The sequence below is a fragment of the Streptosporangium sp. NPDC053982 genome (genome assembly GCF_055585205.1).
This window is the reverse complement of sequence record NZ_JBVJKQ010000009.1, coordinates 284,456-341,866: the sequence shown is the minus strand read 5'-3', so window position 1 is coordinate 341,866 and position 57,411 is coordinate 284,456. Positions and strand designations below refer to the sequence as shown.

General features: G+C 73.3%; 46 protein-coding genes (2 of these 46 only partly in view). 19 read left to right on the top strand and 27 right to left on the bottom strand.

The genetic code is table 11. From position 1 onward, the window contains the following. Window positions 1-1,448, top strand: the 3' portion of a protein-coding gene (locus ACZ6W9_RS18795) for a glycoside hydrolase family 13 protein (protein ID WP_470118790.1). It extends 82 nt beyond the left edge of the window; 1,448 of the gene's 1,530 nt are visible here — the last part of the coding sequence; its start codon lies beyond the left edge, outside the window; its stop codon occupies window positions 1,446-1,448. Between the two features lie 150 nt (window positions 1,449-1,598). Here ACZ6W9_RS18795 and ACZ6W9_RS18790 read toward each other — a convergent pair whose 3' ends face one another. The 5 genes from ACZ6W9_RS18790 to ACZ6W9_RS18770 all read right to left on the bottom strand — a co-directional run bounded on the left by ACZ6W9_RS18790 (window position 1,599) and on the right by ACZ6W9_RS18770 (window position 5,840). Further along, on the bottom strand, window positions 1,599-2,753 hold the full coding sequence (locus ACZ6W9_RS18790) for a sensor histidine kinase (protein ID WP_470118788.1): 1,155 nt from the start codon (window positions 2,751-2,753) through the stop codon (window positions 1,599-1,601). A 158-nt stretch (window positions 2,754-2,911) separates the two neighbouring features. Next, window positions 2,912-3,832, bottom strand: a complete 921-nt coding sequence (locus tag ACZ6W9_RS18785; protein WP_470118786.1) for a cytochrome c biogenesis CcdA family protein — start codon at window positions 3,830-3,832, stop codon at window positions 2,912-2,914. Between the two features lie 82 nt (window positions 3,833-3,914). Further along, window positions 3,915-4,532, bottom strand: coding sequence for a redoxin family protein (locus tag ACZ6W9_RS18780; RefSeq protein WP_470118784.1), 618 nt, complete (start codon window positions 4,530-4,532; stop codon window positions 3,915-3,917). A 46-nt stretch (window positions 4,533-4,578) separates the two neighbouring features. Continuing rightward, complete coding sequence (locus ACZ6W9_RS18775; protein ID WP_470118783.1) at window positions 4,579-5,019, bottom strand: NUDIX hydrolase; 441 nt, start codon at window positions 5,017-5,019, stop codon at window positions 4,579-4,581. 128 nt (window positions 5,020-5,147) lie between these two features. Continuing rightward, the gene (locus ACZ6W9_RS18770) at window positions 5,148-5,840 is read right to left on the bottom strand and encodes an HAD family hydrolase (protein WP_362946228.1); all 693 of its coding nucleotides are present in this window, start codon (window positions 5,838-5,840) and stop codon (window positions 5,148-5,150) included. A gap of 550 nt (window positions 5,841-6,390) precedes the next feature. Here ACZ6W9_RS18770 and ACZ6W9_RS18765 point away from each other — a divergent pair. Then, entirely contained in the window at window positions 6,391-7,068 is a 678-nt protein-coding gene (locus tag ACZ6W9_RS18765) for a pyridoxamine 5'-phosphate oxidase family protein (protein WP_470118781.1), read from the top strand. 4 nt (window positions 7,069-7,072) lie between these two features. After that, window positions 7,073-8,200 (top strand): globin domain-containing protein, encoded by a 1,128-nt coding sequence (locus ACZ6W9_RS18760; RefSeq protein WP_362946223.1) that lies wholly within the window; start codon window positions 7,073-7,075, stop codon window positions 8,198-8,200. A gap of 145 nt (window positions 8,201-8,345) precedes the next feature. Here the strand turns inward: ACZ6W9_RS18760 and ACZ6W9_RS18755 are convergent, their stop codons facing one another. Beyond that, on the bottom strand, window positions 8,346-9,161 hold the full coding sequence (locus ACZ6W9_RS18755) for an MBL fold metallo-hydrolase (RefSeq protein WP_362946221.1): 816 nt from the start codon (window positions 9,159-9,161) through the stop codon (window positions 8,346-8,348). Between the two features lie 112 nt (window positions 9,162-9,273). Beyond that, window positions 9,274-10,362: a hypothetical protein gene (locus ACZ6W9_RS18750; RefSeq protein WP_470118778.1), complete on the bottom strand. Its 1,089-nt coding sequence runs from the start codon at window positions 10,360-10,362 to the stop codon at window positions 9,274-9,276. Between the two features lie 127 nt (window positions 10,363-10,489). On the opposite strand from ACZ6W9_RS18750, the gene ACZ6W9_RS18745 reads away from it, so the two are divergent. Next, window positions 10,490-11,986: a sensor histidine kinase gene (locus tag ACZ6W9_RS18745; protein WP_470118776.1), complete on the top strand. Its 1,497-nt coding sequence runs from the start codon at window positions 10,490-10,492 to the stop codon at window positions 11,984-11,986. 4 nt (window positions 11,987-11,990) lie between these two features. Further along, complete coding sequence (locus ACZ6W9_RS18740) at window positions 11,991-12,650, top strand: response regulator (protein ID WP_389970598.1); 660 nt, start codon at window positions 11,991-11,993, stop codon at window positions 12,648-12,650. Window positions 12,651-12,718: 68 nt separating this feature from the next. Here the strand turns inward: ACZ6W9_RS18740 and ACZ6W9_RS18735 are convergent, their stop codons facing one another. Both ACZ6W9_RS18735 and ACZ6W9_RS18730 read right to left on the bottom strand, forming a co-directional pair. Continuing rightward, on the bottom strand, window positions 12,719-13,612 hold the full coding sequence (locus ACZ6W9_RS18735) for a serine/threonine-protein kinase (RefSeq protein ID WP_362946466.1): 894 nt from the start codon (window positions 13,610-13,612) through the stop codon (window positions 12,719-12,721). Window positions 13,613-13,640: 28 nt separating this feature from the next. After that, window positions 13,641-15,539 (bottom strand): N-6 DNA methylase, encoded by a 1,899-nt coding sequence (locus ACZ6W9_RS18730; RefSeq protein WP_470118774.1) that lies wholly within the window; start codon window positions 15,537-15,539, stop codon window positions 13,641-13,643. An 84-nt stretch (window positions 15,540-15,623) separates the two neighbouring features. On the opposite strand from ACZ6W9_RS18730, the gene ACZ6W9_RS18725 reads away from it, so the two are divergent. Further along, complete coding sequence (locus ACZ6W9_RS18725) at window positions 15,624-16,421, top strand: PP2C family protein-serine/threonine phosphatase (protein WP_389970605.1); 798 nt, start codon at window positions 15,624-15,626, stop codon at window positions 16,419-16,421. Between the two features lie 107 nt (window positions 16,422-16,528). Here ACZ6W9_RS18725 and ACZ6W9_RS18720 read toward each other — a convergent pair whose 3' ends face one another. The 5 genes from ACZ6W9_RS18720 to ACZ6W9_RS18700 form a co-directional block, all read right to left on the bottom strand. Further along, window positions 16,529-17,359, bottom strand: a complete 831-nt coding sequence (locus ACZ6W9_RS18720; RefSeq protein ID WP_362946475.1) for a phosphoribosylaminoimidazolesuccinocarboxamide synthase — start codon at window positions 17,357-17,359, stop codon at window positions 16,529-16,531. Between the two features lie 60 nt (window positions 17,360-17,419). After that, on the bottom strand, window positions 17,420-22,657 hold the full coding sequence (locus tag ACZ6W9_RS18715) for a DNA repair ATPase (protein ID WP_470118849.1): 5,238 nt from the start codon (window positions 22,655-22,657) through the stop codon (window positions 17,420-17,422). Window positions 22,658-22,665: 8 nt separating this feature from the next. After that, a complete protein-coding gene (locus ACZ6W9_RS18710; RefSeq protein ID WP_389970609.1) occupies window positions 22,666-24,825 on the bottom strand; it encodes a flotillin family protein in 2,160 nt (719 codons plus the stop codon). Between the two features lie 12 nt (window positions 24,826-24,837). After that, window positions 24,838-25,449 carry a hypothetical protein gene (locus ACZ6W9_RS18705; protein ID WP_389970612.1) on the bottom strand — a complete coding sequence of 204 codons (612 nt, stop codon included), beginning with the start codon at window positions 25,447-25,449 and terminating at the stop codon, window positions 24,838-24,840. Window positions 25,450-26,118: 669 nt separating this feature from the next. Continuing rightward, window positions 26,119-26,880: a PP2C family protein-serine/threonine phosphatase gene (locus ACZ6W9_RS18700; protein ID WP_389970615.1), complete on the bottom strand. Its 762-nt coding sequence runs from the start codon at window positions 26,878-26,880 to the stop codon at window positions 26,119-26,121. Window positions 26,881-27,089: 209 nt separating this feature from the next. Here ACZ6W9_RS18700 and ACZ6W9_RS18695 point away from each other — a divergent pair, with 209 nt between their 5' ends. Both ACZ6W9_RS18695 and ACZ6W9_RS18690 read left to right on the top strand, forming a co-directional pair. Then, complete coding sequence (locus tag ACZ6W9_RS18695) at window positions 27,090-28,706, top strand: peptide chain release factor 3 (RefSeq protein ID WP_389970624.1); 1,617 nt, start codon at window positions 27,090-27,092, stop codon at window positions 28,704-28,706. Between the two features lie 184 nt (window positions 28,707-28,890). Continuing rightward, a complete protein-coding gene (locus ACZ6W9_RS18690) occupies window positions 28,891-29,871 on the top strand; it encodes a Gfo/Idh/MocA family protein (protein WP_389970618.1) in 981 nt (326 codons plus the stop codon). 585 nt (window positions 29,872-30,456) lie between these two features. Here ACZ6W9_RS18690 and ACZ6W9_RS18685 read toward each other — a convergent pair. Together ACZ6W9_RS18685 and ACZ6W9_RS18680 are read right to left on the bottom strand one after the other, a co-directional pair. Next, entirely contained in the window at window positions 30,457-30,975 is a 519-nt protein-coding gene (locus ACZ6W9_RS18685; protein WP_389970982.1) for a GNAT family N-acetyltransferase, read from the bottom strand. A gap of 11 nt (window positions 30,976-30,986) precedes the next feature. Continuing rightward, entirely contained in the window at window positions 30,987-31,529 is a 543-nt protein-coding gene (locus ACZ6W9_RS18680) for a MarR family winged helix-turn-helix transcriptional regulator (protein WP_470118771.1), read from the bottom strand. Between the two features lie 65 nt (window positions 31,530-31,594). Between ACZ6W9_RS18680 and ACZ6W9_RS18675 the strand changes: the two genes are divergently transcribed. After that, window positions 31,595-32,314 carry an SDR family NAD(P)-dependent oxidoreductase gene (locus ACZ6W9_RS18675; protein WP_389970988.1) on the top strand — a complete coding sequence of 240 codons (720 nt, stop codon included), beginning with the start codon at window positions 31,595-31,597 and terminating at the stop codon, window positions 32,312-32,314. A gap of 281 nt (window positions 32,315-32,595) precedes the next feature. Here ACZ6W9_RS18675 and ACZ6W9_RS18670 read toward each other — a convergent pair whose 3' ends face one another. Then, on the bottom strand, window positions 32,596-33,438 hold the full coding sequence (locus ACZ6W9_RS18670) for an NAD(P)H-binding protein (RefSeq protein ID WP_389970991.1): 843 nt from the start codon (window positions 33,436-33,438) through the stop codon (window positions 32,596-32,598). On the opposite strand from ACZ6W9_RS18670, the gene ACZ6W9_RS18665 reads away from it, so the two are divergent. Next, entirely contained in the window at window positions 33,437-34,375 is a 939-nt protein-coding gene (locus tag ACZ6W9_RS18665) for a helix-turn-helix domain-containing protein (RefSeq protein ID WP_470118769.1), read from the top strand. The two genes, ACZ6W9_RS18670 and ACZ6W9_RS18665, sit on opposite strands and share 2 nt — an antisense overlap. Here ACZ6W9_RS18665 and ACZ6W9_RS18660 read toward each other — a convergent pair. Next, window positions 34,325-35,056: an alpha/beta fold hydrolase gene (locus ACZ6W9_RS18660; protein ID WP_470118767.1), complete on the bottom strand. Its 732-nt coding sequence runs from the start codon at window positions 35,054-35,056 to the stop codon at window positions 34,325-34,327. The two genes, ACZ6W9_RS18665 and ACZ6W9_RS18660, sit on opposite strands and share 51 nt — an antisense overlap. A 246-nt stretch (window positions 35,057-35,302) precedes the next feature. Here ACZ6W9_RS18660 and ACZ6W9_RS18655 point away from each other — a divergent pair, with 246 nt between their 5' ends. Further along, entirely contained in the window at window positions 35,303-36,130 is an 828-nt protein-coding gene (locus tag ACZ6W9_RS18655; protein WP_470118765.1) for a helix-turn-helix domain-containing protein, read from the top strand. Here the strand turns inward: ACZ6W9_RS18655 and ACZ6W9_RS18650 are convergent. The 3 genes from ACZ6W9_RS18650 to mscL form a co-directional block, all read right to left on the bottom strand. Beyond that, complete coding sequence (locus ACZ6W9_RS18650) at window positions 36,117-37,337, bottom strand: beta-ketoacyl-[acyl-carrier-protein] synthase family protein (protein ID WP_389971003.1); 1,221 nt, start codon at window positions 37,335-37,337, stop codon at window positions 36,117-36,119. The two genes, ACZ6W9_RS18655 and ACZ6W9_RS18650, sit on opposite strands and share 14 nt — an antisense overlap. 742 nt (window positions 37,338-38,079) lie before the next feature. Next, a complete protein-coding gene (locus tag ACZ6W9_RS18645) occupies window positions 38,080-38,688 on the bottom strand; it encodes a hypothetical protein (protein ID WP_389964500.1) in 609 nt (202 codons plus the stop codon). 34 nt (window positions 38,689-38,722) lie between these two features. Further along, window positions 38,723-39,151, bottom strand: coding sequence for a large conductance mechanosensitive channel protein MscL (mscL, locus tag ACZ6W9_RS18640; RefSeq protein ID WP_389964504.1), 429 nt, complete (start codon window positions 39,149-39,151; stop codon window positions 38,723-38,725). Window positions 39,152-39,323: 172 nt separating this feature from the next. Between mscL and ACZ6W9_RS18635 the strand changes: the two genes are divergently transcribed. The 5 genes from ACZ6W9_RS18635 (at window position 39,324) to treZ (ending at window position 49,572) form a co-directional block, all read left to right on the top strand. Then, entirely contained in the window at window positions 39,324-42,728 is a 3,405-nt protein-coding gene (locus ACZ6W9_RS18635; protein WP_470118762.1) for a BTAD domain-containing putative transcriptional regulator, read from the top strand. A gap of 188 nt (window positions 42,729-42,916) precedes the next feature. After that, window positions 42,917-43,300, top strand: coding sequence for a VOC family protein (locus ACZ6W9_RS18630; RefSeq protein WP_389964510.1), 384 nt, complete (start codon window positions 42,917-42,919; stop codon window positions 43,298-43,300). A 108-nt stretch (window positions 43,301-43,408) separates the two neighbouring features. Then, window positions 43,409-45,514 (top strand): glycogen debranching protein GlgX, encoded by a 2,106-nt coding sequence (gene glgX, locus ACZ6W9_RS18625; RefSeq protein WP_389964513.1) that lies wholly within the window; start codon window positions 43,409-43,411, stop codon window positions 45,512-45,514. Then, window positions 45,507-47,756 carry a malto-oligosyltrehalose synthase gene (treY, locus tag ACZ6W9_RS18620; protein ID WP_389964516.1) on the top strand — a complete coding sequence of 750 codons (2,250 nt, stop codon included), beginning with the start codon at window positions 45,507-45,509 and terminating at the stop codon, window positions 47,754-47,756. The genes glgX and treY overlap by 8 nt, the downstream gene beginning before the upstream one ends. 112 nt (window positions 47,757-47,868) lie before the next feature. After that, the gene (treZ, locus tag ACZ6W9_RS18615) at window positions 47,869-49,572 is read left to right on the top strand and encodes a malto-oligosyltrehalose trehalohydrolase (protein WP_389964519.1); all 1,704 of its coding nucleotides are present in this window, start codon (window positions 47,869-47,871) and stop codon (window positions 49,570-49,572) included. Between the two features lie 136 nt (window positions 49,573-49,708). On the opposite strand, the gene ACZ6W9_RS18610 is transcribed toward treZ, so the two are convergent. From ACZ6W9_RS18610 to ACZ6W9_RS18600, 3 genes are all read right to left on the bottom strand, one after another. Next, the gene (locus tag ACZ6W9_RS18610) at window positions 49,709-50,680 is read right to left on the bottom strand and encodes a YbgA family protein (RefSeq protein ID WP_389964522.1); all 972 of its coding nucleotides are present in this window, start codon (window positions 50,678-50,680) and stop codon (window positions 49,709-49,711) included. A gap of 44 nt (window positions 50,681-50,724) precedes the next feature. Next, window positions 50,725-51,246 (bottom strand): RNA polymerase sigma factor, encoded by a 522-nt coding sequence (locus ACZ6W9_RS18605; RefSeq protein ID WP_389964525.1) that lies wholly within the window; start codon window positions 51,244-51,246, stop codon window positions 50,725-50,727. A 355-nt stretch (window positions 51,247-51,601) separates the two neighbouring features. Next, a complete protein-coding gene (locus ACZ6W9_RS18600) occupies window positions 51,602-52,633 on the bottom strand; it encodes a MerR family transcriptional regulator (RefSeq protein WP_470118760.1) in 1,032 nt (343 codons plus the stop codon). 261 nt (window positions 52,634-52,894) lie between these two features. Between ACZ6W9_RS18600 and ACZ6W9_RS18595 the strand changes: the two genes are divergently transcribed. From ACZ6W9_RS18595 to ACZ6W9_RS18585, 3 genes are all read left to right on the top strand, one after another. Further along, a complete protein-coding gene (locus ACZ6W9_RS18595) occupies window positions 52,895-54,211 on the top strand; it encodes a cryptochrome/photolyase family protein (protein ID WP_389964531.1) in 1,317 nt (438 codons plus the stop codon). 123 nt (window positions 54,212-54,334) lie between these two features. Beyond that, the gene (locus ACZ6W9_RS18590; protein ID WP_389964534.1) at window positions 54,335-55,276 is read left to right on the top strand and encodes a hypothetical protein; all 942 of its coding nucleotides are present in this window, start codon (window positions 54,335-54,337) and stop codon (window positions 55,274-55,276) included. 217 nt (window positions 55,277-55,493) lie between these two features. After that, window positions 55,494-55,898, top strand: a complete 405-nt coding sequence (locus tag ACZ6W9_RS18585) for a VOC family protein (protein WP_389964537.1) — start codon at window positions 55,494-55,496, stop codon at window positions 55,896-55,898. A 117-nt stretch (window positions 55,899-56,015) separates the two neighbouring features. Here the strand turns inward: ACZ6W9_RS18585 and ACZ6W9_RS18580 are convergent, their stop codons facing one another. From ACZ6W9_RS18580 to ACZ6W9_RS18570, 3 genes are all read right to left on the bottom strand, one after another. Continuing rightward, window positions 56,016-56,360, bottom strand: coding sequence for a hypothetical protein (locus tag ACZ6W9_RS18580; protein WP_389964540.1), 345 nt, complete (start codon window positions 56,358-56,360; stop codon window positions 56,016-56,018). A gap of 102 nt (window positions 56,361-56,462) precedes the next feature. Continuing rightward, window positions 56,463-57,140, bottom strand: coding sequence for a uracil-DNA glycosylase (locus tag ACZ6W9_RS18575; protein ID WP_362930367.1), 678 nt, complete (start codon window positions 57,138-57,140; stop codon window positions 56,463-56,465). A gap of 77 nt (window positions 57,141-57,217) precedes the next feature. Further along, on the bottom strand, window positions 57,218-57,411 hold the final stretch of the coding sequence (locus tag ACZ6W9_RS18570) for a carbohydrate ABC transporter permease (RefSeq protein WP_362930369.1). The gene runs 685 nt beyond the window's last position; 194 of the gene's 879 nt are visible here — the last part of the coding sequence; its start codon lies beyond the right edge, outside the window — the gene reads right to left on this strand; its stop codon occupies window positions 57,218-57,220.

Here is a 57,411-nt window from a genome sequence, read left to right as displayed (position 1 = left end):
GAGACCTGGCGGGTCTGCGGGCACGCCTGCCGTACCTCGCCGACCTCGGGGTGGACGCCGTCTGGCTCAACCCGTGGTACCCGTCGCCGATGGCCGACGGCGGATACGACGTGGCCGACTACCGGGACATCGAACCGGTCTTCGGCACGCTGGCCGAGGCCGAGAGGTTCATCGTCGAAGCCCACGAGCTGGGCATCAGGGTCATCATCGACGTGGTGCCCAACCACGGCTCCGACCGGAGCGCGTGGTTCCAGGAGGCGCTGGCCGCCGGGCCCGGCTCACCCGAGCGGGAACGCTTCTGGTTCGCCGACGAGCCCGGCGACTGGCGGTCCATCTTCGGCGGGCCCGCCTGGACACAGGTGCCGGACGGGCAGTGGTACCTCCACCTGTTCGCCCCCGAGCAGCCCGACTTCAACTGGACCAACCCCGAGGTGCGCGAGGAGTTCCGCGACGTGCTGCGCTTCTGGTTCGACCGGGGCGTGGACGGCATCCGCATCGACTCGGCCGCGGTGCTGGTGAAGGACTTCGACGGCGGCGATCCCGACGGCTACACCGACCTCGACGAGGTGCACGAGATCTACCGCGACTGGCGCCGCCTGGCCGACGGGTACGGCGACCGCATGCTGGTCGGCGAGGTGTGGTTCCCCGACCAGGAACGCTTCGCCCGCTACCTGCGGCCCGACGAGCTGCACACCGCCTTCAACTTCGACTTCCTGGCCTGCCCCTGGGAGCCCGCCGCGCTGCGCCTCTCGATCGAGCGGACCCTCGCCACGCACGCCCCGCTCGGCGCGCCGCCCACCTGGGTGCTGTCCAACCACGACGTGGCGCGCGTGGTGACCCGGTACGGCAGGGCCGACACGTCCTGGGACCACGGCGACCGCCGGGACGGCGCGCCGTCGGACCTCGGTCTCGGCGGACGCAGGGCCAGGGCCGCCGCGCTGCTGGCCATGGCGCTGCCGGGCGGCGTCTACGTCTACCAGGGCGAGGAGCTCGGCCTGCCCGAGGTCGACATCCCCGGCGAGCTGCGCCAGGACCCGATGTGGACCCGTTCCGGCCACACCGTGCCGGGCCGGGACGGCTGCCGGGTGCCGCTGCCCTGGTCGGGGGAGAAGCCGCCGTACGGCTTCGGCGCGGGCGAGCCGTGGCTGCCTCAGCCCGAGGACTGGCGCACGCTCACCGTGGAGGCCCAGTCGGCCGACCCCGGCTCGATGCTCACCCTCTACCGGACCGCGCTGCGCATCCGCCGCGACCGGCTCGGCGACGGCGAGCTCACCTGGCTCGACCTGGGGCCCGGCGTGCTGGCCTTCACCCGCGAGTCGGGGCTCACCTGCGTGACCAACCTCGGCCCCGGCCCCGTACGGCTCCCGCCGCACGGGCCGGTCCTGCTGGCCAGCGGCCCGCTCGACGGCGACGACCTCCCCGCGGACACCACCGCCTGGCTCGCCTGAACCGCCCCTCCGGACCGCCCCGGGAGGCCGGTGCCCGGGGCGGGACGGGAAACCGATGAACCGGGAGGGACGACCCGTTCCGTTCAGGACGGCCGGCCCACCCGGGCATCCCTGAGCACCCCGTAGGCGCGGACGGTGACGGCACCCGGATCAACCCGTCACCTCCACCCGCAGCCGGAAGCCGCCCCCGTCGCGTCTGCCCGCGGTCAGGGACCCGCCCAGGGCGCCGGCCCGCTCGCTCAGCCCGGCCAGGCCGTTGCCCGGCCGGTCGTCGTCCTCGCGGGCCCGCACGGCGGCGCCGTCGTCGGCGACCTCGACGGCGATCCCGGCGGACCCGGTCATCCCGGTCGTGTCCCCGGTGTCCCCGGCGCCCTCGGTCACCGTGATCCAGCAGTTGGCGGCTCCGCTGTGCCGCAGCACGTTGGTGATACCCTCCCGGACCGTCCAGGCCAGCAGGCCCTCGACGGCCACCGGCAGGTCCCAGGAGACCGGGCTGGACACCTCGCAGCGGATGCCGGCCGCCCTGGCCGCCTGGACCGCCGACGACAGCTCGCCCGCCAGCGTCGGCTGCCGGTAGCCGGTGACCGCCTGCCGTACCTCCGACAGGGCGCGGCGCACGATGACGTCGACGTCCTTCAACTCGCCGTCGGCGCGGCCGGTGTCGATCGGCAGCAGGCGGCGGGCCAGCTCGTTCTTCACGGCCACCACCGACAGGCTGTGCCCGACCAGGTCGTGCAGGTCGCGGGCGATGCGGTTGCGCTCCTCGACGACCGCCAGCCGGGCCAGCTCCTGCTTGGTCTCCCGCAGCTCGGTCATCAGCTCCGCGGCGTGCCGGCCCTGGACGGTGAAGAAGCCGACGAGCGTCACGAATCCGCCCAGCACCAGGGCCAGCCCGGCGTCCCCGCCTCCGGCGAGGGCCAGCAGGCCCGCCGCCGCCCCGAGTCCCACGATGTACGGCCGGGCCTGACGAAGCGGACCCCACCCGGCGGCGGTGCCGGCCCAGGCGGCGGTCGCCGCCCACCAAGGGCCGGCCGCGAAGGCGAGCAGGAGCGGGATCGCGGCCATCGCCGCGAACCGCGGCCACCACGCCCTCGGCTCGGCGGCGGAGCGGATCGTCAGCCCCAGCAGGGAGAGCAGCGCCCCGCCGGCGATCGCGGAGGCCGTCAGCCACACCGCGGCCCCGGCGGCCACCTGGGCGATCGAGGCCCAGGCCGTGACGGCGACCAGCAGCAGGAGCCGGGAGCGGTTCCGGGCCGACCACAGGCGGGTGATCCGGCCCTCCTCCTCGGCGTCCGGCGTCGTCACCCGTCAGAGCCCCGGCGACGTCGCGCCGGCACCGCCGCGCCGGCCGGCGCCGTCCAGGACACCGGATACTTGACATTGCGCAGGGCGTGAACGAGTTCGAACCGCACGAGGGGCAACATTACGCGGCCTCTCGGGAAGACAGAAGAATCAGGGCTTCATCAAGACCGATGCCCCGGGCCGGTGTCGTGGACAGGCGGCTCAGCCGTCGTGTGCGGCCCGCGGCGCCACTCCCGCCGCGCCTCCCGTGCCCGCCGTGCCTTCCGCCGCGCCCCCCGTACGGCGAGCCCGGCGAGGACGAGTACGGCGAGGGCGGCGGCGATCCGGCCCGGGCCGGCGTCCTCCACCCACCCGGCGACGGCCCCCTGCACCGCCGTCACCGCGCCCACGACAGGGTCGTCCGTGGACGCGCCGGCGAAGACGCGCAGCTCGTACCAGCCGTAGTAGGCGACGTACAGCCCGGCGATCACCAGCAGGCCGCCGCTGACCCGCGACACGTACGGCAGGATCCGCCGCATCCCGGCGACCGCGGCGGCGCGGGCCAGCGCCACGGCCACCGACAGGGCCGCGACGACCAGGCCCATGCCCAGCGCGTAGGCGACGAAGACCACCATCCCGCCCAGCAGGCCGCTTTCGGTCAGCGACGCGGAGGTGACGGCCAGGAACGGCCCGGCCGTGCAGGACAGCGAGGCGACCGCGTAGGAGAGGCCGTAGCCGTACAGTGAGGCCGCCGAGGCGGTGGGCCGGCCGGCGCCGAGCCCGGGGAGCCGGATCAGCAGTTCCCGGCCGGTCAGCAGCGCGCCGCCCAGCACGACGAGGGCCGCGCCGATCACCATCGTCACCCACGGCAGGTACTCCCCGACGGAGTGCGCCAGCGGGACCACGACCAGGCCGAAGAGGCCGAAGACGGTGACGAACCCGCCGGTCATCGCGGCGGCGAGCAGCAGCGCCCGGACCAGCGGGGCCCTGCCGCCGGCGACCAGCATGGTGAGGTAGGCGGGGAGCATCGCGAAGCCGCACGGGTTGAACGCGGCCACCGTGCCGGCGGTGACGGCCAGCGCCACCGGAAGACCGGTGCTCACGGTGCCTTTCCCGCCCGCTGTCCCGTGACGCCGCCCGGCGTCCGGCGTCCGTGCGGTGTCCGGTCCGTGCGTCCGTGCGGCGTCATCCCGCGCGCAGCTTTCCGACCTGCCGGTTCAGCCCGTCGGCGCCGAGTGGGCCGGAGACCTTCTCGGTGGAGCCGTCGGGCCGCATGAACACGAACGTCGACTGCTGGGTGACGCCCAGTTTCGTCCACACCGCGCCCCCGGCGTCGGACAGCTGCACGATCGTCCCGGTCCCGGTGCGCCGGACGAACTCCTTCATGGCGGGTTCGGCGTCGAGGCCCGCGACCCCGACGAACGCCACGTCACGGTGTTTCTCCGCGGCGGCCCTGACCGCCGGGGCGTCCGAAAGGCACTTCGGGCACCACGGAGCCCAGAACCAGAAGACCACCGGCCGGCCGGCCAGGCTCGCCCCCTCGAACCGCTCACCGCCCAGGGTGACGGCACGGAACGCCAGCGCCGCGGGGACGGCGGCCGGCGAGCCGGTGGGGCTCGGGGAGCCGGAAGCGGGACTCTCGGACGCCGGGGACGTCACGGACGCCGCCGGAGAGGTCGCGGGAGCCGAGAGCGGCGCGTCGGAACGGACCGGGCCGCCCGCCTCGTCCCCTCCTCCGGCGCCGCACGCCCCCGTCAGCAGAGCGGCCGAGACCGCCGCGGCCACAGCGCGATATCTGATCACCCGCTCAGCGTAGGTTCGCCTCCCCGGCGCGGACCTTACGAGGCGCTTACGCCCCTGAGCCCCCGTTCCGGGCCGTCCGGGAGGCGAAGAGAGCGAGGCTTCCGGAGAGCTGGGAGTGCGGCCGGTCCGGGAGCCGGTCGGGTGCGAACCAGCCCAGCTCGTCGAACTTGTGGGGTTCCCCGATGGCGACCTCGGCCGGGTCCACCCGGACCGCGAAGACCACCGCCACCCAGTGCGAGGAGACCGGCTCCCCGCGCAGGACGTTCCGGACACCGATCGTCTCGATCTCCAGCGCCGCCGCCGAGTACTCCTCGCGGACCTCGCGCGCGACGGCCGCCTCGAACGTCTCGCCGTACTCCAGGGCCCCGGCGCCGCAGTCCCACGTGCCGGGCTCGTCTCGCGCCCCGGCGCCGCGCCGGGCCAGCAGTACCCGGCCGGCGCCGTCGTGGCAGACGAACACGCACGACACGGAGGGCTTCGCTGTCATGTCTCCCCGTTCCCCGGCTCCCCGGTTCCCCGTCTCCGGGGCTCCCGGTCCTCCGGTCTTCCGGTCCTCGTACGGAGGCGGCGGTCCGGCCGGCGCTCCGCGGTGCCGGCGGGCGTCGCCGGCGGACGTCAGAAATGGTCGAGCAGCTCCGGGAACCTCCGCAGCCGCAGCACCCGGTCGTCGTCCGGGGCGAGGTCGGCCCGCTCCAGCACCCAGGTGTTGTCGTTGGGGATGAAGACGGCGTTCATGCCCGCCTGCCGGGCCGGCAGGATGTCCGACTTGGGGGAGTTGCCGATCATCCAGGTCGTCGTGGGCGTCAGGTCGTGCTCCCGCACCAGCCGGAGGTAGACCTCCACATCCTTCTCCGGGACGATGTGGACGTCGCGGAAGTGGTGCGCGAGCGCGGAGACCTCCAGCTTGCGCCGCTGCTCCTCCAGGTCGCCCTTGGTGAGCAGGAGCAGGTCGTGCCGGTCGCCCAGTGCGGCCAAGGTCTCCGAGACGCCCGGGATCAGCTCCACCCGGTGCTCGACGAGCGCCACCGCCAGCTCCTCGATCCGGCGGCGCTCCGCGGCGGTCGCCGGTCGCCGGTGCAGCCGTTCCAGGCACTCGCCGAGGCTGCGCAGGAAGACCTTGCTGCCGTAGCCGTGGGCGACCGCGTTCGCCGCCTCGATGTCGTCGAGGATGGCGCGGATCTCGGTCCGGTCGAGGGTCGGGTGCGCGAGCCAGCCCAGGAAGTCGTCGATGACCCGCTCGAACAGGACGTTGTTCTCCCAGAGCGTGTCGTCGGCGTCGAAGATGAGCACCTGCCGGTCGAGCCTCATGATCTTCTTCTCCTCCCGAGAACGCCGACCGCCGGAGGTTACCAGCCGGTGGGAGCGCCGTTCATGTCCTTTTCGTCCGCCTCGTCGTATGCCACCGCCACCGGATCACCTCCGCCTGTCCGGTCGTCCCCGCCCGCCCGCCGTGCCGTGTGCCGCCGTCGCCGGATAGCCGTACGCCGCCCCGGCCGCCCCGCCCGCCCCGGCCGGTCCTGGATCGTTCCCGACGGGATCGCCGGGTTCCGCCGTCACCGCCGGTGGACCGTTCCCACCCGCCACGCCGTGCGTCTTCGTCGTCTGAAAACGTCCTCACCGCGCCTCCGGGAGGGGATCGCGCGGCGCTGGAGTGCAGGTCCGGGCATGAAAAGTGAGCATTAATCATGATCCGAAAAATCCGTGGAAATGTTGCGGAACTGTTTCGGGAGGGACTGATGTGGTCTAGGCTCCATCGGATATGTGGGGGGAAACATCCGGTTTTGGTGCCTCATCGCCGGGCCCGGATGCCCGCCCGCCCTCTCACAGGCTTGCGGTCCGGGGACTGAATTGGAGTGACGTGACGACCCAGCATGTGCCGTACGACGGTCTGGACGATGGCGAGGGCCTGCCCGGCTCCCGCGGGGAGCACATCCTCCAGAAACTCTTCGACACCAGGGAGCGGGCGGAGCGGTTCTACGGCCGTCAGGTGGTCGACCGCCTGACGCCCCAGATGCGTGAGTTCGTGGCCCGGCAGCAGATGGCGTTCGTGGGCACCGCGGACGCCGCCGGGAACTGCGACACGACGTTCCGCTCGGGGCCGCCCGGATTCGTGCGCGTACTGGACGACACCCGGATGGTCTACCCGGAGTTCCGTGGCAACGGCGTGCTCGCCAGCCTGGGGAACATCCTGGAGAACCCGCACATCAGCCTGCTGTTCGTCGACTTCTTCGAAGACCTGGTGGGCCTGCACGTCAACGGCATGGCGAGCATCATGACCGCCTACGACGCCGCCCGACGCTACGGGCTCAACGACGAGGACCAGACCGCGCCGGGCAAGAAGGCCGAGCGCTGGATCATGGTCGAGGTCGAGGAGGCCTACATCCACTGCTCCAAGCACATCCCGCTGCTGGTCAGGCAGGACCGCCGGGAGCGCGCCGCCGAGGGACGCAGGCCCGCCGGAGACGATTACTTCGGCGTCGGGCAGGCGCGGAGCGCGGGGCTGAGCGGGCATGAGGCGGGGAAACCGGTCGGGTGACGCCATGACACTGGACATCCGTCTCATCCGGGAAAGCTGGTCGCTCGTCGAGCCGATGGCAGACCAGGTGATCCTCAACTTCTACAGCAGGCTCTTCGCCGAGAACCCCCGCATCCGGGAGCTCTTCCCCCCCGCGATGGACCTCCAGCGCGACCGTCTCTTCAGCGCGCTGACGCAGGTGGTGCTCAACCTGGAGGACACCGAGGGGGTGCGGGAGTATCTCACCCAGCTCGCCTGCGACCACCGCAAGTACGGCGTCCGCGCCGAGCACTACCCGGCGCTCGGGAACTGCCTGATCGCGGCGATGCGGACGATCTCCCGCGGCGCCTGGCTGCCCGCCTACGACCAGGCGTGGGCGGCCGCCTACGACTTCATCGCCCAGGTGATGATCCAGGCGGCCGACCAGGACGCGGTCACCGCCCCGCCCGCCTGGATCGGCACCGTGGTCGGGCACGAGATGCGAACCTCCGACATCGCGGTCCTCACCATCGAGCCCAATCACCCGTACCCGTACCGGGCGGGCCAGTACACCACCGTGCAGACCGCGCTGTGGCCCCGGGTGTGGCGCCAGTACTCCATCGCGAACGCCCCGCGCCACGACAACAGGATCGTGCTGCACGTGCGGGCCGTACCCGGCGGATGGGTCAGCACGGCGCTGGTGAAGCACACCCGCCCGGGGGACACCGTCCTGCTGGGCCCGCCCAGGGGCACCCTGTCGCTGGAGCAGGCCACCACCCCCCACCTGGTCTTCATCGCCGGTGGCACGGGCCTCGCGCCGCTCAAGGCGCTCATCGAGGAGTCGGTGTGGATGCCCGAGCGCCCCGCCATCGACCTCTTCTACGGCGTGCGGCGCGCCGCCGACGCCTACGACACCGAGGCGCTGAACAATCTGCGCATGCAGCACCGGCGGCTCCGGATCGTGCAGGCGATCTCCGACGAGCCGGGGCCGGGGTACGGCCAGACCGCCGTCGACGCCCTGGAGTACCACCGGATCATCCCGTCCGGAGACGTCTTCGTGTGCGGGTCGCGGGAGATGGTGTACGCGACCTCGGACCGGCTGGTCCGTCTCGGCGTCCCGGCCGGGCGCATCCACACCGAGTACACCCCGGACACGCCGGTCCCCGTGGGCTGACGGCGGCGGTCGTCACCCGCGGGCCGCGGTCCTCCACGGGCCGCCGTTTCACGGGCCGCCGTTTCCGCGGACCGCCGCTTTCTTCGGGCCGCCGCTTTCTTCGGGCCGCCGCGCCGCCCCCCGCGGGCGGACGGCGCCCGGCCGGCTATCCGCCCGGCGGGCCGTCCAGCCGATCCAGAGCGGTCAGCGTGGTGTCCTCGGGATAGGGCGATCGCCGTACGGCCTCCTCGCGGCTCATCCGGCCCGCGGCCACCTCCCGGCAGAGCCCGGCGACCGCCTCGATCTCGGCGCGCTGGGCGGTGACGAACGCGCGGTCCACCGGGTCTCCGTGCCCCGGCACCACGACCGCGTCCCCGGCGAGGCCGAGCAGCCCGCCGAGGGTGTCCGGCCACTCCAGCGGGAACGCGTCGCCGTAGGCCGGAGGCGCGCCGTTCTCCACCAGGTCGCCGGCGAACACCACGCCGGCGTCCGGCACCGCGATCACCAGGTCGGACGGGGAGTGCCCACGTCCCAGGTGCGCCAGGACGGCGCGGCGGCCGCCGGCCGCCACCTCGGCCCGGTCGGTCACCAGGCGGTCCGGCGGCACGATCTCCGTCTTCTCGATGTCGGCGGCGATATCGGGCCGGCCCTGCTCGCGGTAGCGCCGCGCCCACGCGTCCTTCGTCCGGGCGCCGTCGGCGACCAGGTCGGCGTGACAGGCCTCGTGGGCCCAGACGGGGCACGCGAGGAACGGCCGGGTGCCGAAGGAGTGGTCGAAGTGGGCGTGGGTGAGCACCACGGTCCACGGGTCGCGGGTGATCCGGCGCACCTCCGAGGCCAGCTCGGCGCCCTGCCGCTCGTCGCCCCGGGTGTCGATCACCAGGCAGCCGCCGTCGCCCAGGACCAGCCCCACCGACAGGTCCAGCTCGGCGTACCGCCGCACCAGCACCCGGTCCGCCACTTCGATCCAGCGTCCTTCCATGGAGTGATTGTGCCCCACGGAAAAGGGGCCGCGTGACCCGCCGGGAAGGCGGGCCGTGCGGGCCGTACGGGCTGTGCGGGCCGTACGGGCCGCGGGCTCGCCGCCGTGGCCGTCACAGCCGGCCGCACCGCCGGCACCGGCCGCGTCTGCGCAGGTGGTAGGCGAGGGCGGCGGCCGCCAGGGCCGCGCCCCACACCGGCCAGGACGTCTCCGGCAGCCACGTTCCGACGTCGGACGAGCCGAAGCGGCCCTGAAGCGCCAGCCGGATGTAGGTCAGGCCCGCCACGAAGACGATGACCGACACGGCGGCGGCGGGGACGACCGCGAGCATGGGCGGGACCCGCCTGCCGCGCAGGCCGGGCATCCAGCGCGGGAAGACCTCACCCCACCGCCGGGTCAGCCCCAGGGTGAGGAGACCGCCGAACGCTCCGAAGGTGGCCAGGTAGGCGCCGGCCAGCCAGATGCCGGGCGTCTCGCGGGCCTGCTCGACGAGGAACTCCTCGTCGACCCCCAGCGGGACGCCCAGCGCCCAGGCCCAGCGGGTCGCGCAGTACACCAGCGGTACGGCGGCGGCCACATAGGCGGCCCGGCGCCCCCACCGGGCCGCCTCCCCCGGAGCGGTCCAGCCTCCGCCGCCGGCCGTACGGCCGCAGTCGCCGCAGGCGTCCCGGCCGCGTCGCAGGTAGGCCACGGTGGCCGTGGCCAGGAGGACCCCGCCGAGCACGCACAGCAACTGGTTGACCACCTCCCAGGGCCAGACGTCGAGCAGGCGGGTACCGCCGAGGCGCCAGCCGAACAGGGGGGCGACCAGCAGGAGCGGCGTGTAGGCGACGCCCATCATGAGACGGGAGTCGGGGATCACCAGCGTCAGGGCCGCGGCGGCGGGCCAGGCCAGGGCCGCCGGCAGCAGGCGCAGCGGGCCGCGCCCCCGCGACCGGCCCAGCACCAGCGCCAGCAGCGTGCCCGCCGCCCCGAGACCGGCGATCCACCACCCGCCCGGTACGGGGGAGGCCCCCGAGAGGATCGACAGCTCCCGGTCGGAGTCGGGGTCGCTTCGCCCCCAGGGGAATCCCGGTGCGCCGAGCGCCCAGGCGAGTCCGAGCAGCCCGTAGGCCGCCGACCAGAGCGCCGCGGCGTGACCGGCCCGGGACGGCCGGCGCGGTCCCGATGAGGTCGTCGATGCGAGAAGAGAGGTCGTCACGTTCCAACGGTCCCGCCGTCTCCCGGTGGCGGCCATGTGCCGTTCGGCACCCCGTACCCCCTTCGGAGGGGTCGGACCGTGCCGTCCGGCAGGGGTCGCGACGGCGCCGGGCCCGTAGGGTCGAGCCGTGAACCCTCGTGAACGCGCCGGTGCGGTCGCGGCCCTCGCGGTGCTGGCCGGCGGGGCCGGCGGTTCCCCGGTCTTCGGGCCGCTCGTCGTGCTGCCGCCGGCGGCGGCCCTGGCCGCCGTGATGTGGGCCCTCGGGGTGGCCGGCGGCAGCACGACGAGCGGCCGGTTCCGCGTGCCGGCCGTGGGCTGCGCGGCGGCGGCGCTGTCCCTCGGAGCGACCTGTGCCGCGCTGGCCGGGTCACCGATCGCCGACGGCCGGGCGGCGGGAGTGGGGGCGCTCGTCGAGAGCGGGGCCCTCCTCGTCCTGATCGGCGTCGTCGTCCGGTGGGCGCCGGCTCGGCCGGCCGCGGTCTCCGCCCTCCTCACGGGTCTGGCCGTGGCGGTGTGGCTGTTCCGCTTCCTGGTCCCGTCGTCGCCGCTGGAGGTGGTGGGCGTCATGGGATTCTGGTCCGCCTGCTCGGCCGCCGCCGCCGGCGTCGGGCTCTACCTGCGCTCGATGGACCGGCGGCGGGTCCGCGCGATCCACCGGGCCCGCCGTGCTCAGCGGCTCGGGCTCGCCCGCGACCTGCACGACTTCGTCGCCCACGACATCAGCGAGATGATCGCTCAGGCGCAGGCGGGTCAGGTGGTCGGTCTGGCCGATCCCGGCCGGGCGCTGACCGCGCTCAGGGACATCGAACGGGCCGGTCTGCGGGCGATGGAGGCGATGGACCGGACCGTGCACATGCTCCGCGAGGACGAAACCGAGAACGAGCACGAAAGCGGGGACGGAAGCGGAGGCGGGAACGAGGGGGGAGGCGGAGACGGAGGACGGGCGGGGCGCGGAGGAGACGACGGCCGCGACCGGGGGACGGCCCCCGTCCCCACCCTGGCGGACCTGCCCGATCTCGTCACCCGGTTCTCCGCCCCCGGTCCTCCCGTGGCGCACCTGGACGTGCGTGGCCTGGACCTGCGGCGCGACGGCGACGGACCGGGCGCGCGGCCGTCGCGCGAGATCGGCGCCACCGCCTACCGGGTCGTGGTGGAGGCGCTGACCAACGTGCGCCGGCACGCTCCCGCGGCCACCCGCGTGGAGGTCGCCGTCGCCCTGGAGGCCGGGATCCTGACGGTCCGGGTGCGGGACGACGGCGCGGCGGGACGCGGACGCCCGGCTCCCGCCGGCGCGGACGCCCCCGGCCGGCCCGGACCCGGACCCCGTGACGGCGGGCTTCGTGGTGAGGGCGGGTCTCGTGACGACGGGTCTCGTGGTCACGACGGGTCTCGTGGTCACGGTGGGTTCCGCCACGGCGGACCGGAGGGCCTGCGGCCGGGAGGCGGTCGCCGCGGCGGGTTCGGCCTGCCCGGTCTGGCGGGGCTCGTCGAGGCACTGGGCGGTACGCTTCGGGCGGGCGCCGTACCGGGCGGCTGGAGCCTGACGGCGGTGCTCCCCGGAGAGCGCGGAGCCCCACGGGTGCGGGCGGCTCCTGACGGGACGCCCGGAGCGGGGAGGGGATGACGGCGTGGCCGGTGGGCGGATCCGCGTTCTCGTCGCCGACGACCAGGAAGGCATCCGCGGCGCCTTCCGGCTGATCCTCGACGCGCAGCCGGACATGACCGTGGTCGCCGAGGCGGCCGACGGCGCCACCGCCATCGCCACCGCCCGCCATCTGCGTCCCGACGTCGTGCTCGCCGACATCCGCATGCCCGTCGCCGACGGCCTGGAGGTCACCCGGGCGCTCGCGGGTCCCGGCGTCGCCGACCCGATCCGCGTCGTGGTCGTCACCACCTTCGACCTCGACGAGTACGTCCACACCGCCCTGCGCGCCGGCGCCTGCGGCTTCCTGCTCAAACGGTCCGGGCCCGCCCTGCTGGTGGAGGCGGTGCGCGCGGCCGTGGCGGGCGACACCCTGATCAGCCCGCAGCTCACCGTGCGGCTCCTGGGTCACCTGGCGACCCCGGCGATCGGACCCGCCGGGCCCGCCGAACCGCTGACCGGGCGTGAACTCGACGTGGTCCGGCTGGTCGCCGACGGCAGGAGCAACGGCGAGATCGCCGCGGAGCTCCTCATCTCTCCGGGGACGGTCAAGAACCACGTCGCGGCCGTGCACCGCAAGCTCGGCACGCGCAACCGGGTGGGCATCGCCGCCTGGGCCTTCCGCACCGGCCACCACAGCCCGTAGACCGGTGCCCCGAGCCGGGCCGGTGTCCTGAGGCGGGCCGGTGTCCTGAGGCGGGCCGGTGGGGGCCGTCAGGCGAGGACGCGGCCGACCATCCGGGCGTACATCCGGCCCGGGCTGGGCACCGACGCCTCGTGGAGGAAGCCCGGGAGCATCGGCAGGTCGACGGCGAAGGGCTGCAGGCGCTCGTACAGGGCCTCGGCGCAGGCGGGACGCCGCTCGGGATCCTTGGCCAGCAGCTCGGCGAGCAGGCCGTTCAACGCGTCCGGCGCGTCCGGCACGTCCGGCGGCAGCTCGTTGACCTGGCGCTCGAACACGGCGTACTCGGTGACGCCGGTGAACAGCTGCCGGCCGGTCAGCATCTCGTGGATCACGCAGCCCAGCGCGTACAGGTCGCTGCGCGGCCCGGACAGACCGCGCTGGATCTGCTCGGGGGCCATGTAGGCCGGGGTGCCGAGGATCTGGCCGATCCGGGTGAACTGCGACGAGCCCGACTCGCGGACCATGGCGAGGCCGAAGTCGAGGACCTTGGCGCTGCCGTCCGGGCAGAGCATCAGGTTGGTGGGCTTCAGGTCACGGTGGTAGATCGACAGGGCGTGGGCGGCGGCCAGCACCGCGCAGGCCTGGGCGGCGATCGCGGCGGCCCACGGCACCGGGAGCGGGCCGTGCTCGCTGACCAGGTCGGCGACGGTCACCCCCTCGATGAACTGCATCACCTGGAACAGCCGCTGGTCGAAGGTGCCGAAGTCGTACAGGATCGGGGCGCCGGGGTGCTCCAGCTTCGCCAGGATGCGCGCCTCGCGCAGGAAACGCCCGGTCAGCTCCTCGTCCGGGCCGGTGAGGAAGCGCAGTATCTTGACGGCGACCCGGCGGTCGAGGTGCGTGTCGTGACCGCCGTAGACGGCGCCCATGCCGCCCTGCCCCAGGGGAAGGTCGTCGAGTACGTACCGGTCACCGATGACCATCCGACCCTCCCGAGGACTCCCAGGGACATCACACCCCTTGGTCGCACGGCCGGAGATGACCGTCAACCAGTCCGTCAAAGCCTAGCCGGATCAGCGTTTCCCCCAGCGCGGTCGTCTCCCGCACCCTGTCCTCCAGCGCGAACAGCTCCCGGAAGGCCGCGCCGTAGCGCCGCTGGTCGGCGAGGGGGAGAACCGGCACCCGGGCCCGCCGCACGTCCAGCCGGCTGAAGCCGGGATGTGACCTGTTCGTGTCGGCCGAGCGGATGAAACCCGCCACGAAGTCGGGGTCGAGCCGCTCGGGGTCCACCCGGTAGAGCGTGAGCTGAGGCCCCAGTGCCGCGCCGCCCCGCGTCATCACCCGGACGGTGCCGAGGACGCTCGTCACGATGTCCCCGGGCCTGATCATGACCAGGGCCGGGTCGAGGGTGGTCCCGCCCGTGGGGGCGGAGCCCACGGCCGTGTCACCGGCCGTCAGGACCGGCAGGGGACCCTCCTCGGCCGGCATCCTGGCCGGGGCCTGCAGGATCGTGACCAGCCCCGCCCTGGCGAGCTCCCCGACCGTGGTGGCCGGAAGGTCCTGCCGCTCGGCGAGCACCTCCAGTGCCGGGGGCGCGTCCGGCAGGGTGGCCGACGCGCCGCGGAAGCGGTCCAGCGCGTCGGTGAAGTCCCGCAGGAAGTCGGGCCCGCCCTGCTGCGGGCGACGCCGGGCCGGGCTGACGTCCACCTCCTCGTCGAGCAGGTCGATGATCCGCACGCTGCTGCCGTCGCCCGGCGGCTCCGCCTCCGGGTCCCGCAGGTGGGCCCGCCAGGCGGGCTCCACCGCCGACAGGTCCTCGGAGGCGTCCAGGAGCAGGAGCCTCGACGGGGGCCGCCCGCCGTCCGGGCGGCGCAGCAGCCACAGGTCCGGCCCGGCCGCGCCCAGCGTCACCACGGCCCGCAGCGCGCCGGTGCGCAGCAGGTTGGCCCGGATCCGCCGGCCGGGGCGGCGGGACGCCGCGGCCGGGGGCATCAGGATCGCCACCGGGCCGCCCGGCTTCACGCGGGCCAGGCAGTGCTGCACCCAGGCGAGCTCACCCTCCCCGCGGGGCGGCAGGCCGTACTCCCAGCGGGGGTCGCCGGTCAGCTCGCCGTACCCCCAGGCGCGTTCGTTGAACGGGGGGTCGCAGACCACCGCGTCGGCCTGCCTGCCGGCCAGACCGTCCTCCCGCAGGGAGTCGCCGGCCACGATCCGGGCGTCGGCGCCGCGCAGCAGCAGCCGGACGGCGGTGATCAGGGCGTTCGTGGCGTCCGCCTCCTGGCCGAGGGCGGAGCCGGCGTGCAGCAGGAGGGTCCCGACGCCGCAGGCCGGGTCGAGGACCGTGCCCCGCTCCCGGGCCGTCAGCCGCCACATCAGGCCGGCCACGTCCTCCCGGGTGACCGCGAGCCGGCGGGAGTGGGCCTCGGTGTAGCGCTCGCACAGGAACTCGAACGTGGCGAGCGGCCCGCGCTCGGCGGCCAGCTCGGCCACCAGCCCGAGGAGGCCGTGGTCACCGGGGGGAGCCACGGGTGCGCCGGGGAGGTCGGCCGTGGCGGCGGCCATGGCGTCCGCCGTCCGCGTGCCGCGCCCCGGCCAGGCGCCCGGCTCGCGTCGCAGGAACAGGAGGAAGGCGCCGACCCGGCCGACCAGGTCGCCCAGACGCAGATCGTCGGCCGACGTCCGCAGCCGCTGCCACACCAGGTCGCCGAGGGAGACCTCGAACGGCTTGCCGTTGCGGCGCAGCCAGGCGGCGACCTCCGGCAACGAGAAAAGTGGGCTGGAAGTGGTTCCGGCGACCGGATCGGGGAAGTCGTCGTGTCGGCGGCGCCAGTTGCTGACCGCGGCACGGCCGACGGAGGCGAGCCGGGCGATGTCGCCCGCGTTCACCGTGATGTCCTGGCTCTCCTCCATGCCGAACAACAGTAGTTCACGTCGCTGAAGCGGTCTACAACATGTTTGCTTGTGAAGTGCTTCAACCAATGCTTTACTGCCTTCATGGCACTCAACCAAGCGTTGGCGCTGCGCTACGCCGCTCGATCCGATGTCGGCGTCCGCCGCGAGGCGAACGAGGATTCCGGATACGCGAGCGCTCGCCTGCTCGCCATCGCCGACGGCATGGGCGGCCACGCGGGCGGCGAGGTGGCCAGCTCCCTGGCGGTCAGGGCCATGGCGGCGCTGGACGAGAGGCTCCCGGCCGGCGGCGTCGATCTCGTGGCGACGCTCAAGGGCACGGCCACCGAGGTCAACCACACGCTGCACGACATGAGCGAGCAGGATCCCACACTGCGCGGGATGGGCACCACCCTCACCGCGATGCTCTGGGACGGCCCGAACTTCGCCCTCGCCCACGTCGGCGACTCCCGCGCCTACATGCTGCGCGACAGCGCCCTCTACCAGATCACCCACGACCACACCCTGGTCCAGTCGCTGGTGGACGAGGGCCGCATCACCGAGGAGCAGGCCGCCGAGCACCCGCGCCGGTCCATGGTGCTGCGGGTCCTGGAGGGCACCGGTGACGGCGAGCTGGACCTGTCGCTGCGCGAGGCCAAACCCGGCGACCGCTACCTGCTGTGCTCCGACGGCCTGACCGGGGTGGTCGGCCCCGAGACCCTGTTCAACACGCTGACCGAGATCGACGACCCGGCCGAGGCGGTCCGGTGGCTCATCGACCTGGCCAACCGGGGCGGCGGCCCCGACAACATCACCTGCATCGTGGCCGACTACGGCCCGCACCCGGCGTCGGCGGACCGGTTCGTGGTGGGCGCCGCCGCCGAGGGACGCCTCACCCACTGACCTCCACGGGCCCTCACAGGCCCCGCGAACCCAGCGGTCCCCGCCGCACCGGCGGGGACCGCGCCCCGGTCAGGCCCCGGGCACGCCCGTCGCGCCCGTCATGCCCATCACCAGGTCTCGCCGGTGATGCGCTCGTACGCCTCGACGTAGCGGGCCCGGGTGGCCTCGACGACCTCGGCGGGCACCTCGGGGGCCGGTTCCCTCTTGTCCCAGCCGGTGCCGGTCGCCCAGTCGCGGACGTACTGCTTGTCGAAGGAGGGCTGCGACCCGCCCGGCTCCCACCGCTCGGCGGGCCAGAAACGCGAGGAGTCCGGTGTCAGCAGCTCGTCGCCCAGGGTGAGCGTGCCGTCGGCCGCCCGGCCCAGCTCGATCTTGGTGTCGGCGATGACGACGCCCCGCCCGGCGGCCAGCTCGGCCCCCCGGCGGTAGATCTCCAGCGTGATCCGCCGGAGCTCCCCGGCGGTCTCCGCTCCCACCCGCTCGACCACGCCCTCGAAGGGGATCGGCTCGTCGTGCTGCCCGAGCGGCGCCTTGGTGCTCGGGGTGAAGATCGGCTCGGGCAGCCTGGAGCCGTCCACCAGGCCCGGCGGCAGCGGCACGCCGGAGACCGAACCCCGCTCGCGGTACTCCGCCAGCCCGCCGCCGGTGAGGTAGCCCCGGGCGACGCATTCGACCGGCAGCATGTCCAGCCTCCGGCACCGGATGGCCCGGCCGGCGAACTCGGCGGGGACGTCGGAGGCGGAGACGACGTGGTTCGGCACGACGTCGGCGAGCTGTTCGAACCACCACAGCGAGAGCCGGGTGAGGATCTTCCCCTTGTCGGGGATGGGCGTCGGGAGGATCACGTCGTAGACCGAAACCCGGTCCGACGCCACGAGGATGATGTCCCCGCGGTCCTCGTAGACGTCCCGGACCTTCCCTGAGTGGAGAAGCTTCACCGTTTTCCCTGCTCTCGCGCGCTGTCGTCCTGCTCCGCCGGTACACCGGGCGGGAACAGATTAGTCGGCGCCGCCCGCCCGGCCGGAACACGGGGCCGATGATCCCACAGGGGCGGGGGACAGGCGGGCCGCGGCCTCCTCGATGGCCGCCCGCACCCCGCCCACCCGGTCGGCCAGCAGACCGACCGCGCCGACCGCCCTGGCAACCGGGTCGTCCCCGGCGCCGCCCAGCGCCTTCTCGCGCAGGTAGGCCGCCTTCACCTCGGCCCAGCGGGCGGCCTGCCCGGCCGTCAGGACGCCCCGCAGCTCGGCCAGCTTGAGCAGGTTCGCCTCGGCGCCGGAGGCGAGGGTCCTGGCCTCACCGAGATAGTGGTCGTCGATCACCGCGTCCACCTCGGCCTCGTTCATCACCGGGACGATCCGGGCGGCGAGCCTGTTCATGTCCCGGTAGGACCCCTGGAGCCGGAACGGCGGCTCGGTCCTGGACGCGTCGGACCGGGCGGCCGAGTCGATGTAGGCCCGGTTGCAGGCCAGCACCACCCGCCGGATGCGGAGCAGGTGACGCAGGACCGGCAGCACCTCGTCGAGCTCGGCGGCGGAGTACGGGTGGGAGAGCCGGTCGGCCCGCGCGGCGGGATCGCCCTCCGCCAGCCGTACCAGGAGGCGGACGTCGCCGCGGTCCCGTGCGGACAGCGGGGCGAGGAACGGGCTGGAGGTGAGCGCGTTGTCGATGTAGCTCAGCGCGAACAGCTCCTCCCGGCCCGACAGCACCTCGCCGAGGTTCCACACGTCGGCGCGGTTGGCGAGCATGTCGGGGACGCGGAACCGCGCGCCCGACTCGGTGTACGGGTTGCCCGCCATGCAGACCGCGAAGCGCTTGCCCCGCAGGTCGTAGGTTCGTGACTCCCCGTCCCACACGCCCTCCATCCGCCGCTGGCCGTCGCACAGCGAGACGAACCGCTGCAGCAGTTCGGGTGAGGTGTGCTGGATGTCGTCGAGGTGGAGCAGCACGTCGGTGCCCAGCTCCAGGGCGAAGGAGATCTTCTCCACCTCACGGCGGGCCGCCGCGTCGGGCGCCCGCGCCGGGTCGAGCGAGGTGGTCAGGTGCCCCAGCGCCGGGCCGCTGACCTTCACGAACATCAGGCCGAGCCGGTCGGCGACGTACTCCATCAGGGTGGTCTTGCCGTAGCCGGGCGGGGAGACGAGCAGCAGCAGGCCCGACCGGTCGGCCCGGTCGGCGTCACCGGCGGTGCCGAGCTGCCGGGCCAGGCTGTCGCCGACGAGCGGCAGATAGACCTCGTCGAGGAGCTCGTTGCGGACGAAGGCGCTCATCACCTTCGGCCGGTACTCCTCCAGGCGCAGCCGCGCGCGCTCGGCGGCGACCAGCTCGTCACGCCGCCGCCGGTAGGCGCGGTAGGCGGGGACGCGCCGCTCCCGGAAGCGCCGGGTCCGGCCGAGGAACTCGTCCAGGCGCAGCTCCAGCGCGCCCCCGGTGATCCGCGGATGGGCGCCGAGCAGCCCGCCGACCCTGACGGTCAGGGCGGCGGGGGAGTCGTACCGGGCCGTGTCGCACAGCAGCACGGCCACCGCCTCCGGCAGGTCGGCCGACGGCTCGAAGGCCTCCAGCCACGCCCGGACCAGCCGGTGGCGGGCGGCGAGGTCGTCCCCGAGCGCGAGCAGGTCGTCGTCGAACCTCCGGCGCTCCGCCCCCAGCGCCCGGTCGAACCGCGTCAGCAGCGACCGCGCCGGCGCGCCCGTCACGAACCCCGGCGGCTCGCAGGCCAGCTCCTCGAAGAGGTACTCCCCGGCGAGCGCGCAGACGTCCGCGTCGTACGGTCCCTCCGCGCTGTGCGGTCCCTCTGCGCCGTGCGGTCCTTCCGTGCCGTGCGGTCCCTCCGCGCCGTCGCCGTCGGGCGGCCCGCCGGTTCCGCCGAGGTCCGCGGTGAAGGCCGCGACGGCCGCGCCGAGCGCGCGGCACGTCTCCGCCACCGCGTCGACCCTGCCGAACAGGGCGCGGGCGCGGGCCAGCGAGGCCACCCGGGTGCTCCACCTCTCACGTACGGGTCCGTCCACCCCGAAGGTCCAGAAGAGCTGCGCGGCGGCCCGCGCCGCGGGGGGATGGCGCAGCAGGCCGGCGTCCGCACGCAGCCGCAGCAGCGCCGCGAGGATCGCGGCCGCGTCGTGGTCGTGCACGCCGCGCTCGTAGCCCTCGTCGTAGCGGTCCCGCGCCGCCGCGCGGACGATCTCCAGCAGGCCGCCTCCCTCCGCCGCCGCGCGCAGCGCGTCGAGCGTGACGGCGGACCCGCCCGCGTCCGGCGCTCCGGCCTCGGCGGCGGCCAGTACGGCGGCGGCCAGGTGCTCGGCCCGGTAGACCTCGGCGTTCTCGGAGACCAGCGGCTGGTCCCAGAACGGCAGGGTGGCGGCGAACGACGCGTCGCGCACCGGCGCGCGGTAGCCGGTCCCGGTCACCGTGAACACCGGCCGGCCCTCGTGCGGCACGAGCGTCAGCTCGGCGTCCCGGGTGGCGACGGCGAACCGGTGCCGCCCCAGGCGGATCGCCGTTCCGCCGTCGGTGTACAGGTCGAGCCGGTCGCGCAGCGCACGGCCCGCCTCCTGGCGGGCGGACGCGATCCGCCCCTCCAGCTCCTCGGCCCGGGTCGTCTCGCCCAGCGCCCGGAGCTCCCCGGTCACCCCGCGCAGCCTGGCGACCATGGGGTCGGAGCCGAAGTAGGTGTTGACCTCGTCGGGCGACCCGAGCCCGGCCGCCCGGCGGCGTATGCCGTCCAGGATCCGGCCGGCGGACACGGCCAGCCGGTCGGCCCGGCGGGCCCGCTCGTCCAGCAGCGCCTGCCGCCGCGCGGAGAACGCCTCATGGACGTTCTCCCGCTCGGCGGCCAGCCGGGTCAGGAAGTCGTCGAACTCGGCGAACCGCGCCTCCAGGCCCTCCAGGTGGAGCGTCAGCCGGCCGAGCTGCTCGTCGCACCGCTCGGGGGTGTCGGCCAGCGCCAGCGCCCCGGTGACCGACTGACCCAGCAGCGCGAACTCGGCCGCGAACGCCGCCCCGCCCTCACGCGACAGCAGCTCCCCGCGGCGGGCGTCCAGCGCGGCGCGGGCCCGGTTGACGCCGCCGAGGACCTCGCCGACCCGTTCCAGGATGGCGGTCCGCACGGTCGCGCCGGCGACGTCGAGCGTGCCGACCGCCTCGGCCACGATCTCCAGCCCCCGCGCCTGAGCGGCCAGCCGCTCGCCGACCGGCCCGGCCTCGGCCGTGGTCGCGATGCCCCCGGCCTCCTCGACCAGCCGCCCGACCTCCGCGTGGTAGTCGGCGAAGGCGTCCTCGCCGCTCAGGAACTCCGCCGCGCGCCGCGTGGCGGCGTCGAGCTCGGTGCCGAGGCCGGCGTCCAGCGCGTCGATCCGGCCGGTGTCCACGTGGCGCAGCCCGCGCAGGGTCACCAGGTGTCCCCGGGCCCGGCGCAGCTCGGACAGGTGGGTGATCCACTCCCGCGCGGAACGCGGCTCGGGGGAGTGCGCCCGCCGTACCAGGGAGGCGATCTCCTCGGCGGCGCTCTCCAGCGCGGCCGCGGCCTCCCCGGTGAGCGCCCGTACCTTCTCGAACTCCTCCAGCACCTGCCCGGCGCAGGACCGCACGTCGGTGAGCGGCCCGTGCAGCCCGTGCTCGTCCAGCCAATGGTGGCGGTCGAAGACCCGGGCGCAGGCCGCGATCAGCGCCTCGAAGACCGGGGCCGACGGCGCCGTGTCCTCGACCATCCGGGCGACCGAGACGCAGTCGGAGATCCCGCGGACCAGTTCCGCGTTGCCGATCCGCTCCAGCGGGCCGGTGCCGGCCGGCTGGGCGGCGGCGTGCAGGTCCGACACGTACGGCGTCCGCCAGACCTGCACCGGGTGGATCCGGGTGGGTTCGTCCGAGGCCGCCCGGAACAGGAGCAGCGTTCCGTCGTCGAGCAGCGTGTGGCCGTGGCAGGGCAGGGGGGTGGAGACCTCCTTGCGGATCACGTTGTACGGCAGCAGCAGGGAGCGGCCCTCGGCGGGCGCGTGGAAGACGTAGAGCACGTCCTCGCCGTCGGGCGAGCGGATGGCCCGCTCGAACTCCAGGCCGGAGACGTCGGTGTCGAAGGTCCTGCCCGTCCCGGTGGACAGGAGGTAACCACCCGGGAAGACGATCCCCTGGTCCTCCGGGAGCCGGCGGCAGGCCCGGCCGATGCCGTCGAGGCGGACCACCTCCCCGGTCCGGGTGTTGAAGACCAGGTGCCGCCACTCGGTCTCGTTGTAGGGCCGGATGCGCAGCAGGATCAGCGGGCCGACCTCGGCGTGGTGGACGTCGGCGTCGGCGAGGCTCTGCAGCGGCTCGGCGACCGGCTCGCGGTAGGTCCTCTCGCCGGTCCCGGCGTCGTTCTCGGCCTTGACGGTGAGGCCGCCGGCGGTGTCGACGTGCACCCGGCCCCGGATCGAGATGTACGGGCGGCGGCCGGGCACGTGGTCGTCGCGGGTGGCCGGAACCCACTCGAAGTCGTACGGGGGCGGCGGGACGTGGTCACGCTCGCCCCGGTCGTCGAGATAGGCGAGCGCGCCGTCCGCGCCGACCCGCCAGCGCAGCACGCGGACGTCCTGCGGTCCCGCCCGGAAGACGGCCAGCAGCCTCTCCCCGGTCCGGTGGAGCCGCAGCAGCCGCGTCCCCCGGTAGTAACGGTGGAGCTCGGCGAAGTCGCGCTCGAACCGCGGGTCGCGGAACAGCGGCACGGGGTCGAGCCGGAAGTCCTCACCGCCCGCGTCCCCGACCTCCGTGTTCCCGCCGGCCGTGCTCCCACCGGCGATGCCTCCGCCGGTCGTTCTCCCGTCGGCCGTGCCGTCACCGGTCGCCTCCCGCACGAAGGAGTGCAGGGAGAAGACGTCCCCGACGGTCGTCTCCGGCTTCGGCCCGGAGGGGGCGTTGTGTCCGAACAGGATGAGCCCCCGCCGGACCTCCCGCCCGCCTCCGGGTCCGCCGTCCCGCCCGTCCCACCCGTCCCCCGTGCTCCCACCGTCCGCGCCCGGCGGGCCGGCCGCCTCGCCGAGCGCGACGATGTCGCGGGGGAGGCAGGGGTGCCCGGTGCGGATCCGTACGGTGCCGACCAGGCGGAGCTCGGTCCCGCCGAAGACCGCGCGGCGCCGGGCGTCGAGCGCCTCGGCCCGCCGGGCCAGCTCGGCCGCCCGCTCGGCGAGCCGGACGCGGAGCACCTCGTAGGTGCCCGCGTCCGGCCCGGCCTCGTCGTCCGGCGCCTCGGTGACGGCCTCGGTCATGAACGCCGTCACCGCTCACCCGCGTCGAGGACGGTGACCTGCGCCTCGGCGGTCTCCGCGGCGGCCACGAGCGGCGCCTCGGCGACGCCGCCGGTTCCGATGCGGCCGTTCGCCGGGACGGCCGCCCCTGCGAGGTCACGCAGCCGGTCGGCGTCGGGCCCGCCCGCGGCCAGCTTCATCAGCAGCGCCGACAGGGACAGGTTCCGCACGTCCCCGCTGTCCAGCGAGCCGAGAACCCCGGCCAGGTCGGCGGGCAGGCTCCGTGAGCCGTCGAGGTACGGCCCGGCGAGCGTCCGGGTGATCTCGGAGTGCCGGACGAAACCGTCGACGCTCTTGCCCGCGCTGATCGAGTTCGTCAGCCGGTCGAAGAACGCGCCGTCACCGCCGACGATGTCGATGTTGGCGTTCTCCAGGCCGGCGGCCATCACCATGGCCTGCGCCTCGGCGACCTTCGTCTGCGCCTCCACCCCGGCGAGGCGGATCTCCTTGTCCGCCTCCAGCCGCAGCCGGTACTCCTCGTGGCCGCGGGACGCGTCGTTCAGCGCGGCCATCGCCGCCGCCTTCTCGGCCAGGCCCTCGGCCTCCGCCTTGAGCTTCTCGCCGACCGCCGCCGCGGCGGCCAGCGCCTTGGCCTGCTCGCCCTCGGCCTCGGCCTTCAGCTTCTCGCGCACCGCGGTGGCCACCGCGTGCGCCCGGGCCTGCTCACCCTCGGCGGCCGCGAGGGCCTTCTCCCGCTCGACCGCCGCCTCGGCGCGGCCGATCTTCTCGATCGCCGCGGCGTCCCGCTCCCGCACCTGCACCTGGGCCAGACCGGCCGCCGCCGCCTCCGCCTGGACGCCCTCGGCCAGGCGGACCTTGGCGCGCGCGTCGAGTTCGGCGGCCTGCTGCCGCGACTCGGCCAGCACCAGCGCCTCGCGTGCCCGGTGCCGGGACGCCGCCTCGGCCGCCTCGGCGGCCTTGATGTCCTTGACGAGGTTCTCCTGCGCCTCCGCCTCGGCCTGGATGACCACGGCCTGACGCGTCCGCTCGGCCTCCTCGACCACCCGCAGGCGCTTGATGCTCTCCTCCTGCTCGGCGACCGTCTTCTCCACCGCGATCCGCTCGCGGACCACCTCGGCCACGGAACGCCTCTCGCCCTCGACCTCACGGTCCTTGGAGATACGCGACAGCTCGGTCTCCCGCTCGCGGGTGATGACCTCCAGCATCCGGTCCTTCTCGATCCGCTCGGACTCGATCGCGATGACCCGCTCGCGGTTCTTGGCGGCCACCGCGATCTCGCGGGCCTGGTTCTCCCGCTGGATGCCGAGCTGTTCCTCGGTGCGCAGGTCGGCGGCCTGCGCCTTGAGCCGCTCCGCGGCCTGGACCGTGAATATCTCCGCCTCCTCGCGGGCGCGCAGGGTCTCGATCTCGCGCCGCTGCCTGATCTCCGCGTCGGCCTGGCGGCGCTCCAGCTCCAGGATGGCCTCCCGCGCGTCCACGTTCTGGCGGGTGATCTCCTTCTCCTCCTGCCGCTGGAACTCGTTGGTCCGCATGTGCTCGATGGCGGTCAGCTCGGTGATCTTCCGGATGCCCTGGGCGTCGAGGATGTTGCCCTTGTCCAGGGAGAGCAGCGACGTCTGCTCCAGGTAGTCGATGGCGGCGTCCTCCAGGCTGTAGCCGTTCAGGTCGGTGCCGATCACCTGGATGATCTGGTCGCGGAAGGCGTCGCGCTGGGTGTAGAGGTCGACGAAGTCGAGCTGCTTGCCGACGGTCTTCAGCGCCTCGGAGAACTTGGCGTTGAACAGCTCCTGCAGCGTCTCCTGGTGGCTGGCCCGGGTCGTGCCGATGGCCTGGGCGACCTTCACCACGTCCTCGACGGTCTTGTTGACCCGGACGAAGAAGGTGATCCGGATGTCGGCCCGGATGTTGTCGCGGCAGATCAGTCCCTCACGGCCGGTCCGGGCGATCTCGATGGTCTTCACCGAGATGTCCATGACCTCCGCCCGGTGGAACACGGGCAGCACGATCGCCCCGGTGAACGTGACGTCCACCTTGTTGACCTTGGAGATGATCAGGGCCTTGCCCTGTTCCACCTTGCGGAACAGACGGCTGACCACGACGGCCAGGCTTATGAGGATGAGAAAGACGACGGCGATGAGAATTCCCAGTCCGGTGGAGATGACGTCCATGCGGTTCCTCGGCTAAAGGGGACGATGGGGGTCGAGTTCCGCGTCGTACGGCATCACCCAGAAGAATTCCCCCACCGCGTCGTAGGCGAATATCAGGGCGATGCTGCCGGCGCCGAAAACGTCGTCACCGGTCTGGCGGACTTGCACGAGAGCGGAGGAGCCGTCGGCGGCGGTGACCTCGGCCTGGCCGAAGCTCCCGCTCACCCGCCCGGTGCGGATGACGCAGGTGCGCCCCACGAAGTCGGCGCGGGAGGGGACGGGCCGGAGGCGGGTGGCGCGGCGCAGCGGCAGCACCACCAGGCGCGTGCCCGCCCAGGCGCAGACGAGTGCCGCCGCCAGGACGCCCGGTGGCCCGAGGACGTCGGCGAACAGCACGCCGCCCGCCAGGCAGGCGAACCACGCGATGGCGACCAGCAGCGACACGACCACGGCGACCGGCGCCCCGCCGAGCCCGATGCGGCCCAGCGCTCCGGAGAGGCCCACGGCATCGGCCCCGCCGTCCGCTTCACCGTCGAAACCGAAACCGCTCAGCAGGACGAACAGCCAGTAACCGGCGACCACGACGAGGGCGAACGTGAAAAGAACCGCCGGAAAGGCCAGTGCGGCGTCGACGAAACGACTCATGAGCGCGAAGAATCCCCCCGCCGGTGTCTCCCGGTGGCGCTCCCCGAAGCGCCCGTGCCCTGCACCCGTATAAAGAACGAGTAAAGAGAATGGTTCCCGGAGGGCGGAATGTTCTCCTCGGATGCCTCAGAGGGCCCGGAGGTCCGGGAGGCGTGGAGGTCCCGGAGGCGTCAGGTGCCCCGACGGCGTGGAGGTCCCTGAGGCGTCAAAGGACCCGGAGGCGTCGGAGGCCGACGGAGTCAGAGGCCCCGGCGGCGTCAAAGGACCCGGAGGCCCCGGAGGAGCCGGGGAGCGGCCGGTGGGCCCCGGCTCCGCGGCGGGAGCGCCCCCCTGCTCCTCGCGGGAGACGGGGCGCGGTCGAGAGGGTCAGGCGGGGCGCGTGATCATGTAGGCAAGGCCGACCAGGATCACGACGGGGATCAGCCAGACGACGGCCTCGATGGCGAATTCCTTGTACACGGGCGCGCGTCCTTCCGGGGGTGGCGAGCGACGAGAAGCACGGGAGACCGACGATAGCGTCTGCGCCGCGCGACGGCCAGGACGCGCGGGCCCGCCGTACGGCGCGTCATCCTCCTCGGAGGCGGGGCCGCACCGGGCGCACGGGGCCGTACGGCGGGCTCCCGCCGAAGAGGTGGTTCTCGCGGGAGAAGGGCCGGGACGGCGCCCGGGTCAGGAGGGGACGACCGCGCCGACCGTCACGGGCGTGCCGGAGCCGGGTCCCTCGACCACGTCGGCGACCACGCAGGTGATGTTGTCCGGCCCCCCGGCCTCGCAGGCCAGCTCGATCAGCCGACGGGTCACCTCGTCCAGGTCGTCGACCTCGGCGAGCACCTGACGCAGCCGCTCGGCCTCCACCACCCCGGAGAGGCCGTCGGAGCACAGCAGGTAGCGGTCGCCGACCTCGGCGTCGCGCAGGGACAGGTCGGGGTCGGGGTTGTCGCCGCCGTCGAGGACCTGCAGCAGGATCGACCGGTGCGGGTGCCTGGCGGCCTCCTCCGCGGTGATCCGGCCGTCGTCCATCAGCGTCTGCACCAGGGTGTGGTCGTAGGTGATCTGGTACAGGTCGCCGTCACGGAGCAGATAGGCGCGGGAGTCGCCGATGTGGGCGAGCGCCACCCGCGGGCCGTCCCAGAGCATCAGCGTCAGCGTGGTGCCCATGCCGGTGAGGCTCGGGTCCTCCTCCACCAGCTCCCGCAGCCGCTGGTTCGCCTGGTGGACCCCGGCCTCGGCCGCGGCCACGAGGTCGTCCGGCTGCTCCTGGTCGAGAGCCGCGACCGCGGTGATGGCCGCCGCGCTGGCGACCTCCCCGCCCACGTGGCCGCCCATTCCGTCGGCGACGGCGAGCAGCCGGGCGCCGGCGTACGCCGCATCCTCGTTACCCTGGCGGACCCGGCCGACGTCGGAGCCCGCCGCATAGCGAAGCGTGATCATCTGCACATCACTGAAAGATCGAGTTGCACGAGCGGGTCGCTTTCCGGGCAGTCGGGATGGGCATGGGGCGAACCATGGTGTTCCACAATCCACCGAACACCATGGTGACGCAAGCGGCCGGAGGAAGTGTTGCCACATCTGTTGACGGCCGCATTGCACGTAAGCTGTCCCAGTGCCCTTCCGAAGCGTTTCCGAACGGGACGGCCCCCATCTCACCCCCGGCACGGCGAGGAGAACAGCAATTGACCGCGATCATTGAGGAGGCGGCACGGCGTCGCACGTTCGCGGTGATCAGCCATCCCGACGCCGGAAAGTCCACCATGACCGAGGCGCTGGCGCTGCACGCGTCGGCGATCACCGAGGCCGGCGCGGTGCACGGCAAGGCCGGCCGCCGCGGCGTCACCTCCGACTGGATGGACATGGAGAAGGCCCGGGGCATCTCCATCACCTCGGCCGCCCTCCGGTTCGAGTACCGGGGCCACATGTTCAACCTCGTGGACACCCCCGGCCACGCCGACTTCTCCGAGGACACCTACCGGGTGCTGGCCGCCGTCGACTGCGCGGTCATGCTGCTCGACGCCGCCAAGGGCATGGAGCCGCAGACGCTGAAGCTGTTCGAGGTCTGCCGCCACCGCCGCATCCCGGTCATCACGTTCGTCAACAAGTGGGACCGCCCCGGCCGCGAGGCGCTGGAGCTGCTGGACGAGATCGAGGAGAGGACCGGCCTGCGGCCCACCCCGATCACCTGGCCGATCGGCACCGGCGGGTTCTTCCACGGGGTGATCGACCGCGTCACCGACCGGGCGGTCCGCTACACCCGCACCCCCGGCGGCGCCACCAAGGCCATCGAGACCGACCTGCTTCCCGAGCAGGCCGAGGCCGAGCTGGGCGAGGACTGGATCCGGGCCAGGGACGAGGCCGAGCTGCTGGGCGCGATCGGCGCCGACCACGACCAGAAGGCGTTCGAGGGGCACGAGTCCACCCCGGTGCTGTTCGGCGCCGCCCTGAACAACTTCGGCGTCGGCCGCCTGCTCGACGCGATGGTGGACATCGCCCCCGCCCCGGCGCCGCGCCCCGACGTCAAGGACGTCCCGCGTCCGCTGGAGGAGCCGTTCTCCGGGCTGGTCTTCAAGGTGCAGGCCAACATGGACCCCTCGCACCGCGACCGGATCGCGTTCGTCCGCGTCTGCTCGGGCCGTTTCGAGCGCGGCATGGTGCTGACCCACGCCGCGACCGGACGGCCGTTCGCCACCAAGTACGCACACGCGGTCTTCGGCCAGGAACGCGCCACCATCGACGAGGCGTATCCCGGCGACGTCGTCGGCCTGGTGAACGCCACCGCCCTCCGTCCCGGCGACACCCTCTACGACGGCCCGTCGGTCGAGTTCCCGAAGATCCCGAGCTTCGCGCCCGAGCACTTCTGGACCGCCCGCTGCCGTGACGCGGGCCGGGCCAAGCAGTTCCGCAAGGGCATCGAGCAGATGGAGGCCGAGGGCGTCGTCCAGGTGCTGCGCTCCGAGATCCGCGGCGACCAGTCGCCGGTGCTGGCGGCGGTCGGCCCGATGCAGTTCGACGTGGTGAAGCATCGGCTGGCCGGGGAGTTCAACACCGAGATCGCCCTGGACCGGCTCGACTTCAGCCTCGCCCGGATCACCGACGCCGAGTCGGCGCCGATCCTCGCCCGGCAGCGGGGCGTGGAGGTCTTCACGCGCTCCATCGACGGGGAGCTGCTGGCGCTGTTCACCGACGAGTGGCGGATGCGCGGCGTGCTGCGCGACCACCCGGGCCTGGTGCTCAGGGCGCTGCTCGCCGACACCCGGGGCTGAGTTTTCGCGGCGGGCCCGCCGTACGGGGGAGTCCTCTCCGTACGGCGGGCTTTTCCGTGCGCGTGTCCCTGTGTTCCCGTACGGCGTGTCCTCGTGGGGGAACGGGTTTTCCCGTGGGACGGGTCGTCTCGTACGGTGGGCGGGGCGTGGTGCGGAGTGTCCGTACATGGTGGGATATGTCCTCATGAGCACCGTCAGATGGGGCATTCTCGCGACCGGCGGGATCGCGGCCACGTTCACCGAAGACCTGAAGCTGCTGCCGGACGCCGAGGTGGCGGCGGTCGGATCGCGGACCGTGGAGTCCGCCCGCGCGTTCGCCGACCGGCACGGCATCCCCCGCGCCCACGGAAGCTGGGCCGAACTCGCCGCCGACCCCGACGTGGACATCGTCTACGTCGCCAACACCCAGAACGCCCACTACGACGCCGTGCTGACCTGCCTGAACGCGGGCAAGGCCGTACTGTGCGAGAAGGCGTTCACGCTCAACCGCGCCCAGGCCGCCAAGCTGGTGGACCTCGCCCGCGAACGCGGGCTGTTCCTCATGGAGGCCATGTGGACGCGCTGCATCCCGGGCGTCCGGAAGATCATGGAACTGGTCGAGGGCGGTGCGATCGGCCCGGTCTCCTCCGTCCACGCCGACTTCGGGATCTTCGCGCCCGTCGGCCCCGAGCACCGGCTCCGCGACCCGGCGCAGGGCGGGGGAGCCCTCCTCGACCTCGGCGTCTACCCGATCTCCTTCGCCCACCTCCTGCTCGGCGACCCCGCCGAGGTTCGGGCCTGGGCCCGGCTGACCCCCGAGGGCGTTGACGAGAACACCGGCATGATCCTCGGCTACGACGGCGGCGCGGTGGCGGTGCTCTCCTGCGGCCTCACCGCCAACACCCCGGTCACCGCGACGATCTCCGGCCCGCTCGGCCGGATCGAGGTGCCCGGACCGTTCTTCCGGCCCGCCACCTTCGTCCTGCACCGCTCGGAAGCCGAGCCGGAGACCTTCCACGTCCCCTACGAGGGGTCGGGCATGCTGCACGAGGCCGCCGAGGCCATGCGCTGCCTGCGCGAGGGACTGCTGGAGAGCCCGCTGGTGCCCTGGCAGGCGACGCTGGACGTGATGGGCGTCATGGACGAGGTCCGTTCCCAGGTGGGGGTGCGCTTCCCGGGCGAATGACCGGCCTGTGTCGTTCGCTTGGGCGGGTCCTTCGCTCGGGCTGAGGCTTTTCCCGTCGTGGGGTGTTTTCCCGGGCTTGGGCTCGTCAGTGGTTGTCGGGCTGGGCGGGTGCGCGCGCTGCGGTGGGTGGGTGTTCCGGCCGGCGTTGTGGCTGGTGTCTGGTGTTTCCCGGCCTTCGGCCTGGTCTCGGGCGCGGTGGTTTCTGGCGTTTTGAAGCCGGCCGGAACACCCACCCACCTCCGCGCCATGCCTGACCGGTCCGTACGGATGACCCGCCGTAGCTTCTTGCTTCCGGACGGCCCACGGTCCTCGCCGATGCTGAAGCCACCCTGCTTCCCCGTTCAGGGCGGGCCGCCGTGGCCTTGCGGCCACACTGACAGGGGAGAGCGCAGGGCCGGGCGCCGTAGTTCCTCTCTGACGGACCGCCCACAGTCCTCGCCGTCCCCGCCCCCTCGGGTCGTTCGTGGGGTCCGCCGTGACGGGTCATCTTTCGGGACGCTCACGGTGTCGCCGTGGAGCGCGAAGCGGACGGTGCGGTTCCCCGGAAGGGCACAGAAAAGGGGAGAGAGGGGGCGGGGATCGGGTTCAGAGCGTCTTGCGCATGACTGTGCAGGGGCGGCCGTGCTGGAGGTCCGGGCGGTGGTCGAGGACCTCGTACCCCAGGGCGCTCCAGAAGGCGAGGCCCTTGGCGTTGGCGTCGAGTACGGCGAGGCGGACCGCCGTCCGGCCCGCCGCCCGGAACCGTTCCTCCACGGCGCCCGCCAGCGCCCGGCCGTACCCGGAGCGGTGCATCCGGCCGTCGATCAGCAGCAGGCCGATCCACGGGTCCGGGTCGGCCGGGTCCGGGTGGTGCGCCAGGGTGATCGCGACGCCCGCGAGCGGCCCTCCGGCCTCCGTACGGCAGAGCAGCACCTCGGTGTCCGGGTTCGCCAGCTCCCCGGAGAGCGAGGCGGAGATCTGCTCCGGCCGGATGTCGTCCGGGTCTGGGAAGTCGCCGCTGACGGCGAAGAACTCCCGGTTGGCGGTGTGGAGGGCGGTCAGCTCGGCGAGCAGCGGCTCCGGAAGCAGGCCGTCCCGTGGGACGGCGAGCGGATCGATGATCATGAGCAGGCAGCCTACCGATCGTCGGCCAGGCGCCGCCCGACGTCGGCCGTCAGCTTCTCCAGCAGCCCGGCGAGCAGGGCGCGTTCGGAGTCGGACAGGCCGCTGACGAGCATGGCCTCCCGGCCGAGCACCGCGTCGACGGACCGTTCGATGAGGGCGTGCCCCTCATCCGTCAGGGTCACCGTGACGGAACGGCGTCCGGCCGTTCCCGGCGCGCGCCGTACGAGCCCTTCGCGTTCGGCGCGGGCGACCCGCTGGGAGATCGCACCGGCGGTCACGAGTGTCCGGCGCGTGAGCTCGCGCGTGCTGAGGGCGTAGGGCGGTCCGGAACGGCGGATGACGGACAGCAGGTCGAGGGTCGCCGCGTCGATCCCCGCGGCTCGCAGGACCCTCACCCGGTCGTCCGAGAACAGTTTCGCCAGGCGCCAGATGGGGGTGACGATCTCGATCGAACCGGTCGGGGTGCCCGGACGCTCCCGCTGCCAGGCGGCCGCGATCTCCGAAGGCGAATGGGCGGGGTCCGGCCCACCGGCCATGGACGTCATGTCCGTCATGGTGCGAACCTCCTCGATCATCGGCTACGTTTAGATCTAAACGTAGCAGCGATGAGGAGGCACCCTTGACTCGCACCGTGCTCGTCACCGGAGGCACCAGCGGCATCGGCCGGGCCGTCGCCGAGAGGTTCGCCGCCGACGGGGCCGACGTCTTCGTCACCGGCCGCCGCGCCGATCTCGTGGAGAAGACCGCCCTGGATCTCGGGGTACACGGCGTCGTCTGTGACGCGACCCTGCCCGAGCAGGTCGCGGCGCTGGCGGACCGGATCGGCGGAACGCTCGACGTCCTCGTCAACGCGTCCGGCGGTCTGTCCGACGCGGCACCGGACGATGCTCCGCCCCTGGAGGCCCTGCTGGCCCAGTGGCGGGCCGACCTGGCCCAGAATCTCCTCGGCGCGGTGCTGACCACGGCTTCCGTCCGGGAGAAGCTGGGCTCCGGTGGCTCCGTCATCAGCATCGGGTCGATCGGGGCCGAACGCCGGGGCGGCTCCTACGGAACGGCCAAGGCCGCACTCGCCGCCTGGAACGTCTCCCTGTCCGCCGAACTCGGCCCCCACGGCATCACCAGCAACGTCATCTCCGCCGGGTACATCGAGGGCACCGACTTCTTCCGCGGCGGGATGACCGAGGAACGCCGCGCCGCGCTCATCGGGGAGACGCACGACAAACGGCCCGGCACCCCGTACGACATCGCCGAGACGGCGTACTTCCTCGCCTCTCCCGGAGCGCGGCACATCACCGGCCAGACCATCCACGTCAACGGCGGCGCCTTCACCACCCGATGACCTGCCGGCCACCGTCCTCATGGCCTCTCTCGTTCCCTGCGGACCGCCTCCCCGGGGCGGGCGGTCCGGGGACGAGTGACTGTGACGACCAGAGAACCTGTGGGTCTCCGGCCCGCGGCGAGGGCGGATCGAGCCGTCGGCGCGGGGGAAACAGACGGCGGTGCCCGTCGGGTGGTGACGGCCGCCTCCCGTGGAGGCGAGGAGATCGCGAAGGCGGGACGACCGCCGGGAGCGAGATCGGCGGGGCGTCCACTCCGGGGTGAAGGCGCCGGGGCTCGGGGTCAGCTCGTGGTGAAGGCGTCCAGGTGGTCCAGGGCCCAGGTGCCGAAGTCCGTGGGCGGGCGTCCGAGGGCGCGTTCGACTCCGTCGGTCAGGACGGCGTTGCCGCCGTCCCGGATGATCCTGATGCCCCTGAGCCTGCTCTCCGCCATCTCGACGTCCATCCCGGAGGCGAGCATCCGCTCGCGCACCACGTCGAGCGGAACGTCGACGGTCCTGATCGTGCGTCCCAGCGCCGTCTCCAGCCGAGCCACCTGGTCGTGGAAGCTCAGCAGTTCCGGGCCGGTCAGCGTGTAGGTCCGTCCTTCGTGCTTCGCCGATACGAGAGCTTCGGCCGCGATCTCGGCGATGTCACGCGGATCGATGACCCCCTGCGCCGCGGTCCCCGTCATGTTCGGCACGGGTTCGTCGGCGCGTATCGCTCCGGCCCATCGCAGCGTGTTGCTGGCGAAGGCGGACGGCCGCAGCAACGTCCAGCCCATGTCGCCGGCGCGCACCGCCTCCTCTCCCGGCCGATGCCAGTGGTCGTCCGTGGCATCGGCCCCGATCGACGAGAGCTTCACCACCCTGCGCACCCGGGCCGATCGGGCCGCGGCCAGTACCGCCAGGTCGTGCCGTCCGGTGGACGGCCCGCCCGGGGCCACCAGGAAGACGCCGCCGACCCCGGCCATCGCTCCGTCCAGGGACGCCGGATCGTCGAAGTCGCCCGCCACGACCTCGACGCCGGGCGGGGTCCAGGCACGGGAAGGATCGCGTGTCAACGCGCGGACCACCTCGCCGCGGGCCGCGAGCAGCCGGAGGACCTCACTGCCGATGGTGCCGGTGGCACCGGTGATCAGGATCATGGTCCAGACCCTGCCGTGCGCCGCCCCGGATCGGATAGGAGATTTCGGCACCGAGCACATGGGGCCGTCCGCGCCGGCGACGGATAGCGTGAAGCGCGTGAATGCGACGTGGGGTCACGAGATACCCGTTCCAGACGCTCTGCGGCCCTGGGTCTCCGACGTCCGAGGCGTGACCGCCGTTGCCGGCCGAGGAGTCCTGACCCATGTGCCGGAGACTTCCACCGCACTCGTGTTCCGCGTGCTGGACGACCGGCGCAGCGACCTGATGGTTGTGGGGCCTCGTACCCGTGCCCGGTACCACCCGGGTAAGCACGTGCCTTTCGGCGTCCGGATCCGCATCCGGCCGAGCAGGGCTTCGCTGCTGCTGGGTGTGCCGGTCAGCGAACTCGTCGACCGAGCCGTCCCGCTGCGGGATCTCTGGGGAGCACCCGGTGATCGCCTGGTCCATGAGCTGGCCGGACTCGGCTCCGATCACATGTCGGTTCTCAAGCGGATCGAGGCGGAGTTCCTGGCCCGCATCTCCCGCACGACACCGGGCGACCTGTCGCGAAGCGATCTCGTCCACGCCGCGGTCGCCGGACTGTCCACAAGCGCCGGTGCGCGACCCGAGCCGGTGCCCGCCGTCGCCCGGCGGCTCGGCGTCAGCGAGCGCCACCTGCGTGATCTCTTCAACAGAGCGGTGGGCGTGTCACCGAAACGCTTTGTGCGCATCGATCGCCTGGGAGTCGTACTCGCTCGTGCCCATACCGGTTCGTGGGCCCGGCTCGCCGCGGAAGCGGGATACTACGACCAGTCGCACCTGACGGGAGAGTTCCGCAGGGCGATGGGCGTTCCTCCCGCCTCGTTCGTCACCGGACGCCTGCCCGTCCCCGCTCCGTGTGAGACCTCACGCCCCTCGGCCCTTCCCGGGGGACACCGTACGGTCCCCGCCCCTTGAGCGGCCGACGGCGTCATCGTCGAGCAGCAGTGCGGCGACCGCCTCCGGGGCCTCGCGCATCGCGTTGTGGGCGGTCGGGAGGTCGTGGACCCGCCACCCGGGATCGGCCTGAAGCCTGGTGCGGAGTCCGGCGAACGGCGTCCGGTCCTGCCAGCCCGAGCAGTAGACGAACTCCCGGCGGGGGACCTGGGCGAACGCGCCGGTGAGCCGGATCGTCTGCAGGAGCGAGGCGAGGGGATGGGGACGGCGGCGGGGATCACCGCCGTCCGGCGGCCGGACGGCGTAACCGTGGGCCGCGGCTCCGGCGACGAACGCCTGCCGGTATGCCTCACTCGTCGACGACCAGCACGACTCGCCATCACGCGGCACGTAGGCGTCGAGATGCACCAGTCGTGAGATCCGGCCGCCGGCGCGGTCGGCGGCGGCGGCGATCACCATCCCGCCGTAGCTGTGGCCGACCAGCGTCGCGCCGGTGATGTGGGCGCGATCGAGGAGCCGCAACACGTCCCCGGCGTGCGTGTCGAGGTTGGCGGTCGCGACCGCCGCCTCGTCGTCGCCCGGCCGCAGACCGGTCAGGGTCAGGGCGTGGACGACATGACCGGCACGCTCCAGCGGCGGGACCACCGCATCGAACGTCCAGGAGCCGTGCCAGGCGCCGGGCACGAGAATGAACGTCGCCATGTGTTCTCTCCTCCCAAGCCGCGGCATCGAGGCACGCCGCCCCGATGCCGTGTGGTCCGGCCGGGTGCTTCACGCGACCGGACCACTTCGCATGGAGGAAATGTCATCAGATCAGGATGTGGCCGCCCACCGATAGAATGCCAACCGATGCCTGTTCGCCGCCAAAATCGCTCCAGTGCCGAGGTGACGTCACACGTGTGGCCGTCCGGCGGGCGCCATCTCTGGCCGTCCGGTGGGACGAGCGCGGTGCAGACGCACACGCGGGGACACCTGGTGTACGCGGCCGGCGGCGTCCTGGCGGTTCACACCGAGCACGGCACGTCGATCGTTCCCGCCGACAGGGTCTCCTGGACCCCCGCCGGGTTCACGCACCACCACCGCGCCCACGGCGACACCGACATGCGGATCGTCTTCCTACCGCCGTCCCTCGCCCGGCTCATGCCGGACCGTCCCGCCGTGTTCCTGGCCTCCGGCCTCGCCCGAGAGGTACTGCTCGCCCTGACCGGCCCTCATCAGTACGGCGATGCCACGCCTGGTCCCCGTGACCACGGTGATGCCGCGCCCGCGTACAGCCGCTCCGCGCGATCACGCCTCCTTCGCGTCCTCGTCGACGAGCTACGCGAAGCGCACGAACAGCCACTGCACCTGCCGGAGCCGCGGGACGACCGGCTGCGGGGGATCGCCCGGCTGCTGTACGAGAACCCGGGGGACAACTCCTCGCTGGCCGAACTCGGGAAGACGGTCGGAGCCGGCACCCGCACCCTCAGCCGGCTGTTCCGCGACGAACTCGGCATGACCTTCTACGAATGGCGCACGCAGCTGCGCGTCTACCACGCGCTCGTGCTGCTCGCCGAGGGCCACGACACCACCCGGACCGCCTACGCCTGCGGATGGGCGAACCCCAGCGGCTTCATCGCGGCGTTCACCGGCATCATCGGAACGACCCCGGGCCGCTACCGGAACGGCCGCCGGACCGCCCTCCGGCATCCCGGCCCCCGGCGGCGGCCAAGCCGCAGGGGTGATCCGTACCCGAGACCGCCGGGGGCGCCCGACCCGGAGCTCAGAGGGCGGTGAGGATCAGGGAGGCGTTGTGGCCGCCGAAACCGAAGGCGTTGGCCAGCGCCGCCGACACCCGGCCCCGGCGGGGACCGCCCGTGACCACGTCGAGCTTGACCTCGGGGTCGAGGGTGGCCAGGTTCCGGACGGCCGGGACGACCCCGTCGCGGATGGAGAGGATCGCGGAGATCGCCCCCATCGCCCCGGCGGCCCCGCACATGTGACCGGTCATCGACTTGGTCGCGGTGACCGCCGCGTGCGTCCCGATCGCCTCGGCGACGGAGCGGGCCTCGGTCACGTCTCCGGGCGGGGTGGAGGTGGCGTGGGCGTGCACGTGGTCGATGTCGAGCGGGCTCAGACCGGCGGACGACAGGGCCGCCCGGATGGCGCGCATCTGCCCCTCCGGGTCACCGGCGGTGATGTGGAAGGCGTCGGACGTGATCCCCGCGCCGGCCAGCGCCGCGTACGCGCGGGCCCCGCGGGCGGCGGCGGACTCGGCGCGCTCCAGCACCACGAGGGCGGCCCCCTCGCCGAGGACGAAGCCGTCCCGCGACGCGTCGAAGGGGCGCGACGCCTCCTCGGGCGCGTCGTTGCGGGTGGAGAGCGCCTTGGCCTGGGCGAAGCCGGCGATGGTGAGCGGGTGGACGCACGCCTCGGCGCCGCCCGCGATGACGACGTCGGCGCGGCCCAGCCGGATGAGGTCCAGGCCCATCGCGATCGCCTCGGCCCCCGAGGCGCAGGCGCTCACCGGGGTGTGGGCGCCCGCCCGGGCGCCGAACTCCATGCTGACCACCGCGGCGGGCCCGTTGGGCATCAGCATCGGGACGGTGTACGGCGAGACCCGCCGCGCCCCCGTGGTCCTGCGGACCTCGTCCTGGGTGAGGGTGCTCAGCACCCCGCCGACCCCGGTGCCCACGACCACGGCCAGGCGCTCGGGGTCCGTCTCCGGGGCTCCCGCGTCGGCCCACGCCTCGCGTGCGGCGACCAGGGCGATCTGCTGGCAGCGGTCCAGCCGCCTGGCCTGGACCCGATCCAGCACCTCGGCGGGCTCCACCCGCAGCCGCCCGGCGATCCGCACCGGCAGGCCGTCCGCCCACTCCTCCTCGATGAGCCCGATGCCCGACCGCCCCGCCAGCAGGGCGGACCAGGTGGAGGTCACGTCACCCCCCACCGGCGTCGTCGCGCCCAGCCCCGTGACCACCACGTCGACCCTGCCGTCCGCCATCAATGCCCCCTTCACCGTGGAGACGCGGAGCACCCCTCGGAGCCGCGCGTCCCGAACCGGATTCCACGCTGCCAGAAGGACGACCCGACGGTCGGGTGGGAGGACCTACGAAGATGACGGACCGAATTTTGTCGGAAACGTTCATGATCGGCCCCAGGCCCCATCCCACCCCTTCGACCCCGCTCCGTGACTCCCGAGATTCTTCCCCCGCCCCTTCTCCCCGGCGGACGGTCCCAGCAGACCTGCGGACGACGGCCGGGGAACGGGTACGGCGGGGAGCATGGGCGGTCCGTAAGTGAGGGGCTACGGCGCCCGGCCCTGCGCTCTCCCCTGTCAGTGTGGCCGCAAGGCCACGGCGGCCCGCTCTGAGCGGGGAGCAACGGATCGCTTCAGCATCGGCGGGGACCGTGGGCCGCCGGAAAGGGAGACGCTACGGCGGGTCATCCGTACGGACCGGTCAGGCATGGCGCGGAGGTGGGTGGGTGTTCCGGCCGGCTTCAAAACGCCAGAAACCACCGCGCCCGGGGCCAGGCCGAAGGCCGGTCGGAACCAGACACCAGCCACAACGCCGGCCGGAACACCCACCCACCGCAGCGCGCGCACCCGCCCAGCCCGACAACCACTGACGAGCCCAAGCCCGGGGAAACACCCCACGACGCGAAAAGCCCCAGCCCGGCCCCGCGGGAAACATCCCGCGATGCGAAAGACCCGAGCCTGAAGCGCGGGACCCGCACAAGAAGCGTCAGACCCGTTCCCAGTCGTGGCGTTCCAGGAAGCCGCGCTCGCCCGTGGCGTACTCGGCGAAGGCGGCGCGGACCGCCTCCAGGTCGGACACGTGGGTGCGGAACATCAGGTTGCGTCCGCTGTCCTTGTACTCCAGTTCGTATCCGGTGATCTCCGGAGAGACCTGGATGAAGTGCGAGCCGAAGACGACCAGCGCGGTGAACGGGTTCTGCGGCGACAGGGTGCCCAGCACGTCGTGGACCAGCCCGAGGTCCGGATCGACGACGATCATCCCGTCGCCCGTGTGCATCTGCATGCCCGCGTAGACGCCCAGGGGCGAGAGGTTGTGCACGAGCCCGCGCTGCGGGTCGTAGCAGACCAGACCGTACTCGCGGGCCAGGGCGAAGACCTCGCCGGACATCTCGTCGGCCCGTTCCGGTTCCACGGTGACCAGGGCGAACCCCGGGGAGACCTGCTCGGCTCCGGCGAGCCGCGCGGCGAACGCGGTCACCTGGGGGCGCGGCTCGGCGGCGCCGGGCTCTCCGCTGCGGAGCGCGTGGTGGACGCGCTCCGCGCGTTCCCTGCTGATCGGTTCGGGTTCGTACCAGACGGCCAGTTCGAAGCTCACCGTCCCATGGTCCTACAGGTCTCCGGGCCGGGCGTCAGACCTGCGGCTTGTCGGCCGCGCGGACCGGCGACAGCTCCACGGTGCAGAACGCGCAGCGGCTCGCCTCGACCGGGATGTCGCTGCGGCACTCCGGGCACTTCTTCTCGGTCGCCTCCTTGTCCCGGTCGAAGAAGGCGATCAGCCGGGTCATCGGCATGACGACCAGCCAGTAAATCACCGAGGCGATGATCAGGAAGGTCAGGAGGTGGTTGATGAAGTCGCCGTACATGAACTTCGCGCCGTTGACGGTGAAGTAGTACTGCGAGAAGTCCGGATTCCGGCCGCCGGTGACCGCCGCGAGCAGCGGCGTGATCAGATCCTTGACCAGCGCCTGCACCAGCCCGCTGAAGGTGGCCCCGACGACGACCGCGACGGCCAGTTCGACGAGGTTTCCTCGCATGAGGAACTTCTTGAATCCGCCCATTCCTGCGCCCTTCACTCGTGAGACCGCTCGAAACTACCCGGCCGTCACGCGGCAAACGTCAGAAAACCCTTGCCGCATCCGGCCATCTCGCCTCGACAAATCCCCTGGAAGACCCGCGAATCCAGATGAAACCGTCCACTACTATCGGCCCGAACCGTGAAGAGGGGACCCGATGGAGTTTCGCGTGCTGGGGCCGGTCGGCGTGACGGCCGACGACGGGACGCCGCTGGACATCGGACCCCATCAGCAGCGCGCCGTACTGGCTCTCTGCGTGCTCGCCGCGCCCCGCCCGGTCGCCCCGCCCCGGCTGATCGACGCGCTCTGGGAGGGAGGCCCGCCGCCCGGGGCGGTCAACACCCTCCAGGCGTACGTCTCCAAGCTCCGCCGCGCCTTCGAGCCGGGCAGGCCGCGCAGCGTGCCGCCCCGGGTCCTGGTCAGCAGGGCCGGAGGTTACGCCCTGGACGTCCCGGCGGCCCGGATCGACCTGGGCAGGGCGCGCGAGCGGGCCGCCGAGGGACGGCGCGCGCTGGGCGACGGTGACCACGAGGACGCGGCGCGGAGGCTCCGCTCGGCGCTGGGGGAGTGGAACGGGGAGCCGCTGGCGGACTTCGGGGCCGACGGCTGGGCGGCGGATGAGATCACCCGGCTGGCCGAGTTCCGGCTGGCGCTGGAGGAGGACGCGGCCGAGGCCGAACTCGCCCTCGGCCGGGGCGCGGTGCTGAGCGGCGGCCTCATCCGGCTGGTGGCCGCGCACCCGTTCCGGGAACGGCTGCGCGTCCTCGGCGCACACGCGCTCTACCAGGCCGGGCGGCAGGCGGACGCGCTGGCCGTGCTCGCCGAGGGCCGCCGGTTGCTGGCGGAGGGGGTGGGGCTGGACCCCGACCCCCGGTCCCGGGAGATGGAACGGCGCATCCTCACCCAGGATCCCTCACTCACCCCCCGGATCCCGGCGGTGACCTCTCCGGTCCTGGCGGCGGCCCTCACGGAGCCGCGGACCCGGCTGGTCGGCCGGGACACCGAGATCGGGGTGCTGGAGGAGGCGGTCTCCGGGGACGGGCACCGGGTGGTGCTGCTGGCGGGGGAGCCGGGGATCGGCAAGACCAGCCTCGCCGAGCGGGTCGCCGAAACGGCGAGGGCGCGGGGACGCCGGGTGGCGTGGGGCCGCTGCTGGGACGGGGCCGGCGCACCGCCGTTCTGGCCGTGGACGCAGGCCGTACGGGATCTGGCGGACGCGGACGTGAACACGGACGTGAGCGCGGACGTGAACACGAACGCCGACCCGGAAACGGACGGGGACGCGGACATGATCGGGACCGGGCGTCCCAGGACCTCGCCCGCCGAGGCCGGGCACCCCCCGCCGTCGCCCGGCGGCTCCGGCGACCCCCGGCCCGCCGGAGCCGGTCAGTTCCAGCGGTACGAGGCGTTCGCCCGGCTGCTCGACGGTCACGGCAGGATCCTGGTCGTCCTCGACGACCTGCAATGGGCGGACGCGTCCTCGCTGCGGCTGCTGGAGTTCCTGGCCTCCACCCGGCTCTGCCCGCGGCTGACCGTGGTGGCGACCTACCGCGACACCGAAGTGGGCACCGAAGCGAATACCGAAGCGGACACCGGCGTACGGCCCGGCGGCCCGCTCGCGCAGACGCTCGGCGCGCTGACGCGGCTGCCGAACGTGCGGCGGCTGGCGCTGCGGGGGCTGGGGGAGGCCGACGTCCGCGCCTACCTCGCCGGCGCCGGGGCCGATCCGGACCGGGCCGCCGAGATGGGCAGACTGACCGCGGGCAACCCGTTCTTCCTGGGCGAGGTGCTGCGCCTCGGGCGGGCGCCGCGTGAGCTGTCCGACGTGGTCCGCGGCCGGCTGGCCGGTCTGCCGCCGGACACCGAGGCGGTGCTGACCGTCGCGGCGCTGGTCGGCCGGGAGGCGGAGACGGACGTCCTGACGGCGGTGTCGGAGGTGCCCGAGGAGCGGGTGCTGGACGTCCTCGACGCCGCCGTGCGGGCCCGGCTGCTGACCGAGGGCGACGGGCCGGCCTGCCGGTTCGTCCACGACATCGTCCGCGACACGCTGCGCGACGGACTGCCGCCGCTGCGGCGCCGCCGCCTGCACGGCCGGATCGCCGAGGTGCTGGAGCGGCGGAGCCCGACCCGCCTGACGGAGATCGCGCACCACTACCGGGAGGGCGTCGTCAGCGACCGTACGGCGGGCAAGGCCGTCGGCTACACCCGCCGGGCCGCGGCCCAGGCGATGGCGCAGTTCGCCCCGGAGGACGCGGCGGAGCTGCTGGAACTGGCGCTCGCCACGGCCGGGACCCGGCCGGAACAGGATGACGCCCTGCGCTGTGACCTGCTGCTCGACCTGGCCGAGGCGCGGGCGGCGGCCGGGATGAGCATCGAGGCCCACGCCTCCCTGGAGGCCGCCGCCGGGATCGCCGAGCGGCTCGACGACGACAGCCGCCTGGCCAGGGCGGTGCTGGGCTTCTCCGACCCGATCCACCTGGCGATGTACGAGGAGATGACCGGCATCGACCGGCTCGCCGAGCGGATCGACCGGGTCCTCGGCTCGGGACTGGCGGGGGACTCGCCGTGGCGGGCCCGGCTCCTGGCGGCCGCCGCGACGACCGGTTTCGCGACCCGGCCGGTCGCGCGCAGCGCGGAGCTGGCGTGGGAGGCGGTACGGCTGGCCCGCCGTACCGGTGACGACCGCGCCCTGGCCAACGCGCTGGTCGCCCTCGTGATCGTGCTCCGGCACGGCCGCGACCACGACGCCCGGCGGGCGGCGGCGGAGGAGATCGTGGAGATCGGGCGTCGCACCGGTGACCTGGCCGTGGAGTGGCTGGGCCGGGAGTCCGTCCATGTCGAGCACGTCGCCCGGGACGGCGTCGCCGGGGCCGCGGAGCCGCTGGCCTGGCTCGGGGAGACCGCCCGGCGGCTCCGGTTGCCCTCGATGGTCTCGCTGGCCGCCTGGCAGACCGCGATCCACGCCCACCTCGACGGCCGGCCCGACGACGCCGTGGCCGCCGCGGAGGAGTCGGCGGCGGCCCACCCGCAGGGGGCGCTGGGCCGCGACGACACCCGCCTGCGCGGCGGCGTCTTCCGCTTCCTGGCACTGAGGGGGCGGGGTGAGCCGGCGGCGGCGCTGGCGGTGGCCGACGAGATGCTCGCCCTGCGTCCCGGCGAGTGGCCCTGGCTGCTGCTGCGCTGCCTGGCGCTGGCCGACCTCGGCCGGACCGGCGAGGCACGCGAGGTCTTCGCCGGCCTGGCGCGGGACGGGTTCGCCGTGCTCGGCCCCGGCCTGGCCTACCGGTTCGCGGCGGACGCCGCCGCCGAGCTCTGCCTGGCGCTCGGCGAGGCGGACGCCGGGCGGGACCTGTACGGCACGCTCGCCCCGGACGCCGGCCGGCTGGTGGGCTGGTCGGTCGCGGACCTGTGCCTGGCGCGGCTCGCGCTGCTCGCTGGCGACCGGGGGCGGGCCGGGGCGCACCTGCGGGCGGCCGGGGAGTTCATCGCCGCGGCGGGCCTGCGCGGGTACGAACCGGCGCTGCGCGCCCTGCGCGACCGGCTCGCCGTACCCGAGTCCTGAGCCCTGCCCGGAACCGGAACCGGGACCGGAACCGGGACTCCGGGTGTGACCGGCTCGCCGTACCCGGGCGCGACACACCGGGCCGGAACGCGCCCGTACGGAAAACCACGTCTTAGCCTGCCCACAGGGGGAACACGTAGGGACGGTCCGCACATCGTCTTCACCGATCCGACCCTGGAGGGACGCGTATGACCGTCAACCGCGTGGTGACCAACATCCTGTCCGACCGGCTGCCGGAGACCAGGGACTTCTTCGCCCGGCTGCTGGACCTGAAGGTCAACTTCGACGAGGACTGGTACGTGCAGCTCTCGCCGCCCGACGACCCCCGCCTGGAGGTGGGGATCTGGCGGCGGGACCACGAGCTGGTCCCGGAGGCCCATCGGGGCTCCCCGGCGGGCACGATCCTGACGTTCGTGGTCGACGACGTCGACGCGGTCCACGAGCGGGCCCTCGGAATGGGCTGCCGGATCGTCTCCCCGCCGAGCGACCGGTTCTACGGCCAGCGAGGCTTCATGGTGCTCGACCCGAACGGCCTGGTCGTGGACGTCTCCACGCCGGTCCGGAACGCGTAGGGGCTCCGGCCGCCGCGTGCGGCGCACTTCACAGCGAGAAGAGTGGGAAATGCGTGCATGACCTGGGAAAGACAGGGCATGTCTTCCCACCGCTGAAGGGGCGGTGTGATGATTGAAATCTGGCCGGGGGATCCGTATCCCCTGGGGGCCACATATGACGGCGCGGGAACGAACTTCGCGCTCTTCACCGAGGTCGCCGAGCGCGTCGAGCTGTGCCTGTTCGACGACCACGGCGAGGAGACCCGGGTCGCCCTCACCGAGGTGGAGGGGCATGTCTGGCACGGATACCTTCCCGGCGTCTCTCCCGGACAGCGGTACGGCTACCGCGTCCACGGGCCCTACGACCCGGCGAGCGGGCAGCGGTGCAACCCCGCCAAGCTCCTGCTCGACCCGTACGCCAAGGCGATCGACGGGGACGTGAAGTGGGACGAGGCGGTCTACGGCTACCGCTTCGGCGAGCCCGACAGCCGCAACGACGCGGACTCGGCGCCGTTCATGCCGAAGTCGGTCGTCGTCAACCCCTTCTTCGGGTGGGGCCACGACCGGCCGCCGGCGACGCCGTACCACGACACGGTGATCTACGAGGCGCACGTCAAGGGCCTGACGATCAACCACCCGAAGATCCCGGAGCGGATCCGGGGCACGTACGCGGCCCTCGGCCACCCGGAGATCATCGACCACCTCACCGGGCTGGGCGTGACGGCGCTGGAGCTCATGCCGGTGCACCAGTTCGTCACCGACCACGTCCTGATGGACCGGGGCCTGACGAACTACTGGGGCTACAACACCATCGGGTTCTTCGCCCCGCACAACGCCTACTCCAGCACCGGCCAGCCCGGCGGCCAGGTGATGGAGTTCAAGGCCATGGTCAAGGCGCTGCACGAGGCGAACATCGAGGTGATCCTCGACGTGGTCTACAACCACACCGCCGAGGGCAACCACCTGGGTCCGACGCTGAGCATGCGCGGCATCGACAACGCCGCCTACTACCGGCTCGTCGAGGACGACAAGCGCTACTACATGGACACCACGGGCACCGGCAACAGCCTGTTCATGCGGTCCCCGCACGCCCTGCAGATGATCATGGACTCGCTGCGCTACTGGGTCACCGAGATGCACGTGGACGGCTTCCGGTTCGACCTGGCCGCGACCCTGGCGCGTGAGCTGCACGAGGTGGACCGGCTGAGCGCCTTCTTCGACCTGGTGCAGCAGGACCCGGTGCTGTCGCGCGTCAAGCTGATCGCCGAGCCGTGGGACGTCGGTCCGGGCGGCTACCAGGTCGGCAACTTCCCGGCCCGGTGGACCGAGTGGAACGGCCGCTACCGCGACACGATCCGCGACCTGTGGCGGGGCGAGCCGGCCGCGCTGCCGGAGTTCGCCTCCCGGCTGACCGGCTCCAGCGACCTCTACCAGGACGACAGCCGCCGCCCGGCCGCCTCGATCAACTTCGTGACCTGCCACGACGGGTTCACCCTCCAGGACCTGGTCTCCTACAACGGCAAGCACAACGAGGCCAACGGCGAGCACAACCGCGACGGCACCGACGACAACCGGTCCTGGAACTGCGGTGAGGAGGGGCCGGCCTCGCTGGACGTCGAGTCGCTGCGCGAGCAGCAGAAGCGCAACTTCCTGACCACGCTGTTCCTGTCCCAGGGCGTGCCGATGATCTCTCACGGCGACGAGCTGGGGCGCACGCAGCGGGGCAACAACAACGTCTACTGCCAGGACAACGAGCTGAGCTGGGTCGACTGGTCGGACGTCCGGGAGAACTGGCTGCTGCTGGAGTTCACCCAGAAGCTGGCCAAGCTCCGCGCCGGCCACCCGGTGTTCCGCCGCCGCCGCTTCTTCTACGGCAGGCCGGTGCGCGGCTCGGGCGACAGCCTCAGCGACATCGAGTGGTTCACCCCGCTGGGTGAGAAGATGACCGACGCCGACTGGAACGTGGGATACGCCAGGTCGCTGGCGGTCTTTCTGAACGGCGACGCCATCACCGAGCCCGACCGGCGGGGGCGGCGGACGAGGGACGACTCGTTCCTGCTGATGTTCAACGCCCACCACGATGTCATCGGGTTCACCATTCCCAAGGACTACGGGGAGATGTGGATGACGGAGATCGACACGGCCATGCCGATCACGGTCGACACCCGGATGTGCCGGGCCGGGGAAGAGGTGCCGGTGGCCGGCCGGTCGGTGAGGGTGCTGCGCCGTGTCTGATCCCTCCGTCTCCTCCGTCTCGTCCGTGAGGGAGCCCGCCGCGCCCGGGACCGCCGTGACCGGGCCCGCGGTACCCCGCTCCACCTACCGGTTCCAGCTCACCCCCGACTTCGGCTTCGCCGACGTGGCGGCCCTGGCCCCCTACCTGCGGGACCTGGGGGTCGACCACGTCTACCTGTCGCCGGTCCTGCAGGCCGACCCGCCGTCGCGGCACGGTTACGACGTGACCGACCACTCCAGGATCCGCGAGGAGTTCGGCGGGATCGACGGGCTGCGGGAGATGGCGGCGACGCTGGCCGGGCACGACATCGGCGTCGTCGTGGACATCGTGCCCAACCACATGACGGTCCCGGTCCCGGAGTCGGGCAACCCGGCGCTGTGGTCGGTGCTGAAGGAGGGACGGGCATCGCCGTACGGGCGGTGGTTCGACATCGACTGGAGCGACGGCAGGGTCGCGATGCCGGTGCTCGGCGACGACGTCGAGCCGTCCCCCGACGGTGACGTGCTGCGTTACCACGACCACGTCTTCCCGCTGCCCGACACCCACTACCGGCTGGTCGACTGGCGCGAGGGCCCCGGCTACCGGCGGTTCTTCGACGTCTCCTCGCTGATCGGGCTGCGGGTCGAGGACCCGGAGGTGTTCGAGGCCACGCACGAGGTGATCCTCGGCCTGGTGCGGGAGGGCCTCGTCCAGGGGCTGCGGGTGGACCACCCCGACGGGCTGGCCGACCCGCGCGGCTATCTCGCGCGGCTGCGCCGCGAGGCGGGGGTGTGGACGGTCGCCGAGAAGATCCTGGTGGGCGAGGAGAGGCTGCCCGCCGACTGGGACTGCGACGGCACCACCGGCTACGACGTGCTCAACCGGATCACCGGGCTGTTCGTCGACCCGGCCGGCGCCGAACCGCTGACCGGGCTGTTCACCGCCCGCACCGGTGTGCCGCGCGACTACGCCGAGGTGGTCCGGCGGTCCAAGCGGCACGTCATCGACCTGTTCTTCCGTGCCGAGGTGGACCGCCTGAACGCGCTGCTCGGCGCGGACCGCGAGACGCTGGTGGAGCTGCTGGTCGCGATGCCGGTCTACCGGGCCTACGTGGTGCCCGGTGAGCCCGTCCCGGCGGTCTCCGCGACGATCGTCGAGGAGGCCGGGAAGGTCGCCGCGGCCAGGCTGCCCGAGGGCGCGCCGGTGGAGGAGGTCGTCGAGAAGGTCCTCAACGGCCCGCCGGAGGCCGTCGTGCGCTTCCAGCAGCTCTGCGGGCCGGTGATGGCCAAGGGCGTGGAGGACACCGCGCTGTACCGGTGGTATCCGCTGTCCTGCCTGAACGAGGTGGGCGGGGAGCCCGACCGGTTCGGCGGGACCGTCGCCGCCTTCCACGACTTCTGCCGGGAGCTCCGGCCCGGCACGATGACGACGCTGTCCACGCATGACACCAAGCGCTCCGAGGACGTCCGCGCCCGGCTGGCCGTGCTGTCGGAGATCCCCGGCGAGTGGGAGGCGGCGGTCGCGGAGTGGTCGGACCGGGTCTCCTTCGACCCGTCGCTCGACCACCTGGCCTGGCAGAACCTCATGGCGGCCTGGCCGATCAGCGAGGAGAGGTTCTTCGAGTACCTGTTCAAGGCGGCCAGGGAGGCCAAGACCGCGATCTCCTGGGCCACGCCCGACCCCTCCTACGAGGAGGGCCTGCGCGACTTCGTCCACCGGGCCATCGAGGAGTGCGGCGAGTCCGTCGGGCGGTTCGCGGCCCGGATCGAGCCCCACGCCCGGTCCAACTCCCTCGGTCAGAAGCTCGTCCAGCTCATGCTGCCCGGCGTGCCCGACGTCTACTGGGGCAACGAGATCACCGACTTCTCCCTGGTGGACCCGGACAACCGCCGTCCGGTCGACTTCGCGCTGCGCCGCCGGATGCTGGCCGGGGAGACGGAGGGGGCCTCGGACTGGGACGCCGGCAAGCTCGACGTCACCCGCGAGGCGCTGAACCTGCGGCGGCGGCTGGACCCCGCGCTGCCGTACGTCCCGATGGAGGCGGGGGAGCACGCCGTGGCCTTCGCCCGTGGTGACCGCGCCGTGGCCGTCGCCACCCGGCTCCCGGTCGGCCTGGAGCGGCGCGGCGGCTGGGGGGACGAGATGATCGAGCTGCCGCCCGGCTCGTGGCGCGATCTGCTGTCCGGCGTACGGCACACCGGGCGGATCTCGCTGGGCCACCTGCTCGCGACCCGGCCGGTGGCGCTGCTGGAAAGGGAGTGAACCCCGGGCGCCCGGATCCCGGGCGCCCGCGGTTTCGGGGTGGGAGTGAACGGAGTGCCCGAGGCGCGGGCGCCCGCGGTCACCGGAGGGTTCCGGAGAGGGAGTGAACGGCGTGTTCGAGGTCTGGGCCCCCGCGGCGACGGCGGTGGACGTGGTGATCGGTGACGTCCGCCACTCGATGGACGCCGCGGGCGGCGGCTGGTGGACCGCTGAGGTGGCCGGGGCCGGCCACGGCACCGACTACCGGTTCAGCGTCGACGGCGGCGACCCGCTGCCGGACCCGCGCACCCGCTGGCAGCCCGAGGGGATCTTCGGGCCGAGCCGGGTGTACGACCACGGCCGGTTCCCCTGGAACGACGAGCTGTGGCGGGGGCGGAGCCTGCCCGGCTCGGTGATCTACGAGCTGCACGTCGGAACCTTCACGCCCGCCGGGACCTTCGACGCGGCGGCGGGGAAGCTCGACCACCTCGTCGAGCTGGGGATCGACTTCGTCGAGGTCATGCCGGTGCCGCCGGTGCCGGGGAGGCGCAACTGGGGCTACGACGGGGTCGACCTGTGGGCCGTCGCGGACGAGTACGGCGGTCCCGACGGGTTCAAGCGGTTCGTGGACGCCTGCCATCTGCGGGGCGTCGGGGTGATCCTCGACGTGGTCTACAACCACCTCGGCCCGTCGGGGAACTTCCTGGCGCCGTTCGGCCCCTACTTCCACGACAGCGCCGCCTCCTTCTGGGGGCAGGCGGTCAACCTGGACGGCCCCGGCTCCGACGAGGTGCGCCGCTACTTCATCGAGAACGCGTTGCAGTGGCTACGCGACTACCACGTCGACGGCCTGCGGCTGGACGCCGTGCACGCGCTGCACGACAGGCGGGCGGTCCACTTCCTGGAGGAGCTGTCGGCCGAGGTGGACGTCCTGTCGGCGGCCGTGGGCAGGCCGCTGACGCTCATCGCCGAGTCCGACCTCAACGATCCGCGGCTGATGACCCCGCGCGAGGCCGGCGGGTACGGCCTGGCCGCCGCCTGGAACGACGACGTCCACCACGCCCTGCACGTGGCGGTGACCGGGGAGCGGCACGGCTACTACGACGACTTCGCCGGGGCGCTGCCCAAGGTGCTGACCTGCGCCTATCTCCACGACGGCACCTTCTCGTCCTTCCGGGGCCGTTCGCACGGCCGCCCGGCGCGGCACGTCCCGGGGCACCGGTTCGTCTGCGCGGCGCAGAACCACGACCAGATCGGCAACCGCGCCGAGGGCGACCGGATGCCGGCCGAGGCGCTGCGGCTGGCCGCGGGGCTGCTGCTGACCTCGCCGTTCACCCCGATGCTGTTCATGGGCGAGGAGTGGGGCGCGAGCACGCCGTTCCTGTTCTTCACCGACCACGTCGAGCCGCACCTGCGGGAGGGGGAGGCCGACCGGCGGCGCCGGGAATTCGTCGGCTTCGGCTACGACGACTGGGCGGACCGGGCCCCCGACCCGGGCGAGGAGACGACGTTCACGCGCTCCAAGCTCGACTGGAGTGAGCTGGACCGGGACGCCCACCGGGCGCACCTCGACTGGTACCGGGCGCTGATCGCGCTGCGCAGGGCGCATCCGGAACTGTCGGACCCCCGGCTGGACCGGGTCCGGGTGGACCACGGCGACGGCTGGCTGGTCGTCCACCGGGGATCCTGCCAGGTCGCGGCCAACCTCGGCCGGGTCGCGCTCACCGTACGGCTCGCGCCGGGTCAGGTGCTGCTGGCTTCGGACCCGAAGGTCACCGCCGAGGGCGAGGAGCTGTTCCTGCCGCCGCGCTCCCTGGCGATCGTCAAGGCCGGCTGACCGGGACCGGACTTGAGGCCGGGTCGGGAGCCGGGCGTGCCGGTCGCGTGACGTGGTCGTGACGCCGCCCGGCGCGTCCGGGGTCTGGGCGGGCGCGGCCGGGCGGCGGGCCGGTGCGGCGGGCCGGTGCGGCGGGTCAGGCCGGGACGTGGTTGCGCAGCCGCAGCGCCCGCGGGTAGGGCGCGAAGTAGGTCTGGTCGCGGACGTACTCGGCGGCCTCGCCGCGCGCGTGGTGGCGCAGCAGGGTCGCCGGGACGCTGAGGGCCACCTCCCCGGCGCGGTAGGAGTCGATCACCTCCGCCAGGTCGGCCCGGCGGGTCTCGTCCAGGTGGTCCTTCATCATCCCCATGCAGTGCTGGAGGACGTTGACGTTGCGCCCGATGCTCGCCTTGCAGGCGAGGGCCGTGCGGAAGGCGTGGGCGTAGGCGACGGCCAGCTCCTCCCGGGAGGCCGTCCCCGCCCGGGACACCACCTGCCCCGCCCGCTGGTAGGAGACCGGGTCGTGGGCGAGCAGCTGCATCTTGTGCCGGGAGTGGAAGGCGATCAGGTCGCGCGGGCGCCAGTCGCTCTCCAGAAGCGCGCGCAGCCGCGCGTACGCGAAGATCCGCTCCACGAACGTCTCGCGGAGCAGGGCGTCGTTCAGCCGCCCCTCGTCCTCGACCGGCAGCAGCGGGTGGGCGTCCAGGACGCGGGACGCGAAGACGCCCATGGCCCCGCGGTCCACGACCCTGTCGCCCGCGTAGACCGGGATGCCGTGGATGCCGCAGCTCGGGCTCCTGGCCTTGAACACGTAGCCGTCCACGTCCAGGGTGAGCGACCGCTCGGCGGCCAGCGCGTTCATCCGGCCGGTCAGGTCCGTCCCGGTCTTCCTGGTGACCAGGCGCGGGCCGTCGGCCGAACGCTCCAGCCGCAGCGACTCCCTCGGCGCGCCGAGGCCGATCTCCATCTCGGGGCAGACGCGCACCCAGTCGACGTACGGGTCCAGCTCCCCGCTGACGAAGCGGTCGCGGCTGTGCCCGCCGTTGAAGCGCACCGGGTCGCCCAGCAGGCAGCTCGACACCGCCACCCGCGGCCGGGGCTGCCGGTCCATGTCGTTCCACTCGCCCATGTCATCCATGGTGTCCCCGTGGTCCGCGGCGTCCCGAGGGCGGGTCATGCCGCGGGGGCGAGGATGTCCGACAGCCGGCGCAGACCGCGCGCCGTACGGGCCTTGACCGTGCCGAGCGGCACGCTCAGCCTCTCGGAGATCTCCCGCTGGGTCAGATCGCCGTAGTACGCCAGTTCGATGGCCTGGCGCTGGGGCGCGGGCAGCTCGGCCAGCGCCCGCAGCAGCTCGTCACGGGCGGCCAGCCCGTCCCCGTCCGTCCGGCCGTCCGCGCCGGCCGGGTCGGCGACCACGTCCAGCGGCACCGTCTGCAGGGTGCGCACCCGCAGGTGGTCCACCGCCCGGTTGTGGGCGATGCCGATCAGCCAGGCCGTCAGGTTGCGTTCGGGGTCGAAGCGGTGCCGTGAGCGCCACACCTCGGCGAACACGATCTGTTGCACGTCCTCGATCTCCTGCGGCGGGATGAAACGCCGCAGGTAGGAGCGGATGAGCGCACCGTGCGCGGTGAGGCACTCGGCCAGCGCCGCGTCGTCGCCCTGTGCGAGCCGGACGTTCAGGGTGTCTTCCATGGTGACCTCATTTACCCGGGAAATCTATTCAAAACTTATTCATACCCGGCGGCTTCCATGAACGCAAACGAACCCGCCGGTCAGAGCGGTGTGCGGAGGGCGACGGGCAGCCGGAAACGACGGCAGGGAGGCGGTTCTCCGGCCCCGCGGAGAGACGGCCGCCGAGTCGGGACCCGCGGACGGAACGGCGGCCGGGAAACGGGCGGGCCGGCGGCCGGAGCCGCCGGACGGGTGTCAGCGGGCCGGAGCCGGTGAGCCGGGGATCAGCGGATCGCCTCGCGGATCCGGGTGAAGGCCTTCTGCGCCTCCCGGACTTCTACGGGCTCCTGGACTTCTACGGGCTCCTGGAACGAGATCAGCGGATCGCCTCGCGGATCCGGGTGACGGCCTCCTGGAACGAGGTGACGAAGGTCACCGACGGCGGCAGGCCGTCGCCCCACCCCGGGCCGCCCGCGACGATCCGGCTCGCCGGGCGCAGCGCGGGCAGTGAGCCCAGCGGCGCCGGGTCACCGGTCTCGGACCGCTGCGACCAGACGAAGACCACCCCCGGGCTCAGGCGGCGCATCGCGTCGGCCAGGGCCGGATACGGGGTCCGGGCCCCCAGCACCCGGGTCTCCAGGCGGTGCACGGTGGCCAGCTCCGCCGCCAGGGCGTAGACCGGCAGGCTGTGCTGCTCCTCGGCGGCGCAGGCCAGCAGTACCGGGCGGTCGTTGACCGGCCGGTCGGGACGTCGGACGAGCCGGGTCAGCGCGGCCAGCACCCGGTCGGAGAACAGGTGCTCGATCTCCACGCTCGCGCCGGTCTCGGCCTGGCGGCGGCAGATCGTCTCGAAGACCGGGAGCACCAGCCCCTCCCAGGTCCACACCACCCCGTGCCGCTCCAGCGCGGCGCCGATCCACTCGGCCACGGTCTGGCTGTCCAGCGCCACCGCGGCCCGTGCCAGCATCGCCACGGTCGGGACCTGCGCCCCCGCCCCCGGCGCGTCCGGCATGACCGGGGCGATCCGCCCCCGGGCGAGGTCGCCCTGGGTGACGGGGACGGCGGCGCCCAGCCCTGGGTCAGGGCGCAGCAGCCGTTCCGAGGGGACCTCCCACCGGGCGGCGCCCGGCCTGAGGACCTCCCGCGCCGCGTCGGCCGCCGGGACGCCGAGCTTGATGAGGCGGTTCATCTCCTCAAGGCGCCGCAGGTCGGCGGTGTCGTAGCGGCGGTGCCCGCCGGGGCTGCGGTGGCTGGGCCCGATCCCGTACCGGAGGTTCCAGGTGCGCAGCGTGGGCGCCGGAACGCCGAGCCGGCGCGCGACCGCGCCGATGCCGTAACCCGGTTCGTCCCCGGGAGCCGGCACGTCCTCGGAGACCGCCCGGCCCGCCTCGTCCATTCTCGTCGCCACCCCGATCCCTCCTCGGTCGTCGTCCTGCACCAGCTTGCCAGGAGAGTGACGCCCCCGGTCCGGGGCGTCCCTCCACGCATACTCCTTCGTACGGCCCACCTGGGCGGATGCAGGACGCTCCGGAGCGGATCCACGCGGGTGGGCGCGGCGGAGGAGGGGAGACCCGCGGAGACGCCCGGAGCGGAGACGCCCGGAGCGGAGGCGGGGAGACCCGCGGGGCGGATGCAACCGCTCCCGGACGGTCACGCGAAGTCACCTTCGATGGACACCGTCATCGTCTTGCTCAACCGCGACCTGAGGGTGCACGACCACCCGGCGCTCGCCGCCGCGTGCGCGCGGGCCCGCCGGGTCGTCCCCCTCTTCGTGCTGGACCCCTCCGTGCCCGCCGGCCGCCGGTCCGGGTTCCTGGCGGAGACCCTCGCCGACCTGCGCCTGTCGCTCCGGGAACGGGGCGGCGACCTCGTCATCCGCCGGGGCGACGCGGTGGCCGAGACCGTACGGCTGGCCCATGAGATCGCCGGCGGCGGAGGCGGCGACGGGTCCGGCGCGGGGACCGTCGAGGCCGTCCACGTCAGCGCCGACGTCAGCGCCCTCGCGCGGCGCAGGGAACGCCGCCTGGCCGGGGAGTGCGAGCGGCACCGGATGGAGTTCCGGGCCTTCCCCGGGGTGACGATCGTGCCGCCCGGCGCGGTCACCCCCTCCGGGAAAGGGGACCACTACCGGGTCTTCACCCCCTACTGGCGGGCCTGGCAGGCCCATCCCCGCCGCGGGGTGCTTCCCGCCCCGGCCAGGGTGACCCTGCCCGAGGGGCTGGACCCCGGCGCCCCGCCGCCCGGCCGGTCGCACCGGCCGCACGAGCTGTTCCGGGGCGGCGAGACGGTGGCGCGCCGGCGCATGCGGCAGTGGCTGAAGTACTGCGTGACCGACTACGCCGCCGGCCACGACGACCTCGCGGGCAACCGCACCTCCAAGTTCAGCCCCTACCTGCGTTTCGGCTGCCTGTCACCCCTGGAGCTGGAGTCGCTGGCCGAGGACGGCGACGACTTCGTGAGGCAGCTCTGCTGGCGCGACTTCTTCTACCAGGTGACGATGGCCTTCCCGGCCATCAACCGCACCGACTACCGGCCGCGCGGGCTGACCTGGAACGACGACGCCGACGCCTTCCAGGCGTGGAAGGAGGGCCGGACCGGGCTGCCGATCGTGGACGCTGGGATGCGGCAGCTCCTGGCGGAGGGCTGGATGCACAACCGCGCCCGGATGCTGACCTCGTGGTTCCTGGTCAAACGGCTGCGGATCGACTGGCGGGCGGGCGCCGACCACTTCTTCGACCTCCTGCTCGACGGCGACGTGGCGAACAACTACGGCAACTGGCAGTGGGTCGCCGGGACCGGCAACGACACCCGGCCCAACCGGACCGTCAACCCGGTACGGCAGGCCCGGCGGTTCGACCCGGACGGGGAGTACGTCCGCCGCTACGTTCCCGAGCTCCGGGACGTCCCGCCGAGGGCGCTCCACGAGCCCTGGCGCCTGCCGTCGGGGGTGCGCGGCTATCCGTCGCCCCTGGCGTCCCCGGACTGACCGGCCGCCGGGGTCGCCGGGGCAGGCGCGGTGACCCGCCGTGCTCGGTTCCATCGGCCCGAGCAGGGCGGAATCAGGCGGAACCCGGCGGAACTATTTCCCGCCATCGGGCGTCGCAGAGGTGTGGACTCCTTCGACGGCATCGACGACGACCTGCGCGCGGCCCGTGAGCGGGTGCGGCTCCTGGAACGACTGACCCGCCAGCGGCAGGTGGTGACCTCCCAGCTCGACGAGGTCGGTGAGCTGATCGGCGAGCTGGAGGCGCGGCTCGCCGAGGAGGAGCGCGACGTGTCCCGGCTGGAGGGCGGCGGGTTCGCGGCGTTCCTGGCCGGTCTGACCGGTTCCAAGGAGGAGAGGCTCGCCAGGGAGCGCGCCGAGGCCCAGGCCGTACGGCAGCGCCTCGAAGGGCAGCGCACCCGCCTGCGGTGGCTGGAGGCCGACCGGGCGGAGGTGGAGCGGGGCCTGGCCGGGACCGGCTCGGCCCGCGAGGAGTTCACCGCCCTGCTCGAACGCAAGGAGCGGCTGCTGACCGGGTCGGCCGACCCGCGCGGCCGGGAGCTCGCCGCCCTCGCCCGGCGGCTCGCCGACGTCCGGGCCGACCTGCGCGAGCACGAGGAGGCCCACCTGGCCGGGACCGTCGCCGGTCAGGCGGTGGAGCGGGTCCTGCGCTGCCTCGGCGGCGCCCGCGGCGCCTCCACCTGGGACGTGCTGGGCGGCGGCATGCTGGCCGACATGATCGAGAACGGTCACCTGCGCGACGCCGACCAGGCGGCCTGGCAGGCTCAGCGCGCGCTGGACGCCTTCGCCCGCGAGCTGGCCGACGTCGGCGTCCACGCCGATCCGCGGCTCCCGCAGATCGACACCCGGTGGTTCGCCGACATGTTCTTCGACAACATCGTCTTCGACGCGCTCAAGCATCGGCGGATCGCCCGCACCGGCGAGGCCGTCGCGGAGGTCGGGCGCTGGGTCGGCGGCACGGTGAGCGGCCTGGCCTCCCGCCGCGCGGAGCTGGCGGGCGAGTGCGACGCGCTCCTCGGGCGTCGTGAGGAGATCCTGACCGGCTGACCACCGGGTCGGCGGGCCCGGCGCCCTGGCGTCCAGCCGGCCGGGCGCGGACGGCCCGGCTCCCCGTACGCCGGAGCGGACGGCCCGGCGCCCCGATCGGCCGGATGCCGGACCAGCCGATGGGGCAGGCGGGCCGATGGGGCTGACGGGGCGGCCCGGCGGTGACAAGCTCGGCGTGAAGGCAGCGCACGTCCCGAGCGGCTCGATGGAGGCCGGCATGTCGACGCCCCGCGTGGTCCCGTTCCTTCGCTACGAGGACGCCCCGGCGGCCGTGGCGTGGCTGGGTGAGGTCTTCGGGTTCCACCCGCTGGCCGCCCCGCCCGGCGGCGGGGACTCCGCGTGCGTCCGGCTCGCCCTCGGGGACGCGGTGGTCGTGCTGGCCCCGGTCCGCGACGGCGAGCCGTACCTGCGCAGCGCCCTGGACCTGCCCGCGGTCAGCCAGGGGGTGTTCGTCGTGGTGGACGACCTCGACGCCCACTACGAGCGGGCGGCGGACCGGGGCGCGGAGATCGTCACGGAGATCGAAGCCACCCCCGACGGCGCCAGGGCCTACCTGGCCTTCGATCTGGAGGGCCAGCTCTGGGCCTTCGGGGACGGCTTCGGGACCGGCGGTCCCGGCTAGGTCCGGTCCCGCGGATCATCTCGCGGTGTCCGGGTGCCGTTCCGCGGGCCCCCGCCGTGAGCGGGGGTCCGGCGGCCACGGCGGGCGGGACGGTCCACGGAGCGGAGCCCGGCGGCGCTAGTGGTGGTGGTCGTGCCCGTCATGCCCGTCGTGCTCGTCCTCCTCCGCGGGGCCCTCGGAGGGCTCGACGCCCAGCACGGCCTCGCGGGGCTCGATCGACTCGATGTGCTCGATCAGGCCGAGCACGTGGTCCGGCTCGATGAGCCACTGCAGCGAGGTCGCCCCGCTGTCGTCGGCGGAGACCATCTCCGCCTGCTCCCGGCGCTCGGCGTCGTCGAGGTCGGCCTCGGGGTGGTTGATCTCTTTCAGCGCGGCGGCCTGGAGCGCGCCCAGGTCGGTCACCTCCACGGTCAGTTCGACTGTGAGGCGAAGATAGCGTTCGGTGCCCGATTCATCACTCATGGTGGTAAATCTTAGTGCCCCCGGCGGGCCGGACCGACCTGGGACGCCTGTGGATCATCCCGCCTGCCGTGGCCGGCCGGGCGGGGATCCGCGGAAGGGAACCTACGGGAGCCGCCAGTCGACCGGGTCGGCGCCCTGCTGCTCCAGCAGGTGGTTGGCGCGGCTGAACGGGCGGGACCCGAAGAAGCCGTTGCGGGCCGACAGCGGGCTCGGGTGGGCCGACTCGACGGCCGGGTAGGGGTGCAGCATCGGCCGCAGGTTGCGGGCGTCACGCCCCCACAGGATCGCCACCAGCGGCTTGCCGCGCTCGGCGAGCGCCTTGATGGCCTGCTCGGTGACCTCCTCCCAGCCCTTGCCCCGGTGGGAGGCCGGCTTGCCCGGCATGACGGTGAGGACCCTGTTGAGCAGCAGCACGCCGTGCTCGGCCCAGGGGGTCAGATCGCCGTTGCCCGGCATGGGCAGCCCGAGGTCCTCGGTCAGCTCCTTGTAGATGTTGCGCAGGCTGGCCGGGATCGGGCGCACGTCGGCGGCCACGGAGAAGCTCAGGCCGATCGGGTGGCCCGGCGTGGGGTAGGGATCCTGGCCGACGATCAGCACCTTCACCTCGTCGAAGGGCTGCTGGAAGGCGCGGAGCACATTGGGGCCGGCGGGGAGGTACTGCCTGCCCTCGGCGACCTCCTTCCGGAGGAAGTCGCCCATCTCGGCGATCTTGCCGGCGACCGGCTCCAGGGCCTTGGCCCACCCGGCTTCCACGACTTCGTTCAAAGGGCGTGCGGACATGGGGAAACCCTATCGACCTTTGAGGTCCGGTACGGCTCGCTCGGGAAAACCGGGCAAGCCGTACCGGACCTGCCCCCTTACTTCACCGAGCCGGCCATCATCCCCTGAACGAAGTACCGCTGGAAGGCGAAGAAGAGCACCAGCGGGATGATCAGGGAGAGGAAGGCGCCCGGCGCCAGGATGTCGATGTTCGTTCCGAACTGCCGCATCTGCGACTGCAGGGCCTTGGTCATCGGCTGGTTGTCGGAGTCGGCGAACACCAGCGCGACGA

What these genes read in the sequence shown, in the direction of transcription:
- ACZ6W9_RS18690 (WP_389970618.1), top strand. Translation starts at nt 28,891, where the DNA reads ATGAGCACCGTCAGATGGGGCATTCTCGCGACCGGCGGGATCGCGGCC.
- ACZ6W9_RS18650 (WP_389971003.1), bottom strand. Translation starts at nt 37,337, where the DNA reads ATGGCGGACGGCAGGGTCGACGTGGTGGTCACGGGGCTGGGCGCGACG.
- ACZ6W9_RS18755 (WP_362946221.1), bottom strand. Translation starts at nt 9,161, where the DNA reads ATGGAAGGACGCTGGATCGAAGTGGCGGACCGGGTGCTGGTGCGGCGG.
- glgX (WP_389964513.1), top strand. Translation starts at nt 43,409, where the DNA reads ATGATTGAAATCTGGCCGGGGGATCCGTATCCCCTGGGGGCCACATAT.
- ACZ6W9_RS18715 (WP_470118849.1), bottom strand. Translation starts at nt 22,657, where the DNA reads ATGACCGAGGCCGTCACCGAGGCGCCGGACGACGAGGCCGGGCCGGAC.
- ACZ6W9_RS18670 (WP_389970991.1), bottom strand. Translation starts at nt 33,438, where the DNA reads ATGATCCTGATCACCGGTGCCACCGGCACCATCGGCAGTGAGGTCCTC.
- ACZ6W9_RS18685 (WP_389970982.1), bottom strand. Translation starts at nt 30,975, where the DNA reads ATGATCATCGATCCGCTCGCCGTCCCACGGGACGGCCTGCTTCCGGAG.
- ACZ6W9_RS18585 (WP_389964537.1), top strand. Translation starts at nt 55,494, where the DNA reads ATGTCGACGCCCCGCGTGGTCCCGTTCCTTCGCTACGAGGACGCCCCG.
- ACZ6W9_RS18725 (WP_389970605.1), top strand. Translation starts at nt 15,624, where the DNA reads ATGGCACTCAACCAAGCGTTGGCGCTGCGCTACGCCGCTCGATCCGAT.
- ACZ6W9_RS18665 (WP_470118769.1), top strand. Translation starts at nt 33,437, where the DNA reads ATGGTCCAGACCCTGCCGTGCGCCGCCCCGGATCGGATAGGAGATTTC.
- ACZ6W9_RS18730 (WP_470118774.1), bottom strand. Translation starts at nt 15,539, where the DNA reads ATGGAGGAGAGCCAGGACATCACGGTGAACGCGGGCGACATCGCCCGG.
- ACZ6W9_RS18700 (WP_389970615.1), bottom strand. Translation starts at nt 26,880, where the DNA reads ATGATCACGCTTCGCTATGCGGCGGGCTCCGACGTCGGCCGGGTCCGC.
- ACZ6W9_RS18635 (WP_470118762.1), top strand. Translation starts at nt 39,324, where the DNA reads ATGGAGTTTCGCGTGCTGGGGCCGGTCGGCGTGACGGCCGACGACGGG.
- ACZ6W9_RS18705 (WP_389970612.1), bottom strand. Translation starts at nt 25,449, where the DNA reads ATGAGTCGTTTCGTCGACGCCGCACTGGCCTTTCCGGCGGTTCTTTTC.
- ACZ6W9_RS18605 (WP_389964525.1), bottom strand. Translation starts at nt 51,246, where the DNA reads ATGGAAGACACCCTGAACGTCCGGCTCGCACAGGGCGACGACGCGGCG.
- ACZ6W9_RS18580 (WP_389964540.1), bottom strand. Translation starts at nt 56,360, where the DNA reads ATGAGTGATGAATCGGGCACCGAACGCTATCTTCGCCTCACAGTCGAA.
- ACZ6W9_RS18775 (WP_470118783.1), bottom strand. Translation starts at nt 5,019, where the DNA reads ATGACAGCGAAGCCCTCCGTGTCGTGCGTGTTCGTCTGCCACGACGGC.
- ACZ6W9_RS18760 (WP_362946223.1), top strand. Translation starts at nt 7,073, where the DNA reads ATGACACTGGACATCCGTCTCATCCGGGAAAGCTGGTCGCTCGTCGAG.
- ACZ6W9_RS18770 (WP_362946228.1), bottom strand. Translation starts at nt 5,840, where the DNA reads ATGAGGCTCGACCGGCAGGTGCTCATCTTCGACGCCGACGACACGCTC.
- ACZ6W9_RS18575 (WP_362930367.1), bottom strand. Translation starts at nt 57,140, where the DNA reads ATGTCCGCACGCCCTTTGAACGAAGTCGTGGAAGCCGGGTGGGCCAAG.
- ACZ6W9_RS18735 (WP_362946466.1), bottom strand. Translation starts at nt 13,612, where the DNA reads ATGGTCATCGGTGACCGGTACGTACTCGACGACCTTCCCCTGGGGCAG.
- ACZ6W9_RS18680 (WP_470118771.1), bottom strand. Translation starts at nt 31,529, where the DNA reads ATGACGGACATGACGTCCATGGCCGGTGGGCCGGACCCCGCCCATTCG.
- ACZ6W9_RS18595 (WP_389964531.1), top strand. Translation starts at nt 52,895, where the DNA reads ATGGACACCGTCATCGTCTTGCTCAACCGCGACCTGAGGGTGCACGAC.
- ACZ6W9_RS18630 (WP_389964510.1), top strand. Translation starts at nt 42,917, where the DNA reads ATGACCGTCAACCGCGTGGTGACCAACATCCTGTCCGACCGGCTGCCG.
- ACZ6W9_RS18610 (WP_389964522.1), bottom strand. Translation starts at nt 50,680, where the DNA reads ATGGGCGAGTGGAACGACATGGACCGGCAGCCCCGGCCGCGGGTGGCG.
- ACZ6W9_RS18660 (WP_470118767.1), bottom strand. Translation starts at nt 35,056, where the DNA reads ATGGCGACGTTCATTCTCGTGCCCGGCGCCTGGCACGGCTCCTGGACG.
- mscL (WP_389964504.1), bottom strand. Translation starts at nt 39,151, where the DNA reads ATGGGCGGATTCAAGAAGTTCCTCATGCGAGGAAACCTCGTCGAACTG.
- ACZ6W9_RS18710 (WP_389970609.1), bottom strand. Translation starts at nt 24,825, where the DNA reads ATGGACGTCATCTCCACCGGACTGGGAATTCTCATCGCCGTCGTCTTT.